At 33.8% G+C, this 57,671-nt stretch carries 55 protein-coding genes, 7 pseudogenes and 1 riboswitch (1 of these 63 running past the window's edge); of the genes and pseudogenes, 27 read left to right on the forward strand and 35 right to left on the reverse strand.

The annotated features are described in order from the left end of the window. Positions 1 to 320 precede the first annotated feature (320 nt). Positions 321 to 2,726, reverse strand: a complete 2,406-nt coding sequence (gene cas3 / locus ACH6CY_RS09830; protein WP_374067166.1) for a CRISPR-associated helicase Cas3' — start codon at positions 2,724 to 2,726, stop codon at positions 321 to 323. Positions 2,727 to 3,166: 440 nt separating this feature from the next. Here cas3 and ACH6CY_RS09835 point away from each other — a divergent pair, with 440 nt between their 5' ends. The 5 genes and pseudogenes from ACH6CY_RS09835 to ACH6CY_RS09855 all read left to right on the forward strand — a co-directional run. Beyond that, positions 3,167 to 3,973, forward strand: a complete 807-nt coding sequence (locus ACH6CY_RS09835; protein WP_374067167.1) for a TrmB family transcriptional regulator — start codon at positions 3,167 to 3,169, stop codon at positions 3,971 to 3,973. 94 nt (positions 3,974 to 4,067) lie between these two features. Further along, positions 4,068 to 4,784: an AzlC family ABC transporter permease gene (locus tag ACH6CY_RS09840; protein WP_374067168.1), complete on the forward strand. Its 717-nt coding sequence runs from the start codon at positions 4,068 to 4,070 to the stop codon at positions 4,782 to 4,784. Then, entirely contained in the window at positions 4,781 to 5,107 is a 327-nt protein-coding gene (locus ACH6CY_RS09845) for an AzlD domain-containing protein (RefSeq protein ID WP_374067169.1), read from the forward strand. Before ACH6CY_RS09840 ends, ACH6CY_RS09845 begins: the two co-directional genes overlap by 4 nt. A gap of 686 nt (positions 5,108 to 5,793) precedes the next feature. Then, positions 5,794 to 7,038 carry an IS256 family transposase gene (locus tag ACH6CY_RS09850; protein ID WP_374067217.1) on the forward strand — a complete coding sequence of 415 codons (1,245 nt, stop codon included), beginning with the start codon at positions 5,794 to 5,796 and terminating at the stop codon, positions 7,036 to 7,038. Between the two features lie 40 nt (positions 7,039 to 7,078). Next, positions 7,079 to 7,297, forward strand: a pseudogene (locus ACH6CY_RS09855) (IS3 family transposase); the annotation flags it as partial. Between the two features lie 114 nt (positions 7,298 to 7,411). On the opposite strand, the gene ACH6CY_RS09860 reads toward ACH6CY_RS09855, so the two are convergent. From ACH6CY_RS09860 to ACH6CY_RS09870, 3 genes are all read right to left on the reverse strand, one after another. Beyond that, complete coding sequence (locus tag ACH6CY_RS09860) at positions 7,412 to 7,759, reverse strand: DUF3139 domain-containing protein (RefSeq protein WP_374067170.1); 348 nt, start codon at positions 7,757 to 7,759, stop codon at positions 7,412 to 7,414. A gap of 60 nt (positions 7,760 to 7,819) precedes the next feature. Next, complete coding sequence (locus ACH6CY_RS09865; protein WP_374067171.1) at positions 7,820 to 8,557, reverse strand: hypothetical protein; 738 nt, start codon at positions 8,555 to 8,557, stop codon at positions 7,820 to 7,822. Between the two features lie 64 nt (positions 8,558 to 8,621). Continuing rightward, positions 8,622 to 8,939, reverse strand: coding sequence for a hypothetical protein (locus ACH6CY_RS09870; RefSeq protein ID WP_374067172.1), 318 nt, complete (start codon positions 8,937 to 8,939; stop codon positions 8,622 to 8,624). 189 nt (positions 8,940 to 9,128) lie between these two features. Here ACH6CY_RS09870 and ACH6CY_RS09875 point away from each other — a divergent pair. After that, positions 9,129 to 10,455, forward strand: a pseudogene (locus tag ACH6CY_RS09875) (IS4 family transposase). A 687-nt stretch (positions 10,456 to 11,142) separates the two neighbouring features. Here the strand turns inward: ACH6CY_RS09875 and ACH6CY_RS09880 are convergent. Next, positions 11,143 to 12,057: a helix-turn-helix transcriptional regulator gene (locus ACH6CY_RS09880; protein WP_374067173.1), complete on the reverse strand. Its 915-nt coding sequence runs from the start codon at positions 12,055 to 12,057 to the stop codon at positions 11,143 to 11,145. A gap of 311 nt (positions 12,058 to 12,368) precedes the next feature. On the opposite strand from ACH6CY_RS09880, the gene ACH6CY_RS09885 reads away from it, so the two are divergent. Further along, positions 12,369 to 12,587 carry a heavy-metal-associated domain-containing protein gene (locus tag ACH6CY_RS09885; protein ID WP_374067174.1) on the forward strand — a complete coding sequence of 73 codons (219 nt, stop codon included), beginning with the start codon at positions 12,369 to 12,371 and terminating at the stop codon, positions 12,585 to 12,587. Between the two features lie 85 nt (positions 12,588 to 12,672). After that, a complete protein-coding gene (locus ACH6CY_RS09890; RefSeq protein WP_374067175.1) occupies positions 12,673 to 14,553 on the forward strand; it encodes a heavy metal translocating P-type ATPase in 1,881 nt (626 codons plus the stop codon). Positions 14,554 to 14,625: 72 nt separating this feature from the next. Here ACH6CY_RS09890 and ACH6CY_RS09895 read toward each other — a convergent pair whose 3' ends face one another. Then, positions 14,626 to 15,000 carry an ArsR/SmtB family transcription factor gene (locus ACH6CY_RS09895; protein WP_374067218.1) on the reverse strand — a complete coding sequence of 125 codons (375 nt, stop codon included), beginning with the start codon at positions 14,998 to 15,000 and terminating at the stop codon, positions 14,626 to 14,628. A gap of 278 nt (positions 15,001 to 15,278) precedes the next feature. Here ACH6CY_RS09895 and ACH6CY_RS09900 point away from each other — a divergent pair, with 278 nt between their 5' ends. Both ACH6CY_RS09900 and ACH6CY_RS09905 read left to right on the forward strand, forming a co-directional pair. Continuing rightward, a complete protein-coding gene (locus ACH6CY_RS09900; RefSeq protein ID WP_374067176.1) occupies positions 15,279 to 15,515 on the forward strand; it encodes a MerR family DNA-binding transcriptional regulator in 237 nt (78 codons plus the stop codon). Between the two features lie 31 nt (positions 15,516 to 15,546). Continuing rightward, a complete protein-coding gene (locus ACH6CY_RS09905) occupies positions 15,547 to 16,203 on the forward strand; it encodes an ABC transporter permease (RefSeq protein WP_374067177.1) in 657 nt (218 codons plus the stop codon). Between the two features lie 393 nt (positions 16,204 to 16,596). On the opposite strand, the gene ACH6CY_RS09910 is transcribed toward ACH6CY_RS09905, so the two are convergent. The 4 genes from ACH6CY_RS09910 to ACH6CY_RS09925 all read right to left on the reverse strand — a co-directional run bounded on the left by ACH6CY_RS09910 (position 16,597) and on the right by ACH6CY_RS09925 (position 17,691). After that, positions 16,597 to 16,725 (reverse strand): hypothetical protein, encoded by a 129-nt coding sequence (locus ACH6CY_RS09910; protein WP_374067178.1) that lies wholly within the window; start codon positions 16,723 to 16,725, stop codon positions 16,597 to 16,599. Between the two features lie 10 nt (positions 16,726 to 16,735). Continuing rightward, complete coding sequence (locus tag ACH6CY_RS09915) at positions 16,736 to 16,930, reverse strand: lipase family protein (protein WP_374067179.1); 195 nt, start codon at positions 16,928 to 16,930, stop codon at positions 16,736 to 16,738. Between the two features lie 42 nt (positions 16,931 to 16,972). After that, on the reverse strand, positions 16,973 to 17,131 hold the full coding sequence (locus tag ACH6CY_RS09920; protein WP_374067180.1) for a hypothetical protein: 159 nt from the start codon (positions 17,129 to 17,131) through the stop codon (positions 16,973 to 16,975). Positions 17,132 to 17,208: 77 nt separating this feature from the next. Further along, the gene (locus ACH6CY_RS09925; protein WP_374067181.1) at positions 17,209 to 17,691 is read right to left on the reverse strand and encodes a DinB family protein; all 483 of its coding nucleotides are present in this window, start codon (positions 17,689 to 17,691) and stop codon (positions 17,209 to 17,211) included. A 434-nt stretch (positions 17,692 to 18,125) separates the two neighbouring features. Here ACH6CY_RS09925 and rplK point away from each other — a divergent pair, with 434 nt between their 5' ends. After that, positions 18,126 to 18,551, forward strand: coding sequence for a 50S ribosomal protein L11 (gene rplK, locus ACH6CY_RS09930; RefSeq protein WP_374067182.1), 426 nt, complete (start codon positions 18,126 to 18,128; stop codon positions 18,549 to 18,551). Further along, positions 18,538 to 18,984 (forward strand): MerR family transcriptional regulator, encoded by a 447-nt coding sequence (locus tag ACH6CY_RS09935; RefSeq protein ID WP_374067183.1) that lies wholly within the window; start codon positions 18,538 to 18,540, stop codon positions 18,982 to 18,984. The genes rplK and ACH6CY_RS09935 overlap by 14 nt, the downstream gene beginning before the upstream one ends. Positions 18,985 to 19,369: 385 nt before the next feature. On the opposite strand, the gene ACH6CY_RS09940 is transcribed toward ACH6CY_RS09935, so the two are convergent. Genes ACH6CY_RS09940 through ACH6CY_RS09950 form a run of 3 tightly spaced genes read right to left on the reverse strand, consistent with a single transcriptional unit; the run spans position 19,370 to position 22,224 of the window. Beyond that, positions 19,370 to 20,032 (reverse strand): ABC transporter ATP-binding protein, encoded by a 663-nt coding sequence (locus ACH6CY_RS09940; RefSeq protein WP_374067184.1) that lies wholly within the window; start codon positions 20,030 to 20,032, stop codon positions 19,370 to 19,372. Beyond that, positions 20,033 to 21,229 carry an ABC transporter permease gene (locus tag ACH6CY_RS09945; RefSeq protein WP_374067185.1) on the reverse strand — a complete coding sequence of 399 codons (1,197 nt, stop codon included), beginning with the start codon at positions 21,227 to 21,229 and terminating at the stop codon, positions 20,033 to 20,035. Positions 21,230 to 21,234: 5 nt separating this feature from the next. Further along, on the reverse strand, positions 21,235 to 22,224 hold the full coding sequence (locus ACH6CY_RS09950) for an FtsX-like permease family protein (RefSeq protein WP_374067186.1): 990 nt from the start codon (positions 22,222 to 22,224) through the stop codon (positions 21,235 to 21,237). A 668-nt stretch (positions 22,225 to 22,892) separates the two neighbouring features. Between ACH6CY_RS09950 and ACH6CY_RS09955 the strand changes: the two genes are divergently transcribed. From ACH6CY_RS09955 to ACH6CY_RS09975, 5 genes and pseudogenes are all read left to right on the forward strand, one after another. Continuing rightward, the gene (locus ACH6CY_RS09955; protein WP_374067187.1) at positions 22,893 to 23,210 is read left to right on the forward strand and encodes a Csa1 family protein; all 318 of its coding nucleotides are present in this window, start codon (positions 22,893 to 22,895) and stop codon (positions 23,208 to 23,210) included. Positions 23,211 to 23,334: 124 nt separating this feature from the next. Then, positions 23,335 to 23,664, forward strand: a pseudogene (locus ACH6CY_RS09960) (Csa1 family protein); the annotation flags it as partial. Further along, positions 23,651 to 23,995, forward strand: coding sequence for an IS3 family transposase (locus ACH6CY_RS09965; protein WP_374067188.1), 345 nt, complete (start codon positions 23,651 to 23,653; stop codon positions 23,993 to 23,995). The pseudogene ACH6CY_RS09960 and the gene ACH6CY_RS09965, both read left to right, overlap by 14 nt. A gap of 228 nt (positions 23,996 to 24,223) precedes the next feature. Then, a complete protein-coding gene (locus tag ACH6CY_RS09970; RefSeq protein WP_374067189.1) occupies positions 24,224 to 24,517 on the forward strand; it encodes a GyrI-like domain-containing protein in 294 nt (97 codons plus the stop codon). Beyond that, positions 24,517 to 24,681: a GyrI-like domain-containing protein gene (locus ACH6CY_RS09975; protein WP_374067219.1), complete on the forward strand. Its 165-nt coding sequence runs from the start codon at positions 24,517 to 24,519 to the stop codon at positions 24,679 to 24,681. The genes ACH6CY_RS09970 and ACH6CY_RS09975 overlap by 1 nt, the downstream gene beginning before the upstream one ends. 211 nt (positions 24,682 to 24,892) lie before the next feature. On the opposite strand, the gene ACH6CY_RS09980 is transcribed toward ACH6CY_RS09975, so the two are convergent. From ACH6CY_RS09980 to ACH6CY_RS09990, 3 genes are all read right to left on the reverse strand, one after another. After that, positions 24,893 to 25,090 (reverse strand): transposase, encoded by a 198-nt coding sequence (locus tag ACH6CY_RS09980; protein ID WP_374067190.1) that lies wholly within the window; start codon positions 25,088 to 25,090, stop codon positions 24,893 to 24,895. A 260-nt stretch (positions 25,091 to 25,350) separates the two neighbouring features. Then, positions 25,351 to 26,013 carry a hypothetical protein gene (locus ACH6CY_RS09985; RefSeq protein WP_374067191.1) on the reverse strand — a complete coding sequence of 221 codons (663 nt, stop codon included), beginning with the start codon at positions 26,011 to 26,013 and terminating at the stop codon, positions 25,351 to 25,353. Positions 26,014 to 26,061: 48 nt separating this feature from the next. Next, positions 26,062 to 26,757 (reverse strand): CPBP family intramembrane glutamic endopeptidase, encoded by a 696-nt coding sequence (locus ACH6CY_RS09990; RefSeq protein ID WP_374067192.1) that lies wholly within the window; start codon positions 26,755 to 26,757, stop codon positions 26,062 to 26,064. 86 nt (positions 26,758 to 26,843) lie between these two features. Here ACH6CY_RS09990 and ACH6CY_RS09995 point away from each other — a divergent pair. Continuing rightward, positions 26,844 to 27,544, forward strand: a pseudogene (locus tag ACH6CY_RS09995) (MerR family transcriptional regulator). A 35-nt stretch (positions 27,545 to 27,579) separates the two neighbouring features. Further along, positions 27,580 to 28,248 (forward strand): annotated as a pseudogene (locus ACH6CY_RS10000) (site-specific integrase); the annotation flags it as partial. A 70-nt stretch (positions 28,249 to 28,318) separates the two neighbouring features. Here the strand turns inward: ACH6CY_RS10000 and ACH6CY_RS10005 are convergent. Next, a pseudogene (locus ACH6CY_RS10005) lies at positions 28,319 to 28,684 on the reverse strand (GMP synthase (glutamine-hydrolyzing)); the annotation flags it as partial. Positions 28,685 to 28,698: 14 nt separating this feature from the next. Here ACH6CY_RS10005 and ACH6CY_RS10010 point away from each other — a divergent pair. Continuing rightward, entirely contained in the window at positions 28,699 to 28,950 is a 252-nt protein-coding gene (locus ACH6CY_RS10010) for an HAD family hydrolase (RefSeq protein WP_374067220.1), read from the forward strand. 232 nt (positions 28,951 to 29,182) lie between these two features. On the opposite strand, the gene ACH6CY_RS10015 is transcribed toward ACH6CY_RS10010, so the two are convergent. The 3 genes from ACH6CY_RS10015 to ACH6CY_RS10025 all read right to left on the reverse strand — a co-directional run bounded on the left by ACH6CY_RS10015 (position 29,183) and on the right by ACH6CY_RS10025 (position 34,020). Continuing rightward, complete coding sequence (locus tag ACH6CY_RS10015; RefSeq protein ID WP_374067193.1) at positions 29,183 to 29,761, reverse strand: TetR/AcrR family transcriptional regulator; 579 nt, start codon at positions 29,759 to 29,761, stop codon at positions 29,183 to 29,185. Between the two features lie 853 nt (positions 29,762 to 30,614). Further along, positions 30,615 to 32,135, reverse strand: coding sequence for a glutamine-hydrolyzing GMP synthase (guaA, locus tag ACH6CY_RS10020; RefSeq protein ID WP_374067221.1), 1,521 nt, complete (start codon positions 32,133 to 32,135; stop codon positions 30,615 to 30,617). A gap of 102 nt (positions 32,136 to 32,237) precedes the next feature. Beyond that, positions 32,238 to 32,339: riboswitch (purine riboswitch) on the reverse strand. 313 nt (positions 32,340 to 32,652) lie between these two features. Further along, on the reverse strand, positions 32,653 to 34,020 hold the full coding sequence (locus ACH6CY_RS10025; RefSeq protein ID WP_374067194.1) for a TrkH family potassium uptake protein: 1,368 nt from the start codon (positions 34,018 to 34,020) through the stop codon (positions 32,653 to 32,655). A 753-nt stretch (positions 34,021 to 34,773) separates the two neighbouring features. Here ACH6CY_RS10025 and ytvA point away from each other — a divergent pair. Then, positions 34,774 to 35,550, forward strand: a complete 777-nt coding sequence (gene ytvA, locus ACH6CY_RS10030; protein ID WP_374067195.1) for a YtvA family blue-light photoreceptor — start codon at positions 34,774 to 34,776, stop codon at positions 35,548 to 35,550. Positions 35,551 to 35,634: 84 nt separating this feature from the next. Here ytvA and ACH6CY_RS10035 read toward each other — a convergent pair whose 3' ends face one another. Both ACH6CY_RS10035 and gdhA read right to left on the reverse strand, forming a co-directional pair. After that, positions 35,635 to 36,318 (reverse strand): uracil-DNA glycosylase, encoded by a 684-nt coding sequence (locus ACH6CY_RS10035; protein WP_374067196.1) that lies wholly within the window; start codon positions 36,316 to 36,318, stop codon positions 35,635 to 35,637. 157 nt (positions 36,319 to 36,475) lie between these two features. Continuing rightward, complete coding sequence (gene gdhA / locus ACH6CY_RS10040) at positions 36,476 to 37,849, reverse strand: NADP-specific glutamate dehydrogenase (RefSeq protein WP_374067197.1); 1,374 nt, start codon at positions 37,847 to 37,849, stop codon at positions 36,476 to 36,478. A gap of 188 nt (positions 37,850 to 38,037) precedes the next feature. Here gdhA and gltC point away from each other — a divergent pair, with 188 nt between their 5' ends. After that, positions 38,038 to 38,931 (forward strand): glutamate biosynthesis transcriptional regulator GltC, encoded by an 894-nt coding sequence (gene gltC, locus ACH6CY_RS10045; RefSeq protein WP_374067198.1) that lies wholly within the window; start codon positions 38,038 to 38,040, stop codon positions 38,929 to 38,931. 62 nt (positions 38,932 to 38,993) lie between these two features. On the opposite strand, the gene ACH6CY_RS10050 is transcribed toward gltC, so the two are convergent. The 5 genes from ACH6CY_RS10050 to ACH6CY_RS10070 all read right to left on the reverse strand — a co-directional run bounded on the left by ACH6CY_RS10050 (position 38,994) and on the right by ACH6CY_RS10070 (position 45,828). Beyond that, on the reverse strand, positions 38,994 to 40,316 hold the full coding sequence (locus tag ACH6CY_RS10050) for an MATE family efflux transporter (RefSeq protein WP_374067199.1): 1,323 nt from the start codon (positions 40,314 to 40,316) through the stop codon (positions 38,994 to 38,996). A 483-nt stretch (positions 40,317 to 40,799) separates the two neighbouring features. Next, positions 40,800 to 41,660, reverse strand: coding sequence for an aldose epimerase family protein (locus ACH6CY_RS10055; RefSeq protein ID WP_374067200.1), 861 nt, complete (start codon positions 41,658 to 41,660; stop codon positions 40,800 to 40,802). A gap of 214 nt (positions 41,661 to 41,874) precedes the next feature. Further along, positions 41,875 to 43,806, reverse strand: a complete 1,932-nt coding sequence (locus ACH6CY_RS10060) for a fructose-1,6-bisphosphatase (protein ID WP_374067201.1) — start codon at positions 43,804 to 43,806, stop codon at positions 41,875 to 41,877. Between the two features lie 667 nt (positions 43,807 to 44,473). Beyond that, a complete protein-coding gene (locus tag ACH6CY_RS10065; RefSeq protein ID WP_374067202.1) occupies positions 44,474 to 45,232 on the reverse strand; it encodes a ThiF family adenylyltransferase in 759 nt (252 codons plus the stop codon). Continuing rightward, positions 45,229 to 45,828, reverse strand: coding sequence for an N-acyl amino acid synthase FeeM domain-containing protein (locus ACH6CY_RS10070; RefSeq protein WP_374067203.1), 600 nt, complete (start codon positions 45,826 to 45,828; stop codon positions 45,229 to 45,231). Before ACH6CY_RS10070 ends, ACH6CY_RS10065 begins: the two co-directional genes overlap by 4 nt. Positions 45,829 to 46,453: 625 nt before the next feature. Here ACH6CY_RS10070 and ACH6CY_RS10075 point away from each other — a divergent pair. After that, positions 46,454 to 47,224, forward strand: a complete 771-nt coding sequence (locus tag ACH6CY_RS10075; protein ID WP_374067204.1) for an HD-GYP domain-containing protein — start codon at positions 46,454 to 46,456, stop codon at positions 47,222 to 47,224. Between the two features lie 112 nt (positions 47,225 to 47,336). Here the strand turns inward: ACH6CY_RS10075 and ACH6CY_RS10080 are convergent, their stop codons facing one another. From ACH6CY_RS10080 to ACH6CY_RS10090, 3 genes are all read right to left on the reverse strand, one after another. Then, on the reverse strand, positions 47,337 to 47,855 hold the full coding sequence (locus tag ACH6CY_RS10080) for an RNA polymerase sigma factor (RefSeq protein ID WP_374067205.1): 519 nt from the start codon (positions 47,853 to 47,855) through the stop codon (positions 47,337 to 47,339). Between the two features lie 75 nt (positions 47,856 to 47,930). Then, a complete protein-coding gene (locus ACH6CY_RS10085) occupies positions 47,931 to 50,144 on the reverse strand; it encodes a HAMP domain-containing sensor histidine kinase (RefSeq protein ID WP_374067206.1) in 2,214 nt (737 codons plus the stop codon). After that, the gene (locus ACH6CY_RS10090; RefSeq protein WP_374067207.1) at positions 50,122 to 50,814 is read right to left on the reverse strand and encodes a response regulator transcription factor; all 693 of its coding nucleotides are present in this window, start codon (positions 50,812 to 50,814) and stop codon (positions 50,122 to 50,124) included. The genes ACH6CY_RS10085 and ACH6CY_RS10090 overlap by 23 nt, the downstream gene beginning before the upstream one ends. Positions 50,815 to 51,072: 258 nt before the next feature. Here ACH6CY_RS10090 and ACH6CY_RS10095 point away from each other — a divergent pair, with 258 nt between their 5' ends. The 3 genes from ACH6CY_RS10095 (at position 51,073) to ACH6CY_RS10105 (ending at position 52,178) form a co-directional block, all read left to right on the forward strand. Further along, positions 51,073 to 51,390: a hypothetical protein gene (locus ACH6CY_RS10095; RefSeq protein WP_374067208.1), complete on the forward strand. Its 318-nt coding sequence runs from the start codon at positions 51,073 to 51,075 to the stop codon at positions 51,388 to 51,390. Positions 51,391 to 51,732: 342 nt separating this feature from the next. After that, on the forward strand, positions 51,733 to 51,957 hold the full coding sequence (locus tag ACH6CY_RS10100; RefSeq protein ID WP_374067209.1) for a hypothetical protein: 225 nt from the start codon (positions 51,733 to 51,735) through the stop codon (positions 51,955 to 51,957). A gap of 35 nt (positions 51,958 to 51,992) precedes the next feature. After that, positions 51,993 to 52,178, forward strand: coding sequence for a hypothetical protein (locus tag ACH6CY_RS10105; protein ID WP_374067210.1), 186 nt, complete (start codon positions 51,993 to 51,995; stop codon positions 52,176 to 52,178). Between the two features lie 140 nt (positions 52,179 to 52,318). On the opposite strand, the gene ACH6CY_RS10110 is transcribed toward ACH6CY_RS10105, so the two are convergent. Genes ACH6CY_RS10110 through ACH6CY_RS10130 form a run of 5 tightly spaced genes read right to left on the reverse strand, consistent with a single transcriptional unit; the run spans position 52,319 to position 57,324 of the window. Continuing rightward, entirely contained in the window at positions 52,319 to 53,506 is a 1,188-nt protein-coding gene (locus ACH6CY_RS10110) for a MalY/PatB family protein (protein ID WP_374067211.1), read from the reverse strand. 27 nt (positions 53,507 to 53,533) lie between these two features. Then, the gene (locus ACH6CY_RS10115; protein WP_374067212.1) at positions 53,534 to 54,544 is read right to left on the reverse strand and encodes a PTS fructose transporter subunit IIC; all 1,011 of its coding nucleotides are present in this window, start codon (positions 54,542 to 54,544) and stop codon (positions 53,534 to 53,536) included. Between the two features lie 11 nt (positions 54,545 to 54,555). Beyond that, a complete protein-coding gene (locus ACH6CY_RS10120; RefSeq protein ID WP_374067213.1) occupies positions 54,556 to 54,867 on the reverse strand; it encodes a PTS fructose transporter subunit IIB in 312 nt (103 codons plus the stop codon). Positions 54,868 to 54,882: 15 nt separating this feature from the next. Continuing rightward, positions 54,883 to 55,338 (reverse strand): PTS sugar transporter subunit IIA, encoded by a 456-nt coding sequence (locus ACH6CY_RS10125; RefSeq protein WP_374067214.1) that lies wholly within the window; start codon positions 55,336 to 55,338, stop codon positions 54,883 to 54,885. An 18-nt stretch (positions 55,339 to 55,356) separates the two neighbouring features. Continuing rightward, on the reverse strand, positions 55,357 to 57,324 hold the full coding sequence (locus tag ACH6CY_RS10130; RefSeq protein WP_374067215.1) for a BglG family transcription antiterminator: 1,968 nt from the start codon (positions 57,322 to 57,324) through the stop codon (positions 55,357 to 55,359). A 157-nt stretch (positions 57,325 to 57,481) separates the two neighbouring features. Here ACH6CY_RS10130 and ACH6CY_RS10135 point away from each other — a divergent pair. Further along, positions 57,482 to 57,671: pseudogene (locus ACH6CY_RS10135) on the forward strand (IS66 family transposase) (its annotated part continues 152 nt past the right edge of the window); the annotation flags it as partial.

The following is a 57,671-nucleotide window of genomic DNA, read 5'->3' on the forward strand; positions in this document are numbered from 1 at the left end:
CTTTTTCAATGGAACAAGAAAATATTTGATTTTGATTTCAAACATGACTTAATTAGGAAGTATGAATAATTCAGGTTTTAATTTCCCATCATATACTAAAACATACTACATTTGATGTAGGTGATATGCTATGAAAGCAAAAGATAAAACTGGTGTACAGCCAAAAATTGATAGACTTAAAGAAATTAAAGAAATTCTTGAAATAATAAAACAAATTTGCAAATGAAAAATAATATGCTATGAACGAATCGCTTAAAAAGCGCGGATTGAAAAAATGAGAAGTGTGTATGGAGCCTATCTTGTTTCATAACAAATAGGCTTTATAAAATTAAATCACCCATTGCTCCTTCCCCCATCAAATCTAAACCATATTCATCGCTATACCAATTTTCTCTCAACTCATAAAAAGCCCCATCTAAATGCATAACAAGCGCATTCTCCCTTTTTAATTCAGCTAGCGCATTTGAGTAAACATTTACCGTGAATTGCTGTGCTTTTTTAAGTGCATTAGATAGCTCTTCAGATCTGTCATCACTATTTAAACTCACAATAATTTCTTTTCCTTCCCCATAAGGTACAAGAATGGATGTCGTTGCTTGATCAATTGCTTGAAAATGCTCTGCCGCAGTTTTGTAGCTACCAGTGAGGCACAACGGCAATGTTTCATTCATTTTTTTTCTATAATGTGCTACATACTCATTGTCTTTGCGTCCTCCCATTAGAAGCATTGTCATATCTTTATCCACTTTTGGAATATAGTAATTCAAATTACTGTCCATTTTTTGATAAAAATGATGAAAGTATTCTCGCATTCCAAATCCAGACAACAAATTGTTGTCATATATGTTGGGCTTTTTTTTATACATTGCTAATATGTTTTTTGTAATCTGCTTTCCTTCTTTAATTTCCTTTAATTTAGATAAACGCTCTTCTGCGTGATCAACCACATACACATCTCGTTGATCAACCTCACCATGTCGATTACACCTACCTGCAGCCTGAGCAATTGAATCTAAGCCAGCCATTGAACGTATCACACGCTTGAAGCTGACATCTACTCCAGCTTCGATTAATTGCGTTGTTACACAAACAAAAGATACATCATCCTTTAGTTTTCTTCTGATTTCAATTAACTGATCCTTTCGATGTGCGGCACACATTGAAGTGCTTAGATGATAAACCGGCACCCCTGCTTCTTTTAATTTCTTATATAAATCTTTTACAACTGTTTTTGTGTTTAAGATAACTAGTGTACTACCACAGTGACCTATGTCTGCTTTAATCCATGTAACTAATTGATCATTCGTATAGGATTGATTCGTTTCATCAATTATGTCAACACGTTTAAAAGACTCAGACACAGCTTGTAAATTATCAATTATTTCTCCATCACGATCCTTTAAAAGGCTGTGTTGTACGTTTTCTAGTGTAGGTTGTGTTGCAGTACATAATAAAATGCTACTAGACATATTATTCTTTAAAAAATTAAGTGCCTCGTTAAAAAGCGATATATATTTAATCGGAACCTTTTGCACTTCATCAAAAATAAGGGTAGCATGGCTCAAATTATGCAAACGACGTGTATTGCGATTTCCCTTTGCATAAAAGACATTTAAAAACTGCACCATTGTTGTAAAAATAATCGGACTATCCCAATTATCGCGGGCTAATTTTAATTTGTGTTTTTTTGCAAGTAAACCATCGTCCTGTTCGTCATCACTCTCTTCCTCGATAACATTGGAGTGATGCTCTAAAATGTGCTCGTCATCCTCTAATATATTGCGTATTTCTTCTGCATTTTGCTCAATAATTGTCGTAAAAGGAACAATATAAATAATCCGTTGTTTATTATATTTTTGAGCATGCTTAAGTGCATACCTTAAACTCGCGAGCGTTTTCCCGCCACCCGTCGGAATGGACAGTGTGAAAATACCAGATGGTTTGTCTGCAAACATCTCACATTGCACAGACATCTCTTGTCGTAATACATTAATTGGATGGTTAGCATTTGGATTCATTTTAAATTCATTTAGTTTATTAATTAACTTCTTATAATACATCGAGAATAAAGACTTAGGTTGAAAATGCTGATCGACCTTTTTATCTTCTTCAAATAATCTAGTATCCGTTCTATCAGCATCTACTAAACAACTAAATATGTACTTAGTTAGAAAAAAACTTTGCGTTTCGGTATAATCAGTGAATTCTTCTAATTCTGAGGTTGCTTTCTTCACATATGCTGCAAATGATGCTTTAGAAATCGTTTCATCAAAAAAACGTTCAACAGCTTTTGGAAATTCGGGTAATTCTTTGTGTTTTACTCTATTTAAATAACCGGATTGACTCTTAGGTGAGATATAATCATGTAGATTGCTGTGGTGAGAAATAATTGCATTTCCTACTATTTCTGTTAGGAGTAATTCTGGTTGACTATTCTTATTTTTATCATGAAACAAAGAAAATAACAATTTGCCGCCATAAGTAGCGTGGTCAACATCTCCACGTTTTTTCTTTGCGTCATCAGGAGTATAAACTGCTTCATAAATGTATTGTTGAAACTCATCACTATATTTCCCTAGATCATGGAGTAAACCCGCTAGACCAGCTACATGTTTTAATTGGAGCTTAGCCCCAAACGTTTCCGCCAAGTGTTTAACCCCAAGTAAATGGTCTTTTACAGGTTGAATTTTTTTATCTGCTTCTCTTATATGAGCAATATATACCATTTCACTCACTCCCAAACTAGAAAATCGTTAAAAAAACAGGTAATTTATACTCATATTGTATCTGATATGTTTATATTTGTAAATAAAATATAATATTTTGTCTAAATTGTGATGTTAGTATAATTTCATGGATACATCATAGCTAATTTTATACAATGACTTTTAAGAAGAGGTGTCCAATGAGTAAATCTAATAATGGTAATCAGTATAACTATGATTTTCATAAAATATTTGTCGGTCTTTATCATTTCGAAAGTTCTGTAAACGATTTAAACAACAAGTATGGCGTATCTAATGTGCATCTACGTCAATATTTTGGTCACAAAAAATTTAAATATTGATTTAAAATTTAAATCTAATTCCAGTAAAATCTAAGACTTGACAAAGCAATATATACCTTGTATTTTAGTAGTTATAAAATGAACTACTAAGGTGATTGTATGGAAAAAAAGTTAATTAATCAATTAGAAAAGCTAGGTTTTTCTACGTATGAATGTCGCACGTATATTGGATTATTAAAGCATTCTCCGATTACCGGTTACGAAGTAAGTAAACGAACTCGAGTTCCTAGATCAATGATTTATGAAGTGCTAGGAAAGCTTTTAGACAAAGGCGCTATTTACACTGTTCCAACGGATCCAGTAACATATTCTCCAGTTAATCCTGTTGAATTAATGGATCGCATGAAACGAGATTTTGACGCTTCTTTCAATTTTTTATCGAAAGAGCTAACTTCTATTGAGTCTGAACCAGAAGTGAACACCATTTGGAGAATCAAATCGAATGATTTTGTATTAGAAGAAATGACTAATCTTATACAACGAGCCCGTAAAGAAGTAATACTTTCATTATGGCATGAGCAAGCTAAAGTGCTCCAACCGATAATTGAGAAACAAGAAAAAGCTAATATCACATTCTTCTCTTTACTATTCGGTGCTGAACAGATGCAATTTGGTCATACATACCACCATAACTATATGAAACCAGAAGTTGTTAGTGATAGAATGGATGGCTATTTGACGATTGCTTCTCGTGATCATGAAGAAGTCATTATTGCAAACTTTTTAGATAATGGCTCTGCCTGGGCGGTAAAAACAGAAGATCCTGCCCTTGTCCTCGTCGCTGAAGAATATATAAGACATGATATTATGATTGTAGAAATCACAGAAAAATTTGGCGCAGAAAAGCTTGATCAGTTATGGCGTACACGCCCTGATCTAAAAAAAGTAGTAAGCGGAAAAAAATAGTTCTTCCTTGAATAACGATCCCTTTGTTAGGATCGTTCTCTTATGCTTATTTTATAGTAGTTAGTTAACAAATCACTAAAAGAGGTTGTTTATTATGGAATATACAAAAAAAGATAACAGTTTGATGATAAAACCATTTTGGCAAGGTGTAAAAGATTGTTTACCAACTGTTTTAGGTTATTTAGGGATCGGTTTAGCTGCTGGTGTCGTACAAACTTCAGCTGGAATGTCCCCTTTTGAAGTTCTACTTATCTCTATATTGCTTTATGCTGGGTCGGCTCAGTTTGTAGTGGCTGGAATGATTGTTGTTGGAGCACCAATAATTTCGATAGTTATAGCTATTTTTATCGTCAATTTACGTTATTTATTATTGAGTGCTTCATTAGCTCCACATTTTCAAGCTTTTTCTCTAAAACAAAATGCACTGAATGGGTTTTTATTGACGGATGAAACGTATGGAATTATTGCAAACCAAACATTAAAAAATACACCACTTCAATTTGAGTGGTTAATGGGATTAAATTTAACAGCATATGTGAATTGGATTGTGGCGAATGTAGCAGGAGCATACTTCAGTACTTGGCTGTCAAATCCTGAGAAATTCGGAATGGACTTTGCCTTAGCAGGAATGTTTATTGGTCTAATTGTCTTACAATTTCTTAGTCGGAAACGTTGGCGTATTGATTTAATCGTCTTTTCAACAACATTGGTCATGATGCTCATTTTAAGTCAATTTTTAACCGCTGGTGGTTTACATATTATTTTAGCTACCGTTGTAGCCGCAACTATTGGGATGGTGATGAAAAAATGACAATGGATCCAACTATATTAGCGATCATTATCTTTGGGACGATTGTAACCTTTTTACCTAGAAGTGCTCCGCTTATGATGTTAAGTCAAATGAAAATACCGAGTAAAGTTATTGAATGGCTTGAGCATATTCCTATTGCTGTAATGACAGCACTAGTTGTTCAAGAAGTTCTCATTCCTACTTATGAATTTACTTATATAATAGGAAATTTACGATTACTTGCTGCACTTCCAACACTTTTAGTTGCTTTATTTACTAGAAGTTTATTATTTACTGTTATTGTAGCAATGTTGAGCATGGCTATTTTACGGTTGCTTTTTTAAATAAAAAACTATCAACAGTAATGACCTGAAATAATTTTTGTTTAATCAGTCCTTGTCAGTACTCTCTTATAGAACTTTACACATGACGTATTTTAACGATTTTTTATATGATGTATTTCTCCGTTAACAAAAAGGGAAGGTAGATTTTAACGAAACAAATTAATTACAAAAGATAATTTCATTAAGCATTACATTAATGATTCAAACGATTCGCAAAAGGGACAATTTTTAATAATAAAAGCCGTATAATGTTAGCTGAGAAATGCAAATGCTTTTCCACATACAAAAAAACAAGATGGCTATTAGTAAATGATAGTCGTTTTTCAGAAAAAATATTTATTACTCGGGGAAATGGGTATTTAGTTGAGCTTATTTCCCCTTAAAAACCCATTGAAAGGGTAGAAAAAGCAATACTTTATATATGTAATAAGAGGATATTAAAGCTATGATTCATGCAATAGGAGGTAGATATCACCTATACAGACAGTTTCAGAGAACTATCCTTTTACTCAAATTATAGAAAATGATTGATAGCATGTTTTGACAGTAACCTAAGCAGACAAAATGTGAGGGGCAGCACCTACCATGGGAGTGTAAACTGAACTGTGTAAGTAGGGGAGCGTACGGCTCTTACTTCGCAGTTCAGTTTTTTTATTGTAGAATTAAAATATAACGATTGGGAGGTTATTCTATTAGTCAAGTCAAAGCGTGATCAAAAATCAGCTGCATTAGCGAGACAAGTTCTAGAAAACTACCAACCAGAGACCGTAGAAGACATGCAGGACGCACTTAAAGATATATTCGGCCCTATGTTTGAAGCCATGTTAAAAGGGGAAATGATTCATCACTTGGGCTATGAATCGAACAATAAAGGGGAAAAGAAAACAGAAAATAGACGTAATGGTTACGGCAAGAAAACCATCAAAACTAGCTCAGGTGCATTGGATATTGAGGTGCCAAGAGACCGTGATGCTTCTTTTAGCCCAGAGCTTATACCCAAACGTAAAACGGACGTTTCAGCGATCGAAAATAAAGTCATTTCTATGTATGCACGAGGCATGTCACAACGGGATATCTCTGCGACTATAGAAGATATCTATGGCTTTTCGGTGTCTCACGAGATGGTTTCCGATATTACAGATCATGTTCTTCCAGAATTGGAAGAATGGCAAACGAGACCGCTAAGTAACTGTTACGCCTTTGTATTTGTAGATTGCATGTATACAACGATTCGCAATGAATATGAAACAAGAAAATGTGCTGTTTACACTATTTTAGGATATACGATTGAAGGCCATAAGGAGATTCTTGGATTATGGCTGAATGAAACGGAAAGCAAACATAAATGGATGCAGATTTTTGATGAAATAAAGGCAAGAGGTGTTGAAGATATTTTCTTTATATCCATGGACGGTGTCAGTGGTTTAGAAGAAGGTGCACGTGCTATTTTCCCGGATATCATCGTCCAACGCTGTATCGTTCATTTGATACGTAATTCCATCAAATATGTGCCTATTAAAGATTATAAAGCATTTACCAAAGCTTTAAAGAAAGTCTATGGTGCACCGAGCCTCAAGGCTTGTTTTAGTGCTTTTGAATCCCTTAAACAACAATGGGTTGCTTATCCAGGAGCGATTGATGTTTGGATAAGACACTTCCAACACGTCGAACAACTTTATGATTATGGAAGTGCGATTCGTAAAGTAATGTACACAATGAACGCCGTAGAAAGTATTCATTCCAGTTTCAGAAAAGTAACCAAAAAAGGAGCATTCCCAAATGAGAACGCCCTATTAAAAGTATTATTTTTACGAATTAAAGAACTTGAGATCAAATGGAAAGGTGGCCACATCCAAAATTGGGCAATGGTTATGAACCAACTTCTTATCCATGATGATCTAAAAAATCGGGTATTAAAGTACCTTGCGTAAATTAGAACTTACACACTTTATTTGACAAACCCCTTTAAAAAGTAATAAGGGGAATCCTTATGACAATGCAGTTTCCGAAGCAACGTTTAAGATACTAAAAACCGAATTAATAAATGGGATGCATTTTAACACCCTTGAACAACTCAATCTTGAACTTTTCGATTACGTTCATTGGCACAACAATATACGAATTCATGGCACACTTGGCTATGTAAGTCCCGTTTCCTATCGAAACACAACCCTTAAAAATATTGTCTGATTTAGTGTTGACAATCCATTGGAAATGTGCAATTTTTTATTATTTATCTGGGTTTTGTCTCAGCCTCTTACATTATTATAATTCTAAGGCACTTAATAAATTACTACTTGTCACTTACGGTTTATATTTCACATTGTCATTATACGGTGGATCTAGTTCTAAAGAGTTTTCTTCATCTATAATACTCAAAAACATTTTATCAAATTGTATAGATTCATTTTTTCTATGAGTCCACAAATAGTAATGATAAATATACATATGTTGTGGATCATCATGAAATTTCACAATGAGTTGATAACCACCCATTTTATAATCTTTAAAGGCATTTAGACTTTCGATCTTATCTCTATTGGTATCTTGTTTTATCAAGTACTCATCAAATTTTTTAAATGCTAATTTTTTTTGTACAGGGTAATAAAAAATCAAAAAAAAGGATATCGAAAATATAAATAAAATTATCATAATCATTACCTTCTTAGGTTTCAATGTTTTCTCTGAAGTATTTTACTCTCTTCTATTCTTTTAATAGGTCTTTTTATGACTTAAATTGTGAATAGTTTTTGGTAAATGGTAAGGCATTCTATATCCTATCGTTGGTCCATTAGCCTCTTTAGTACTCGGACCATAATAATATCCTTGCCAAACTAATTTAGAACAATAAGTTACACTTGTACTAGCGAGATTACCGGTTATTTTATATTCAGCATTTGAATTAAGATAAGTGTTTTTCGTCCACTTTGCAGCAGCACTGGCCTTTGTTGCACTCTTATGTCTATATACCTTTGTCCATGATGATTTGGTTTTATTTGTATAGTTTTTATGCCAGTTTGATAGAGATATTTTAACAGGTTTTTTTCCTTTCCCGGCAATATGCAATATATAACTACTGCTGGTAGCAATTCCAGCATGGCCTGCAATCCCTGCTGATGACGTACCATTTGTAATAACAACGTCTCCTCTTTTCATAGTAAAGCTACTAAATGGTTCTACGGAGTCGGACGAATATACTTCTTCAAAATCAGAAGAATCTTCAAGGAGATTTTCTAATTCTTTAGATGCATTAACTAATTCTACCCACTCTTCATAAGTAACATCTTCTCCTAGGATACCTTCATCTTGATATCCTTTATACTCCTCAAATGATATATTTGTGTAAGATGAATCATTTTTATCATAAGCTTGAATCCCACTTTGGAACATGGTAAGCGACAATACTAGTGCAAGAGCTAACAAACTGATTACTTTAAATAAATGTTTCACACTAAATACCTCCTTTTTAATATTTGGAATTTTTATGCGATATCCCTTAATTCCATATAATAAATCAAATTCCAGATATTCCTGCAATTATTATAAAAGTTGTCCAAAGAAAGCCACCAATCAATATAATAGAAGTCATTATCCCAAACACTGACAAACCAGACCTTGATTCTCTGTTTACTCTTGTTTTTCTCTTAATTGCAAAGACTAAAAAAACGGTACCAATCAATCCAAGAAAGTAAGTAAAAATAACTCCAACCCAATACCAAGTAAAATCATTTCCCCAGTATGCCATACTTTGAAATGCACTACTCATTAAAAATACACCTATTGCACATAATAGTGATAAAAAAATTAAAAATTCTTTTTTTATGAAATTCATAGATAAGCTCCTTTTGGTTTTAACTCAACTTTCGCATTGATAAAATAATAGTTCATCCAGTATTCACCGATGCCGGTAACACCCGCGATATAGTACTTGAGATTAAGCCTAAACGTGAAAAGACACCCAAACTTTTGGTATAGTTGATTTAGCAGAATCACTACCAAAATAGAAGAGATGTCCCCTACTATGATAGCGAATAATGGCCAAAACAAGCAACTACCAAGTGAAATAAAATCAACATTTACGAAACGCAGGAATTACAAAGTCTTTTGGTTTTTCTTGTGCTTATCTTTTTCAGTTAATTTTCTGTTTGATATTTGAAAACAAAAACTGGTTTCGAACGCTTGAAAGCAAAAAGTTCTTGGACCTGCCGGCTAAGGATGCGGTTTATCGCTTTTTGAACCGCTCCATATTTAACTGGCGTCGTTTTTTGCTTTCCCTTGTTGCCCATACGATTGGGACGGTATCTAAACTTACACGCCATGACCGACCAAAAGTACTAATTTTAGATGATTCATCTTACGATCGAAATCGAAGTAAGCACGTCGAGATTTTGGCTAAATGCTTTGACCATACGTCCCAGAAAATGCATTTCTACAAAGGTTTCGTATATTGACATTGGGATGGTCTGATGGTGCTACCTTTTTGCCTGTTGACTTTTCATTATTGAGTTCAAAAAAGAGTCAGATTAACGGTATATCAAATGATGTTGATACCCGCAGTTCTGGTTACAAACGACGAAAAGAAGCATTACAAACAGCACCAGAGCAAATCCCTAACATGATTGAACGAGCATTGAAAGCTGGAATTGATGCCTCTTACGTGTAAATGGATTCATGGTTTACCGGGCAACAAGGAAATAACAGAACAAGGACTGGATGTTATCGGTATGGTTAAAAAGCTTAAGCAACGCTACATCGTAAATGGTGTACTTGTTTACCTTGATCAGTTATATCGTTTGTCTACACCAACCGATGGAAAAAAGGGTGTTTTACGTTCCATTCATACGACACAGGCAAATGGTGTACCTATTAAGGTCATTTTTGTTCGTAATCGCAATAAGAAAAGCGATTGGCTTGCGATTTTGAGTACAGATTGTACCCTGAGTGACCATGAGATTATTCGTATTTAAGGCATGCGTTAGGATATTGAAGTGTTTTTTAAAACTACCAAATCCCTATTGAAATTACAAAAAGAGTTTCAAGGTCGTTCATACGATTCTCTGATAAGCCATACAACCATTGTATTTACAAGATATATCGTACTTTCATGGCAAAATCGCTGTAGCATAGATGACAGAACCTTGGGTGGTATGTTTTATGAATTATGTGATGAAATAAATGAACTTGATTGGGCTGTAGCATTACAGCAATTAATCGAGCTGCTTGAAGATACTATAAAACACACAAATAAAAGAATTCAAAAGTTAATCAAAAGTCAACTACTACAATGGATTGCGGGACTGCCTAACTATATCAAGGTATACCTGCCTGTTTCAGGGCGCGAAAGTTGAGTTAGTAAGCATACAATAAATAATCCATCCATAATTTTTTTGCTTATTTTTTCATGTTAATATGCCACCTCCTCTGTTTTCTATCACTATCAAGTAGGTCAATTAGACTTTGCTGTATACTTAATAGCTATTTTTTTAATAACCTTAACACCTAATTTACATTTAATTGCTATTATTCTATCTCAAAGCGGATTACGTGTAAAGTTTTACCAAGGTTAAATTTTGAAAAAATTAAACCTTCTGATAGCTCCTTTAAAAGTAAAAGATATACCAAACAGAAATACTTTTTTGCTAGCTATGAAAAATCCATTTAGGGGCAAATGCTAATGTCTTTCATTGTGTTGGTATTATTAGTTTATGAGTCACCAGTAACTAATATGCACAAGTAGATTCTTTGTTGTCTATTTTACGATCACAAAAGAGCTGTAGCACAAGTACTACAGCTTCTATTGATTCTATCAAACGGTCTCGTAAGCGCCTAAAAGAGCTAATTATATTAAGACCTTGACAGTTTAATAGCTTGTGTTCTCCGTTACAAATGACAGTTGATATGCATTGATTAATTGATAACCATAACTTTTTTATTTCAAGTATTTACACGGATTGCAACGATTACCTAAATACAAGCAAGCTAATGCCTATAAAATTCTTGCATAAATCTTTACCTTCAAAAAATTTATGGTTTTATTATATATCATGTTTGTTGCGGTATTCATGTGGACTAATTTGATACAACTCTTTAAAGGCTGCTCCGAATTTACTCTGACTTTTATATCCTACTGCCAAACCAATATCTCCAATACTTTTTTGCGTTTGAAGTAACATCAAAGCTGCTTTTTTGATACGATATTCTTTCATATACGCCCCGATCGAAACACCGTAGACACCTTTGAACGTAGTCTTTAATGCGGTAGTGCTAATACAATATTGCTTTGCTAGTTCACCAATCGTAAATCGGTGGTCAATTTGTTCTGTCATCATCTTTTTAATTTGTTTGATAATGTCAACTTCTTGACGGACGTAAAGTTTATTCTGCTGCTCTTTAGCTGTGTCAAAATAATAAAGGTAAATTAAAATTTCCAAAACTTTCAGTCGGTAATACGTACCCCTTGCCTCTAAAGGGATCGAATACATACTACTAAAGATATGGTGAATGCCCTCTTTTACCTGTATAAAAAAACATTCATCATCTAAAAAAAAGCGATTAGCAAGCTCTTGTACATCGATTGGGATATCCGGAATATACTTTCCTAATTGACTTGTTAAATTATCCAAGTCAATTATAATATTTATACCTTTGTAGTACTCTAATGGAAATTCAATATAATTACTACGGTTGCTCATAGTATTCATAAACAAATCACCTTCTTCTATATATTGCAGGCATCCATCCTTCATTTTACATCCAGCTCGTCCTTCGTCACAATGATTCAATTCCAAAATATTTAAGTTTGGATAAATCGGTGGTATGTAGTGACTTGCTTGAAAGTTAAAAACGATCACCTCAACACCAGGAAGTACAGAGTAGACAGCTGCAGTTCCTTGGCCCTTGTCTTGGTTCAGCCGATAAACAACATGATGATAGTTTTGCACTAACTTCATGTCTCTATTAATATGTGAAAAAAAAGAATCTTTCATATGATTCATCCCTTCCCTTGGAACTAATTTTAGCGCTTAAAGATAAGATAAATACATAGACTACTAGCAACAATCAGGTACCTCAATGTTCCTTGTCTATATTCATAATACTTATTCCAATCAGCCAAAAATTTAATCCAATTGGTCTCACCTTCTAGATTATGTTGAAAATGAAAGATAAAATCAGTATACTTATATTCAAATACAATCAAACGATCATTTGATTGTTTGATAATTTGATTGTATAAAAAATAATTGAAAGGAGCAATTGTTTTATGAAAAAAACTTATAAACTTCTAGATATAGACTGCGGCAGTTGCGCAGCGAAAATTGAAGATCGTATTCGCAAACTAGATGATGTGATTGATGTGAAGGTTAATTTTATGGGGCAACGAATGATTCTTGAAGCTCCAGATGACAAATTCGATGGCGTTTTTAAACAAGCCAAGAAGGTTATAAAAAAAATTGATTCGGATGTGTCAATAGCCGATTAAGTGAATGGACACATGTTTATTTACATCTATTTGGTTCATAACGAATAAATAAAGAACCGTATTCAAATAGGAGGCGGATACGAACATGTCAAAGAAAGAAAAAAAACGTTTGCTGCGTATCCTTATTGCATCCGTTGGTTTCATAACAGCACTGTTTTTAAAGTTAGATGGCATTGCTGCATTCCTAATGTATCTTATCCCGTATCTCATCGTTGGAGGAGACATTCTCTGGAAAGCAGCAAGGAATATTGCTCGAGGACAGGTTTTCGACGAGAACTTTCTAATGTCAGTAGCAACGATTGGCGCCTTCTTTCTTGGTGAATATTCGGAAGGTATTGCTGTTATGCTATTTTTTCAAGTTGGAGAACTGTTTCAATCCTATGCCGTTTCAAAATCTCGCAGGTCAATATCTGAGTTGATGGATATTCGCCCCGACTATGCCAATGTAATAAGAAATGGCGAGTTGATACAGGTTGATCCAGAAGATGTACAGATTAATGAGACTATTGTGGTGAAGCCTGGAGAGCGAATCCCTCTTGATGGAGTTGTAACAGACGGTTTCTCTGCAATAGACACCTCCGCTCTAACAGGAGAATCTGTGCCACGGGAAGTACAGACAGGAGAAGATGTGATTAGCGGTTGTATCAACCAAACCGGTAAGTTAACCATTCAAGTAAGTAAAGCATACGGTCAGTCTACCGTAGTAAAAATATTGGAATTAGTTGAAAATGCTTCTGATAAAAAAAGTAAAAGTGAAAATTTCATTACCAAATTTGCTCGTTATTATACCCCGTTCATTGTTTTAGCGGCGGTTATTCTGGCTATCATTCCACCACTTGTCACAGGGCAACCTTTTCCTATGTGGATTGAAAGAGCCCTAATCTTTCTTGTCATTTCTTGCCCCTGTGCTTTGGTTATTTCGGTACCACTTAGCTTTTTTGGTGGAATTGGCGGGGCTTCCAAATCTGGCGTTTTAGTGAAAGGAAGTAACTACCTTGAAGCTTTGGCCTACACAGAGATAGTCGTGTTTGATAAAACTGGCACATTAACAAAAGGTAGCTTCGTTGTTAGTGATATTTACTCCGATAAAATGACCGATCAGGAATTGTTAGAATTAGCAGCTTATGCAGAAGATTATTCCAATCATCCTATAGCACAGAGTATCAAGAAGGCATTTGGAAGAACAATTGATTCCTCTCGTATTAAAGATATCGAAGAAATTGCTGGTCATGGTGTAAAGTCTGTCATTGATGGAAATATCGTATTAGCAGGTAACGCCAAACTTATGCAACGTGAACGCATACCCTACAATAGTAAGAAACTTGTCGGGACTGTTGTTCATCTAGCCGTAAATGATGCGTATATGGGATACCTCCTTGTTGAGGACGAAATGAAGCAAGATGCTCGACACGCTGTTACAGCTTTGAAATCAGCAGGAATCAAGCAGACAGTCATGCTTACTGGTGATACTGATGAGGTGGGCAAAAAAGTTGCTACTACGCTTAGACTAGATAAAGCATTTACGGAGCTATTGCCTGCAGATAAGGTTGAGCACGTGGAAGAGCTAATGAAGCAAAAAAATGCAAAAGGAAAGCTTGCCTTTGTTGGTGATGGCATCAATGATGCTCCGGTTCTTGCACGTGCAGATATTGGAATTGCTATGGGCGGATTAGGTTCAGATGCAGCGATTGAAGCTGCAGATGTCGTAATTATGACCGATGAGCCATCCAAAATTGCCACAGTAATGAAAATAAGCAAAAAGACACTCCGCATCGCTAAACAAAACATTGTTTTTGCTTTAGGTGTCAAAGGAATTGTACTGATTTTAGGAACATTGGGAATGACAACGATGTGGGGAGCGGTGTTCGCTGATGTCGGCGTATCTATTATAGCAATTCTCAACGCGATAAGAGCGCTCAACGTTAAAGCATTTAACATGCCGGTACCAATTTTTCAAAACAAGTGACCTGAAATTTTGAAGCATCGATAGAATCAATCATATAATGAGGGGGAAACTCTATGAGTACTCCCTCCCCCTCTATAGTCCTTTCAACGGGCAACTCATTTTAAAAAAATCATCTACCATTTGATGCACTAAGCGAGCTTTTTCACTATCAGCAAGTGAGTAGTAAACTTCTTTTCCAGCACGCCTACTTTTAATTAATTCATGTAACTTTAACGTTTTCAAGTGATGAGAAACAGATGCAGGACTCATACCAAGAGCAGCTGAAATATTATGTCCACACTCTTCGCAGTGACAGAGCAACCAAAAGATTCGAAGACGCGAACCATCACATAGCTGTTGGAAAACAGCAGCCCCTTCTAAAAAAGATGAGGTATCAGGCATTCGTTTTAAAACATAGTTTAAATTTTGATCATGATCGTGAAGCATTTTATTATTTTTTATTGTCATCACCTCTTTGATAAAACATTCATTTGATTAAAAAATCATTCTCCTAAAGTCTATGCATTGCCCATATTCTTGTCAAGCGTATGCTTTTAGACATGTAAACCTGTTGATTTAAGTATCTTCTTCTTAAATTTAGCTCTATGTTGAATGAACTTAATCTATACTTCTACATCATCTGCATGCCGCTTTCCTTTTACATGTTTTAACTGGCATTACCCCTCCACTAGTACACCATATTTTGAATTATTAGTATAATCTTATCGAGAGTAGAAGATATATTGATGAATACATATCAAACAATTGAAGTAGCAAGAATTATCGGGATTGACCCTAATACGGTGAGATTGTATGAACAGGTCAAACTGATACCAGTAGCAGAACGTCAAGCAAATGGATATCGCATTTTTACAGATTTTCATATCGAACAGTTTCGCTTAGCTCGTGCAGCTTTAAAGGTGGATATTTTGCAAAACGGGCTTAAAAAAAAAGCTAAAAACATTATTAAAGCACTCACTTAGAGGAATGGATATGTTTATTTTTGCTCTATGTATGTCTGTCATTATTATCATTCTATTAGGTATCATCTATGACAACAAACCTGCCTTCGATGGAGCAGCATACACATTTTCACAACAATCTTTCGGCGCAGTATCCACAATCGCTATTAGTGCTGGTGGTTTGATGAGGTTACCCCTAGTTATATTTGATTACAGAAACAGAAAAATTCTAAAAAAACTGCAAGTAACACCTGTCAGACCAATAATGATTTTGATGGTAGAGGTAACAATCTATTCTATTTATTCACTGGTATCATTGGTACTTATTTGTCTTGTGGCTTTTTTGTTTTTTAATTTTCAAATGGCGGGATCTTTCATAATTTTTTTCTTATCGTTTATATTCGTTATGCTGTCAATATTCAGCATTGGCATGATGGCTGGAGGGATAGCACCAAACATAAAAATCGCAAGTATTATTGCTAGCATTTTATATTTCCCAATGTTGATTTTTTCTGGAGCGACACTTCCTTATGAGATCATGCCTACAGCATTACAAAAGTTTGCTGATATTCTTCCGCTAACACAAGGAATAAAATTGCTTAAAGGAGCAACTTTAGGATTACCGCTTGATAATATATTTTCGCCTATTATTTTGATGGTTGCCGCTATTGTGGTATGCACAGTACTATCTTTAAAACTGTTTAAGTAGGAATAATAGATTGAATCATGTTTGTTACACAGTCTTAAATATTATTGATCCGCTATACTTTGGAGCAAATACAATATGATACTTAAGTGTCATGTTGTATTTGTTAAATTATACTTCTCCTTCGAGGGACACGCCTACTTATTTGGTGAGATGTTGTGGTCGGGAACCAACATTATCTTACCAAAGAAGGAGGCTTTTTTGATCCCACACTAAAAGCTTTTCAAAACCCCTGGCATAGACAGGGGTTTTGAAAAACCTATAATAAAAAAACAGCCAGCAGTTTAAAGTCTAGCTGTTTCTTTCACTTGGATGATATAAATGACTTCTTCTATTCACTTCAATTTTAATTTAAGAAAATATCTTTCATTAGACTAATTTTAAAAAAATAACGAATTACAATCCTTTAATATCATCAACAAGTTCAGGTAATCCATGACTAAAATGATGTTCATCTCCATCGAGTGTTCGAGTGATTGCCTGTGGAAGTTTTTCTTTATAGTATCCAATGTGTGTAGATGACACCGCCTCATCATTACGGGTGTGATATTTTAGGAAGTTTTGAATTAAAATTTTCTAATAAGGTATATTCCTCACCCTGCCAGTCATCATCCTTTCCCCAATATGGTGCTGCAATCAAAAATAATCTGGCAATGAATTGGTTGAAAGCTTGCTCAGAAAGATATTTCAATAGCACTGAACCTCCCAAAGAATGACCGATGATAATCACTTCACCTGTTGTTTTAGCTAATTGTTTTTCAATTTGAAATTTTCAAGGCTTGTACTCAGGATTGTCTAGGACAGGCATTTTAGTATTTAATAAGTTGTATTCATCACCAAGCCTTTCTTGTAAGTATGCTATCAAACCGCTACTTCCTTGCTGAGAACCCTGAGTCCCTACACTATGAATGAATAATACTTGTTTCTTCATTTTAATGACCCTCCCTTCTTCTGCTAAAGTAAAAAAATAGCCATTTTATCTTATATACATTTTTTAACTGTGAATGGCTAAATAGAATATTGAACACCATTTGACGGAATGAAATCTTTGAAAAATTCACGAGTACTTACTTTAAAGTTCATCTTTAGCTTTTTATTTTTAAATGCAAATACGTTTGCTGCGAGTTCTTCTAATCTTCCAGAAAAGGTCTCTCTTACTCGTCCCTTTTGTTCTAATAGTAAATCACGTATTTCATTTAAAGTAAGGGGCATGGTAGACCAATCTTTTGGACTTGTCCCTCGTTTAAAAGCTTCTTGTATTTTTGCAGGGATTTTTCCTGGTTGATTCATTCCAAAGTAATACATTATTCCCTCCTCTGTAACAGGGATATGTCCTAAATTACAGCGAAAGGAATTACTATATCCTTTATGAATAACATCAGCTTTTTCTTCCGAGGAGACAAAACCAAGTAGTTCGATAGATGATCCCCTATAAAAATCATATTGTTCAAAAATTCCTTCTTCGTGATTATATCTAAGATTATCATACATAGTTGCTAAGTAATTTTTCTCAATTGCTCAATTTATCCTTCCTCGACTGATAAAGAACTCGCTTATTGTGTCATAAGCAATAAATAATCAAACCACTCTAATGTCTTTCATAGGAAAAAAATTGCTTGGCTAACTTAGCCTGCTTTAACCGCTCGGGTGATTACTATTTCTCATATGATCCTCATCGATAAACATCAGTACTATTCCGGCATATATTCTTACTAACATAACGATAAATTTAGCACGAATGAACGAGCGATTCGGCATTTGCATTTTTTTTGCTCACCGTTAATGCAAATAAACAAAAGAATAGATCTGTTTATTAATCGAAATTAATATCCATCTTTTTTTAAATAAACACTTGACCCTCACGTTTCGTTAGGCATTATACTCACTTTTGAAGAAGAAAATCGAAAATAGAAGGGTGAACGAATATGGAAAAGATAATCAAAAGAAAATTGAAGCTAGAGATAGAGGCTGGTAAAGCAAACCCTGCAAAAGTAGGTAAGAATTTAGCTCCTACAGGAATCAACCTCCTACAATTTTGTAACCAGTACAACGAAATAACAAAGGAACAATCTGGAAAAATCATCCCTGCAGAAATAACAGTATATGAAGATCGGACATTTGACGTAAAACTGAAAACTCCACCCGCGTCATTTTTACTAAAGCAATATGCAGGTATAAAAAAAGGAGCTGTCAAGCCCGGAAATGAAATCGCGGGAACCATTACTCAAGAAAAGCTTAGGAAAATTGCTGAAATTAAACTTCCCGACCTAAATACAAATAATGTAGAAAGTGCGATGAAAGTGATTGCAGGTACAGCAAAAAACATGGGAATTCAAATTGAAAAGGACTAGAAAGAGTAAGGGGAATAGCCAGTTTAAAATCAGTCAGGTTGTTGACTTAACAGGAGTGCCAATCAGATTACTCCGAGAGTATGACAAAAGGGAACTTCTAGAACCTGAAAGAGATAGTCAAACAAATCGCCGTATTTATAGTGATCAGGATCTTATCTATCTCCTTATCATTACCATCTTTAAGAATCTTGGATTTACCTTTCGTGAAACACGACACATACTAAATGAACCATCATTCTGTCTAGAAACATCAGTAAAAAAACAGATTAAAGTAATCGATGAAAAAATTAATAATTTGCTCGAAGTCTCTGTAATATTAAATCGCATTTTATCTTCTGTTCAAAATGACAAACAAGTAGTTCTTTCCGATATTAAAAGCGTGTTTGTAAAGATCCATGAGGACACCTCAACCTTTTACAAATTCTATACGTAAAAACTTTTTCTGCTGATTATAACATTACGTTATGGTTTATATAGAGTAAAAAACTGAACCCCTTATAAACAAAGGGGTTTTCAGTAAATACCAAAAATACAAAAACATTACATTTGATATAAAGTGTGCCACAGATTTTAATAGGTCACAATGCTCGATTGAGAAATCATCCCGACTTTTTATATTAATTTAATAGCGAAATATATCATTTTAATTTAGTCTAGTTTCATTATTTCATCCAATGATATACCATATAAATAGTATATTAACCCTCAACTTAAAGCCCTGTTGTTTCAAAAACCCCTCACCATACTGCTTTAAAATAAAGTTCATGAAAGATTAAAAACAGATTTTTTTCTTATCATTTATAAGCTTTGCATAAACTTCAATATATTTTTCCGTCTACTATATTTACTATTCCCTCACATTGTTTCGCGACTTTGTCGTCATGTGTTACGATTAAAACAGTTTTATGCTGTTCTTTATGTATTCTTTTGAAAATAGATAATACTTGCTCACCCATTTCTTGATCTAACGCACCGGTCGGCTCATCTGCTAAAATAATATCCGGATCATTAATTAATGCGCGGGCAATTGCTACACGTTGCCTTTGTCCACCCGATAAATTATATGCATATTCAGACGCTTTTTCCTTTATACCAAGCGTATCAAGCAAGGTGAATATTCTTTCTTTTTTATTGATTTTGTTTTTACTATAACGAATTGGTATTTCAACATTTTTCATAACTGTATATTCTTCAATAAGTGCAAAGTCTTGTACGACAAAACCAAAATGCTGATTTCGTATAGCAGCTAATTTCCCTTGACTTAAAGATTGTATTTCTCGATCATTTAACTTATATGTTCCTGCGGTTGGCACATCTAGACAGCCTATTATATTGAGTAGCGTAGATTTCCCCGAACCTGATGGTCCCATAATTGCCAACATGCTCTCTGCCTCTATTTTTAAATTAATGTTTTGCAGAGCTTTCACTTCATTCGGTTTAGATTTGTTATATACCTTTGAAATACCATTCAGCTCAAACATTTATTCTTTGCTCCTTAATATATCGCTTATTTGAAGTTTAAAAAGTGTAATAAAGCTAGGAAGACATGTTCCTAGGCAAAGTAATAAAATTAATCCTGAAACACCTAATACAATAAAAGTTTGATTCGATATTATTAGAGAAATAATAAAGGAAAGGAACCAAACAATAAATATTTGTAAAAAAATCCTTAATGCAATATGTTTCTTGGTCGCCCCACAAAAAATATGAATACTAAATTCTCTAAGATTCTTTCTAATAAATTCAAAAGTATTAATAATTACTAGAGATGAAGCAAAAATAATAACTAATATTGATATAAATAAAAACACACCAACATCTTCTTGTGTGGAATTTTCCATATAACCAGAAACGCCTTCCACACTATTAAAATTATAAATATATGTTTTTGAATTTCCAACAATATCTCTCAATTCTTTTATATCGTTTCTATCCTTAAATATGATCGTTGAATTTTCAAGATAAGTTTCATAAGAATAATTTCCATCCGTAAGTAAATTGTCAAATGTCGTAACATCAATCGGAGTTAATATAACGTCATTTAATCCGACAACACCTTCGCCAGATGATATATCCACAAAAGTTTGCCCATCTTGTAAAAAACCAACGACTTTATATTTTTGATTACCACCATCAGTAAATTCATCATGAATAGCCATATACTTTTCATATGAAGAACCAAGCACAACTGGTATACTTTTATTGCTTACATACTCCCAACTCGCATCAAAAAATTCTCCTTTTGATAAAGAAAGATCAAATACATTTATAAAACCGGATGAAATAGATAGTGTTTTATAAGCCCAAATTTTGCTAGAACCTTGCTCCATCTCTACAGAAAGTGAATTTTTAGGCATATCTTTTATTTCTATATAATCTTCAATAGTTGCAAAGCTTATATACTCATCGTTTTTATTCATATAAGCATATAAATCTTTCATTATATTTTCTTCATATTCTCCACCTGCAAAATCTTCTTTCTCTGCCATTGATATATAAAAAGCATTGGATATATCAAACGCATTGGATATATGATCATGAGCATCCTGATTTTTATGTATTAAGGCAAAACATTCTGTAATTAATAGTATGATGAGCATAATTTGAATAAAAAATGAAATGAAATAAAGTTTTTTTCTCCAAATATCTTCCAAAGCAAATTTAAGTTGAATCAGCATTTTTACTACCTCATAATTTTAATTAATTGTTTCTTTTGGTTAATAAATAACATAGGAAGCGTGTATAGTATATCCATCATAAAGAATAGCACGACACCTACCACGATCGATTCCCAACGAAATACCGTATCGTAAGGTAATAAGTGGAAAATATTAGTAACTAAAAAGATAATTAAACTTGCAAGTATGATGCCTATAAATCGAACGCTTAACATATTGAAGTAAATCATTAGTAACAAACGGGTTTCACCTGCTCCTGATAATCTTCTAACAAACATTTCTCTTTTATACTTTTCTACCCATGAAAGTATAATAGTAAAACCAGAGACAAATAGAAGCGTACTAGAACCAAGGAATATAAGCAACGCAAAGCTTTGATTAAATAAATCAGTTATCCATGCTTTTTCCACTTCTTCATAATCAAAATCAGACTCCATATTTATTTTTTGTATCGCAGTTAATAAATCTTGTATGAGGAGTTCACTTTTTTCTCCAGCGTCTATATAGTATTCCCCGCTCATCGGTTCTTTTGGATTGGCTTGTAGTGATGGAATAATACTTGCTATTACATTAGTAAAACTATTGAGATAACCGACTACTTCATATTCCATTTGATCAAAATAAAAATATTTTTTACCATTTTCAGCGATTTGATCATCTTTATTCCAAACATTAATTTTAGCAGCGTTTTTACCTACATTGTAAATAGATGAATCTTCATTTGAGTAGCTCAAGCGACTAACAGATGCTGGTATGTTCTTATAAAATGTAAAAGGATCAGCTTGCTTATTTAACCATGATAATAAATCTTCGTTTGTAAAATATGCTTCCGTATCATTTTGATTCATATAAATTCGATACGTGTGTTTATTAATAGTATTTGTCATTTTTTCCTCTAAAGATAAAATCATAGAAATACCACCAGCAATAACACTAAATACAATTAACGTAAAAAAAAGAGGTAACCATGATTTTTTAATTAAATTTGCTATCATATTTACCTCCTTCACTTTTTCATTCATGAAATATTCTATTTTTATGTGAACTAAAAAGACTTTTGGACAGCACTTTATGTGTTTTCAAAAACGACAAACTAAAATACTAGACTAATATCTCCAACTATAAGAAGTATTAGCTTTTTGAAATGGATTGTTGTATTTTGATATTTTTTTCGTTCATACTAACACGCCTATATTACAATATTTTTCCACATTGTGTGTTATTTGTCAAGGAAAAATAAGGTGATAACGGTTCTAAATCAATTTTAAAAAATAGTTATCGAAGGCTACAGAATAATATTCCAATCAATACGTTCGAGGCATACAATATTTATTATCCTTAGCTTTTGATAGAGTGATTATTTTAGGTGACTTTTCGCTATTTAGTATGGTAGCAGAAGGGGGTTTAGAATGTTTCACGCGAACTCGTAGTCACAATAGCGCTCCCCCCCTTTCATATTGGCTTCGTGGCTCGTCCATTATGCACACCATCTCTCCCTGTCAAACAAACTACTATTCTTTTTTTGACTATACTATGAATTTAAATAGCGAGGAGCCTTTTTTAGATTTTATGAATTTATTGGAAGGTTTAAATACCTATTGATAAACTATTAATAATTAACGAACAACTTAATTGCTATGTTTATTAGGAGGAAGTCACTAAAATGATGAAGAAAATAGGTTTAATTATAGGAATAATATTATTTATAAGTAGTTTAACAGGCTGTAATACAAAAAATAAAGCAGAGATCGAACAAAGTTTTGATAAAGTATTAGCGATGTACCCAACTAAAAATCTAGAAGACTTCTATGATATGGAAGGTTACCGAGACAGTGAATTTGATAAAAATGACAAAGGGGTTTGGGTATTACATTCAAGTATGTCGATGAGCGAATCAGAAGATAGTGGACTAGTTACAGAAGGTATGATTGTAAGAATAAATCAAAATACAAAAAAACAAATGGGAAATATTACACTATGACAACATGGAATAACTTGAGTAAGCCTGTTGAAGAAGAAGAATATCCTGTAGTATACACCAAGGAGGGCTTTCAACTTGAGGAAAGTATTTCGGATAACAATAACGTAGCAGAAAAAATAAAAAATTCCAGTTTTTTGTTCAATATGCTAATTTTAAAAAATTTAATACTTATAAGAATATAAAAAAAATGTATAATCCTGAAGTCCCTATATATGAGTTGGGATATGAACTAACTAATGAAGATAAAAACGTTCAAGCTTTAAGGGAAAAATATGATATTCCTACAGATAAAGCACCGACATTATTGTTAAAAGGACGAGGTGATTTAGCTGGAAACTCCGTTGGCTATAAGAATATAGAGATTCGTTTTTCAAAGAATCCACCTGTAGTATTTGTTGATTCAATTGATTTCCAACCAGTATCAGGGGAAGATTTAATTAATGAGTGTTTATGAGGTTAAGGATAAAGGAATTCAGTCAAATACAGAAGAAACTAGTGCTGTTTCAGCAATTTCCTATGAAGTAGAGAATGCACTAGTAAATAATGTTCCAATTAAAGAAAGGAACTCTGTCAAAAGTGCACCATATGATAATGCGGTAATAGAAGCGACATTTAAAACAATCAAGGCTAAATTCGTTCATCATACGAGTTTTGATAGTCTAGATGAACTCACTTTTCAGTTCGACAATTATGTGAATTGGTTCAATAACATTAGAATTCACGAAACATTGGGTTATTTAAGCCCACTTGAATATGAAGAAACAGCCTTTAAGAATGTTGTCTGAATAAGTGTTGACTTTCCAGTACCGTTTTTTCGTGGAAATAACTCGACTTCTTATGTTTCACAAAAAAATCGTGAATCAAGCGGTAGTGAGGTAGTGGTTAGCAAAGTATAGTATTACTTTTCATGCTCACTTTTTTTAAAAATATTAATGAATTCCATTTTAAAGCATGTTATCGTAATTTATGAGGAACTACTGGCCAGTCTTCCAATATATATTTAGGAGGAAATAATGAACTATAAAATTGAAATTTTAAATAAAAACAAAATAGTTTATATGAGAAACATTGGTGCATATGGCAATCCTAAAAACTTTGATATGATGAAGGATTTTAAAATTTGGATTGCAAAAAACAATTTAACAAAAACTTTATTAAAAAATGGGATTTTCGGTATTGCTCAAGATAATCCACAAATAATACCACCTGAGAAATGTAGATATGATCTGGTTTTAGCTACAGATAAGGATTTTTCAAAAGATAACAAGGTTAAGTCTGGATATTTTAAGGGGGAAAGTATGCAGTAATCACAGTCAGGCATACTACAGAAGCAGTTCAACAGTTTTGGAACAAATTGACTGAATATATAAGAGAAAATGATTTGACCCTCCGTGAAGAACCGGTAATAGAGCGATATAAAGAAGAGGTAGGTGAAGACAAAGCCTGTGAGTTTTTAATTCCTATTAAATAAATACTATAATAATTTTTAAACGGCCACCTGCTAAAGCAGGTGGATTTTTACATAAATGTCTGCGACTAGGCTAAAGTCCTAATTAAAGAACTTAAGCTGAAGTATATTCAAAATATAGACTAAACTCATTCATCAATTATGAATAGTTCATCTTTTCCTTCATTGAATTGATTCACAATATATTTTCTTATTATTTCTTCCGTCACTGTCCCTAGTGTTGCAAAAATATCCTCTTACACATAAATATTGACCAATACCTTTTCTCTAGCTCTGAGAATTCATCTTGTAATAATCTCGATGATCTACTTTTTAGATATTGCAAAAGTTTACTTGGTGGGCATGATATCAATAAATGAATGTAATACTTTCCTACGCTACCTTGCAGAATGGTCATTTGTATATGCTTCATCCTTCAAATCTGCGTAAGAATCATTCTTGTGTTGGCATTTATAAGATTATCCTTAGAATATTATAAATATGTTGTAGCAATGTAAAGTTAGAAAAAGAAAAGTTCTAATCTTTCCTTCTATTTTAGTTAGCGATCATGGTTGGTAGTATAGTGACCAAACATATAATGATGAGGTGTTACTTATAGAACTGTTCTGTGTATTGAACAGCCCTATATTTTAAGTATGAAAACTTTTTTAATATGAATAGACAAACCTTTGATTAGTAAATATGCAGTTTATCAATCAAGTTTATAATTTCTTCATCATTTCCTGGATCAATGGATTTTTGTTCAATATCTTCAATAATTGTTTTGTAAACATCCTCACCGGCAGGGTTTTCACCGTCCCAACGCTGAGGGATTCTGTTATATAAGTTAATAGTTCCGTCTCCATTACCACTATAAGTTATAGACCCTTCTACTAAACGAGAACCTGTTAGCCTAATAACATTTTCTGGATAATTGATACTTGTTTCATCGTCAGGGTTCAACGGCTTGCCAACTGAAATGTGTTCAACATTCAATTCATCAATATCTTGAGTCTTCCCAAGTTGTAGCCAAACACGTGCATATTCGATTTTCTCAGAAGAGTATGAAGACAGCGTAATATTTTCTGTGGTTTTAGTTTCGTTGTTTGATCTTGCACTTTCTGTTCCTTCATCAGTACTACCATTCTTGTTTTCGGATACAGGCTCTTCGACAGAATTGTCATTTGAATCTTCTTCTTTTGGTTCTGACTCATTATTATTCATTTCTTTCTGATCTTCTGCTTCTTCCACATCTGCAGGTTCTGTTTCTTTTGTTTCATTAGCACACCCAGCTAACATTGAAATAAGTGCTACCATAGCAAAATTTAAAAAGATAAATTTTACAAATCCTTTCATGATATAGTACTCCCTTTCCTTTAATTATAAATACTTGATTATATTCTATCATGCCAAAGTAGCCAACAAAACCATTATTCCGTTAGTTCCCCCATGAATAATTATGGAAGGTAAAATCGAATTAGTTCTTTCATAGGCTAAAGCAAAAATAATACCGCTAAAAAAATTTACTGGCATGACACTGTATGCAGGAATATGAATGACAGTGAAGATAAGTGAGCTAAGTAGAATAGCTCTAGTAAATCCTAAACGTGTACGTAACCAGCGATATAGAAAACCACGATAAAAAATCTCTTCGTATATTGGGGAGATAATTGCCGCAGAGACAAAGCTAATAAAAACAGTGAAGAAAGTTATGTTTTGCTGCATGGCTTCTGTTTTACTATTTTCTAATGAATTTTCAATAAAACTAGTAAGTACGGAGATTATTACAACACCAATCATCACAATAATCGAAAATAATATGATGATTTTCCAATTATTTTCAGAAAATCTTTTTAAGCCTACTTCGGCCAAGGAAAGCTTTTTTGGTCGTAATGCAATAAAATAAACACCTAGAATTAGAATTATCGCTATCGTTAATCCCATTAATGTACCAGCATATAGTTCGTCATCAAACCAATTAGAATAAATCGTCTGCACAACAAATTTAACACAACCAATGACAATAACAAATTCAAGTAATATTAACCAAATAAATTCTTCCCAACTCCAACAATCTTTTTTCTTCCAAATCATTTTCATTCATTTTCCCTCTTTCTATTATGATATATTTCAACTATAATTGGTTACGTTACGTAACCCGCAAGTTTTTGCAAGGCGGGAATGAAATGAAACGATGGACTACTGGAGAGGTATCTAAACAGCGATGTATATCCATTCGCACGCTTCGCTATTATGATCAAATTAACCTTCTCACTCCCAGTTTTAAAGACATGAATGGAAAGCGATTGTATTCAGAAAATGATCTGTTTAGGTTAGAGAAAATTATCATTTTAAAATCTCTTTCGCTTCCACTAGAGAATATTCGTGAGATATTATATCAATTATCTTATAAACAAATCCTAGTTTCGCACTATAATTACCTGCAAGAACAACTCTCAGAACTTAATACAAGTATTTCCAACACTACCTCATTAATTAATATGTTGGATATGTAAGAATCTTTATCTTGGGAACGAGTTTCCACACTTGTGCGAAATTCACAACATAGCTCTAAAAAGTGGATGGACTATTTTCAAGATGATGAAAAGGTGTTCTTAGAAAATGCAGTGCCAAATCTTGGTGACAGTGACGAGACAACTCAGCAATATATTTCCTTACTGCGACGAATAGAGTGGTGTATCAAACATAATATAAAGCCTGAATCAGAAGAAGGTATGCAAATTGTTTCCGAGGAGATACAAAGTTACTAGATGAGCTCTGGGAAGTTAGAAAACTATCTGCTGAGCAAACAGGACTATATCCAATTTCAAAAGATGTACTAGAGTTTGTGGAAAGGTGTATTTTTTTGTTTCTATTAAAGGCTTGATAGATCAAGGGGCACCACCACATTTAGTATAGATCCAAAAATTTAAAAAAGTAATCTCTTTCATTTATAAAGAGCATTACTACCAACATTTCCTTTTTGTTTCTTTATGGTTTTTGTTTATGACAGGAATGCGAATTAGTGAAGCTACCGCCATTCAATGGGGGCATGTTGATTTTGATTCGGGAATACTTAGCATCAACAAAAATCTTTATTATAAGAACCAAAGTAATTATAGATTTGTTGAACCGAAAACAAAAGCGCGTGTTCGACACATTGTACTTGATGAATGTACATTAAATATTTTATCAGAATGGAAAAATATGCAACAAGATCTTATCAAAACAGATTTTGTGATGAGTTATAACGGTATTCCTACCCAGAAACATCCGCTAGCATATGCTATTGAACGTTATGCTAAGCTGGCTGGCATTCACCGAATCAGAATTCATGGATTGCGTCACTCTCATGCTTCGTTACTTATTAGTATGGGGGAAAACCCGCTCATCATTAAATATCGTCTAGGGCATGAAGATATCGAAACAACTTTAGGAACATATGAACACCTCTACCCAAATAGCAACTTTGAAGTAGCTAACAAACTAAATGGAATCATAACATTCAAACAAGCTGAACAAAACTATGATTCCTCACCGAAAAATCAATTCATTGTTGACTATTTAAGAAAACAAAGTCAAAAAGTGTAATGAAAGTGCAATGGAAAATGAAAAAGAGCCAAAAACCCTTGATACACAAAGGTTTCTAGCTCTCCTACAACTACTCCCACTCAATTGTAGCAGGCGGCTTGCTCATTACATCATACACTATACGGTTAACATGATCTACCTCATTAACAATACGTGTGGAGATTTTTTCTAATACGTCCCACGGAATTCTTGCCCAATCGGATGTCATTCCATCGATAGATGTTACTGCACGAATACCGATAGTGTGATCATACGTTCTTGCATCTCCCATGACACCAAAACTTTTAATATCTGGTAATACAGCGAAATACTTCCAGATATCACGATCTAATCCAGCTAATTTGATTTCTTCGCGTAAAATTGCATCGGATTCACGCACAATTTCAACTTTCTCAGGAGTAACTTCTCCTAAGACACGAATACCTAAACCTGGACCTCATAAATAAATTCATTGCCGATGATATTGAAAAACACAAACCTGATCCAGCTCCACTTTTAGAATGCTTAAAAAGATTAGATATAGATGCTAGTGAGGCAATTTATATTGGCGATTCTTTATCAGATTATCAAGCAGCGAAACATGTACAAATGGATTTTGGATATGCAAAATGGGGCAGTGTTTCAGGTGAAGGTATCGTAGAGCCGGATTATGTTTTTGAAGAGCCGAAAGATTTGTTGGAATTGCTACAAGACACTGAATGAAGTATAATAGAATAATTTTTTCAGACGCATCACTAAAAGCAACAATTATTTAAGCTTTTTATTACGTATCAGTAAAGGGAGGACTTTCATTTGGGTCTTCCCTTTTCTTATTGCTTTTTCTCACAACAACTTTAGGTAACAAAAGAGAGCGTGTATTTTTTTGCTTCTCTTCAAAAAGAGGACAACACCAATTGATCAGCAAATATATCAAGTGGTGTTGTTTTATTCTTTATTACTTTTGTTTAGAGGATAATCCATGGAAAACCAGCTGTAAAAGTTGTTCAATTTCTTCATTGTAATTTATATCATTTTTTGTGTGGATATCCTCATTTATTTCACGAAAGAATAATTTAAAGTACTTCTTTAAAATTTGTTCCGAATAATGAGAGGAAATATATCCATCTCTTTTTCCTTCTTTTATTAAATTGAGATAAAAAGATTCAAGTTTCTCTTCTAAATTAGGGAGAAAATAATGAACTGATTCCGGATTCTGTTGGCTCAGGTTTGTCAATACTTTAATGTTTCTTATTTCATGATTCATTAGGTCTTTAATCTTTTCATTAAAAGAAGCTTTTGAATTTAATACCTCTTCGTATTCTCTTAGTTTTGAATCTATCCAATTGTCAAACGTTAATTGATACAGTTCTTCCTTGGTGCCAAAATAATTGTAAATTGTAGCAGGAGAAACACGAGCTTTACGAGCAATTTCATCTACTCTCACTTTGTCAAATCCATGCTTCATAACTAATTCAAATGAAGCTGAAAATATCTGTTTTATTTTCTTTTCTTTTCTTCTTTCAAATCCATCCATACTACTTTCACCTCATCGTAATTATAAGTGAAGTTTTGTAGTTTTTCAATATTAAACTACATTTATTATTGAAATTTATATTTTAAAGTTGTATAGTTAAAATATAAAATAACTACAAAATTGGAGATGATAAAAATGTACATTAAGATTCCAAATATTTTTCATGAAGTTTTTGGTGAGAGACAAAATCTGGTCCAGCTAATAAGTGTTTTACTTTTTGGAATTATACCTACTACATTGTTATTTATATATTACCCCAGCATTTATTCCGAAAATCCACTATGGAGGAATATACTAGCATTTCTGTTGATATTTGATATTTTCGCAGGGTGTATAGCTAATTTCACTAATTCTACAAGTGAATATTACGCAAACAATAAGAAGAGACAAATTATCTTCATACTTATTCACTTTCATTTAATACTTGTTGGCATTTTACTAGGTGTCTCCATTTGGAGTGTTATTCTCGTTTGGCTTTACACCATTATATGTGCTTTTATCATCTTTTCACTAAGGAAGGCCGATCAAATTTTTGTAGCAGGATTGTTGTTGTGCATCGGAATAGCTGGTATTCCTATACTTGGAATGGAGAGTTTTATGACGATTGTTAGCATGCTTTTTATGATTAAAGTGTTATATAGTTTTAGTGTTAATCATTATCAAAATTAAAATTTAGGTGTTGAACTTGAGAAAAAAGCATTAATTCAGAGGTTAGATGAGGCTATAATATTTTTAAACAACCATAGAAAACCAATTTGTCAGTACGACTTTTTGAAGTATATCCTAACTGTGCCACAGAAAGTATAAAAGCCCTAAAACCAAGTATTACCAAGGTTTGTAGGGCTCTTTGTTATTACTCCCACTCAATTGTAGCAGGCGGCTTGCTCGTCACATCATACACTATACGGTTTACATGATCGACTTCGTTTACAATACGTGTGGAGATTTTTTCTAATACATCCCACGGAATTCTTGCCCAATCGGATGTCATTCCATCGATAGATGTTACTGCACGAATACCGATTGTGTGATCATACGTTCTTGCATCTCCCATGACACCAACACTTCTGATATCAGGTAATACAGTGAAATACTGCCAGATATCACGATCTAATCCAGCTAATTTGATTTCTTCGCGTAAAATTGCATCGGATTCACGCACAATTTCAACTTTCTCAGGAGTAACTTCTCCTAAGACACGAATACCTAAACCTGGACCTGGGAATGGTTGTCTCCAAACAATTGCTTCTGGTAAACCTAATTCCAATCCAAGCGCACGTACTTCATCTTTAAATAATGTATTTAATGGCTCTAGCAATTCAAACTGCATGTCCTCTGGCAAGCCACCAACATTATGGTGTGACTTGATTGTTTCAGCTGTTTCGGTTCCACTTTCGACAATATCCGTATAAAGTGTACCTTGTGCTAGAAAGTCCATGTCTTTTAATTTTTCCGCTTCATCATCAAACACATAAATAAATTCATTTCCGATGATTTTACGTTTTTGTTCTGGATCTGTTACACCCTTTAATTTATTTAAGAAACGATCTTGTGCATCGACTTTAATGATATTCATATGGAAACCATCACGGAAAGTTTCCATGACCATCTCGCCTTCATTTTTTCTAAGCAAACCATGGTCAACGAAAATACATGTTAATTGGTCACCAATCGCTTTATGAATAAGTGCCGCAACGACAGATGAATCTACGCCACCACTTAACGCACATAATACTTTACGATCGCCAACTTTCTCTTGGATTTTCTCTATTTCTTGTTCAACAAAGTTTGCCATTGACCAATCGCCTTGACACCCACACACCCCAAAGACAAATTGTTTTAACAAGTCATTGCCATAGACCGTATTACGAACCTCTGGATGGAATTGCACACCATACAATTGCTTCTCTTCATTACTCATTCCTGCAACTGGAGTAGACGAGCTTGTTGCTTCTACAACAAAATCTGCCGGGGCTTCTATGATTTTATCACCGTGACTCATCCAAACAGTTTGTGTATTTGGTGTTCCGGTAAAAAGTCTTGCTTTATCTGTAACATGAATATCCGCTTTTCCATATTCACGCTCATTTGCTCGTTCCACTTTTCCACCAAAATGATGGGTCATTAATTGCATGCCGTAACAAATGCCCAAAACAGGAATACCTAAATCAAATATCCCTTCATCACAACGGAAACTGTCTTCTCCATATACACTGTGAGGACCACCAGATAGGATAATTCCCTTTGGATTCATTGCTTTAATCTCTTCTACTGTTAAGCGGTGTGAGTGAAGTTCACTATAGACACCGAATTCCCTTATTCTTCTTGTAATCAATTGATTATATTGACTACCAAAATCTAATACAAGAATCATTTCATTTTTTACTTGCAAAACCAGTCAGCTCCTTCATCTAGAATTACATTCCTTTAGTATAACGAAAAAATCCATCTCCTTCATAACAGAAGACAGATTTAAACGAAGTAAATCTGCCTCCATAGTCGAGAAATTCATGGTATCTCGTTAGAAACTCTCGAACCTTATTATCGAGATTATATCGAGGTGGTTTATTATATTTATCCCACATTATTTAGTAGCCATACGTCATACTTACCTTATATAAGCCTACTAATAAAGGAATTAATTTAATTAACAATCCATATGAAATAAAAAATATACACAATCGTAATTATACTTTACTTATTCTATCAACACCACCTGTAACGGTCAAGAAAATATCTATATTAACACACCCCTACTTCTAAACTTTCTTTATATATCTCGCTCATAACTAGAAACCACCTACGTTTTCACACCCAATATCCAAAAAAACCTATAGACAAAACGCTATTTTTCATGCGCTCTATCTATAGGTACCTTTTTTCAAGCTTGATTAGCCAATAATAATTTTTTCTGTTGGATAGCGGTATACATCTTTTTTCTCTTTTCCTCTTATAATAAATAGGAAAGAAAAGATACCGATACGCCCAACGAACATTAAAAACATAATAATTAGTTTGCCCGCTACACTTAAGTCAGCAGTAATCCCAAGGGACAAACCAGTTGTTCCAAATGCGGAAGTAACCTCAAACAAAAGGGCAAGTGGTGAAAAGTCTTCTGTAACAGTTAACAATATAGTTGACGTAATACAAAGCATGGCGGCAGTCGTAATAACAATAAAAGATCGTAGCACATCTTCTTGTGAAAGTTGTCGACCAAAAACCTTAATGCTTGTGTTACCTTTCGCATAATTAATAATAGCTAATAACATAATTGCAAATGTAGTCGTTCGTATTCCACCACCAACACTACTAGGCGAAGCCCCAATAAACATTAGACCACTCATTAACAATAACGTTGGAGCAGAAAAATCATTCATATCCATCGTTGCAAGCCCACCATTACGTGTGGTGATCGATTGGAATAAACTATAAAAAACTGTTTCATGCCACGTTTTATCCGCAAAGAAAAGATTTCGTTCAAATAAAAAAATAAAAACAGCACCGATTACAATTAAAGAAAAGAAAGTGATGGTTGTTAATTTAGTAAATAACGAAAATGCATGTTTTTCATGTATCCCATGATGTTTTCCCCTTAAAAGCTCTTGCACTTCAATCAATACTGGAAAACCAATGGCACCTAAAACAAGCAACACCATATTGATAAACTGCACAAAATAATCATTAGCAAACGGAATTAAAGAATTTCCAGTAATATCAAAACCTGCATTTGTAGTGGCACTAACAGCAGCAAAAAAACCTTGCTCTAATGCGACCTGCCAACTGTCATAATAACCAAGAAAGTATGTTGATAAAATAATTGTTCCAAAAAGTTCAATAAACAAAACAATTTGTAAAATTTTCAGCATTAATCTTACTAACCCTGAAAGCGTCATTCTATTTTGATCAATTCGAATGAGTTGCCTTCCACGCAATCCAATTTTCTTGCCAAATAAGATGTAAAGGAATGTTCCAAGCGTCATGATCCCAATTCCACCAAATTGCAAGATAAATGCTAACGCAATGTGCCCTCCCGTGTTAAAGGTCTCGGCAGTAGAAACAACAGTTAGCCCTGTCACACTAATTGCACTAATCGCAGTAAACACTGTGTCAATAAAAGAAAGTGAAGCACCTTCCGCTTTAAAGAAAGGCATACTTAAAATAAGCGTTGAAACTGCCACAGCCGTTACGTAAAATAAAACAATCATTTGTACAGTAGAAATCTGTTTTGACAGTTTAAACTGTTTAGAGAATAATCGCATACAAAAAGCTCCTTAAGCCAGTAATAACAAAACTATTAGTAAGTGTACCATAATAATATAACCTTAGAAGTGTTTTTTCAAAAAAGCTTGCTATCTATTTTTAAAAAGCACTTTAAACCTTTATACGGTTAAAAGTGAAAAATTGTTTCTAATTTATTTAGATGAATAGTTATCTTAACTGTTTTCAGTCAACGAAATTTAATCAAGATAGGCTTTCATAATCCAAATATGTTTGTAGTTACGCCAATAAAAAAATCCGCAATTGGCTCATCTCTAAATTATTCAGCCAGTGCTACAATTTCTTTGAATTAAGAAACATTACGTGTAAAAGTTTGCTTAAGCTGATAAATCATCTCTTGTACAAAATCTTCTTCCATTTCCTTTTTTATCAGCTTATCTCCTATTGTAAGGATACGTTCTACTAATTCGTCTATCTATTTTCTCTCTTCTATATCCCACTTTTCAAACTTTTCATGTAAGACAATACTAATGATAATCACACCATGTAGTATATAATGCATTCCTATTTACAAGTTACATATGTCATTCAGCTACTAAGCTTTTATTCGATTTTTAATTAGAAGATACCGACTAACACCCCTCAAAGATATAGTAAAAATCACATAGATAGCAAACACATGATTGATTTTATAACTTGAAAATGAGATAATTCGCCTAGAAAATGTTGGTGCATTGTTTTTGTTTATTTTTATAAATGATATTAGACATGCAAGATATGTTGGAGGGTACGAAATGAATAACATAGATAAGAAACACGATTTATTCAAGCAAGCATTGGACCATACTAAAGTAGGATTAATTATTACTGATCCCTCATTAGACGATCATCCAATTATATTTGTTAATCAAGGCTTTATTAACATGACAGGTTACTATCCACAAGAGATTATCGGAAAAAATTGCAGGTTTTTACAAGGTGAAGAAACCGACCAAGTAACGGTTGATCGTATTCGACATGCTATAAAGAAAGAAGTATCTATTACTGTTCAACTATATAACTATAAAAAAGATGGTACTGGATATTGGAATGAACTTACGATTGACCCAATGTGGGTGGAGGAAGAACAGAAGCTTTACTTTGTGGGTGTCCAAAAGGATGTAACAACAGAAAAAGAAAATGAACGGCTATTAGCAGCAGCATTAGCAGAGATGGATCAATTATCAACCCCTATTGTTCCTATCGCTGAGTCAATAGCTGTATTACCTTTAATCGGACATATCCACCATACACGAATGGAAAAGCTAACTGCTGCTATATCTAACTATTTAAGCACCTCAAAGGACGAATATCTCATTTTGGACTTATCAGGACTATATGAAGTAGATACATATGTTGCTGCTTCCATATTAAAATTGTATGACTTAACTGATTTGATTGGCACTCAGCTTATTCTAACAGGAATACGACCTGAACTAGCACTTAAAACAGCGGAAATTGGGGAAAAGCTAAAAATAATGAGAACATACATGACAGTCAAAGACGCCATGAACGCTTTACATGCAAAATAAACTAACTTGAGCGATGGATACCGTACGTATCGATCGCTCTTTTTGCACACAAACACCTTCTTAATAAGAAGCAATACTACATATTTACGATATACTCGCTATTTCCCAATCGACTGCTTCTTTGCCTGCTTGTTTTAATAATGCATTTGTTTTTGAAAAAGGCTTACTACCAAAGAAACCTCTGTATGCTGACAAAGGGCTTGGATGAGTCGATTGAACAATAAAATGTTTTGATGTATCAATTAGCTTTATCTTTTTTTGCGCTGCCGCTCCCCATAAGATATATACAACAGGGGTTTCTTTTTTATTTAATACTTCAATCACTCGATTTGTAAATTGTTCCCACCCAATCCCTTGATGTGAATGAGCCTCTCCTGCTCGAACAGTTAATACATTATTCAACAGAAGCACACCTTGATTTGCCCATTTTATTAGATTGCCATGGTTAGGAATCGTACAACCTAAATCTTCGTGTAATTCTTTATAAATATTACGCAATGAGGGTGGGATTGTTACTTCTGGCTTTACAGAAAAGCTTAATCCATGCGCTTGATTTACCCCATGATATGGATCTTGACCTAGAATAACTACTTTCACATCTGCAAAACTAGTGTAATGTAATGCATTAAAAATATCGTGCATCTCTGGATAAACGGTTTGTATTTGATATTCTTTTTTTAAAAACTCTCTTAATCTTATATAATATTCTTTTTCAAACTCATCTGCCAGCATCAAGGACCAATCATTACTTAAAATTTGCTTTTTCATATATCAACCAACCTTGTTATAGTATTGTTATTCCATCTCTTGATAGATTATCATGAAAAACACTTGCTGCCCAAGTGAAAAAATGATTTATTTACAATAAAAAACATTAGGCACTTTGTTTAAAAGAAGCCTAATGTTCTTGTGGAAAAATATATTTTTAGATAACCCCTTGAGCGACCATTGCTTCCGCTACTTTTGTAAATCCTGCGATGTTAGCCCCAACAACTAAATTTCCTGGTGCACCGTATTCCTCTGATGCTTGAATACTTGCTTGATAAATATTTTTCATTATATCTTGTAATTTTCCATCTACCTCTTCAACTGTCCAAGATAGTCTTTGACTGTTTTGTGCCATTTCTAGCGCCGAAACAGCTACACCACCAGCATTAGCTGCTTTAGCGGGAGCAAATAACACATTATTTGCTAAAAATGCATTCACAGCATCATACGTTGATGGCATATTTGCACCTTCTCCGACTGCTTTTACACCATTCGCAATTAATGTATCTGCTGCTGCTTTGTCCAACTCATTTTGTGTTGCACATGGTAAGGCAATATCACATGGAACTGACCAAATCTTCGAACAATCATCCACAAAAGTAGCATCTGGATGAACATCTACATATTCGTAAATCCGCTTACTTTCTACCTCTTTTAATTGTTTCACTGTGTCTAATTGAATACCGTTCGGATCATGAATATATCCGCTTGAATCACTACATGCTACCACTTTCGCCCCAAGTTCCATTGCCTTTTCCATTGCATAAATAGACACGTTTCCTGAACCTGAAACAACAACCGTACTTCCATTAAAACTGAAACCTTGATCTTTTAACATTTCATCAACAAAATATACTGTTCCATACCCCGTTGCTTCTTTACGTCCAAGACTACCGCCATAACCAACTGCTTTACCTGTCAACACGCCAGCTTCATAAGCACCACGTAGCTTCTTGTATTGACCAAACAGATAACCAATTTCTCTTGCCCCAACACCAATATCACCAGCAGGTACGTCTGTATCTTGCCCAATATAACGACTTAATTCCGTCATGAAGCTTTGACAAAAACGCATAATTTCTAAATCAGATTTACCTTTTGGATCAAAATCTGCTCCACCTTTTCCTGCTCCAATCGGTTGACCAGTTAATGAATTTTTAAACATTTGTTCAAAGCCTAAAAACTTAATAATACTTGCATTAACTGATGGATGGAATCTCAAACCACCTTTATAAGGACCAATCGCACTATTAAATTGCACACGAAATCCTCGGTTAACTTGAACATCTCCATGATCGTCTACCCAAGGTACTCTAAATGTAAGTAATCTTTCCGGCTCAACCAATCGATCTAAAATTGCCGCTTTCATATACTCTGGCTTTTTGGCAATTACCGGAACTAATGAATCTAATACTTCTTTTACTGCTTGGTGAAATTCTTCTTCACCTGGGTTTTTTTCTACAACTTTGTTAAATAATTGTTCCACATGATCTTTTGCAACTTGTGTTTGTTGCTTATCCACTTGTGTCATCCGAACCTCTCCCAACTATATTTTTATTGCTCATGTTATATTATTTGATCTATATTTCTATTTTACATTTTTTTTGCTAATAGCTACAATATAAATAATAGATTATATTAATGCTTTTAACGCATAATAAAGTCAAATAAAGTTTTTTAAAATAATATAACTGTCACAAGAATGATTGGAATGATTTGATGGAAACGCGACAAATAGAATATTTTTTAGAAGTAGCAAAGAGAGAACATATGACCCAAGCTGCCATTCATTTGCATGTTGCTCAATCATCTGTCAGCAGACAAATTGTTAATTTAGAAAATGAACTAGGTGTCGATTTGTTCATTCGTAAAGGCAGAAGAGTAAGGCTAACTCCTATCGGTAAAATTTTTTTTGAGCGAATGAATCATATCGTTCATTTAATGGATGAAGCAAAGCGTGAGGTGAATGAACATCTAAATCCGGAGAAAGGTACGGTTCGAATAGGTTATCCTACTAGTATGGCCGCCTATACATTGCCTTCTAATATTTATTCCTTTCGAAAAAAATATCCAAAAGCTAAATTTCATATGACCAACGAACTTTATGACGATTTAATCGAAGGGGTTATTCAAGGAGATTTTAATTTAGCGATGATCGCACCAATGCCTGAGAAAAAACTTGAAAGTAAAGTAGCTGGTACGACTTTATTTTCAGAGAACATTGTAGCCTTATTACCAATTAGTCACCCCTTAGCAAAAAAAGATACTCTAAAATTAGTAGCACTAAAAGAAGAACCGTTTCTAGTTCTACCTGAAGGTTTAGTTTTTCGTGACCAGGTGATTCAAGCTTGTAATCATGTTGGATTTTCTCCAAATATCGCCTTTGAAGGAAAAGATATTGATGCGTTGAAGGGACTCGTCTCAGCTGGTTTAGGAATTGCTTTAATGCCTGAGATGACATTGGTTGATAATACACCACAATCTACCGTTGTAATACCTATTGAAGATTCATCTTTAACAAGAACAGTTGGCGTCATTTATCCAACTGAAAGAGACCTACTACCTACTGAATCATTATTTTATCAATTCTTAATCGATACGTATGCAAAATAAGTCACTTATAATCATAAGGAAGGATTTATTATCCAGACAAACCCTTCCTTCATAACTTGTCCCTATTTTCGTTGATACATTAAAATGCTAATTAATACAACAAATTCAGAGGCTGGTATCGCAAGCCAAATACCATTTGTACCAATCATCGGTGGTAAAACAACCAAAAAGATAAGCATAATTAAGATTTCACGAGAAGCAGTTATCCATGTTGCCATGCGAACATTACCAACAGATTGATAATATGTCATCATCACAAAATTAATCCCTGTGAACAGATAAGCGATGAAAAACAGCTTTATACCTTGTACCGCAAGTACAGTAACCTCATTTGGGAATTGACCGAATATGGAAACAATTTGCCCTGCAAATAACTGTCCAATGATAAAAAAAGTAAAGCCAGCCAAAATGGCAATAAACATCGATTTTCGCAGCGTATCTCGCTTTCTATCCTCTTTATTCGCTCCATGATAATAGCTAATAAGGGGTTGTATGGCAGAACCCATCCCTAAAAACATCATCAGCATCACACTATGTGTATAGTTAAGAATAGAAAAAGCCGCCACACCACTTGTCCCAGCAACTCGTTCAAAAGCAATATTATGAGAAATGGTAAAGACAGAAATCCCTATTTCAGACAGAAAACTCGGGAAACCAATAATAATCACTCCCCAGAGTAGCTTCTTATTAAAATGAAATCGAACAAGCTTTAAATTACTTTTATTCTTAAAAAAGTGTGTAGACAAAATTAAAATTGCCACAAAGGCAGAAATAATCGTCGCAGAAGCAGCACCCATCACACCAAAATTAAGTATATATAGAAACACATAATTCATTACAATGTTAAGTACAGCGCCGACAATAAGTGAAGCCATCGCTAAATTAGGCGCACCATCATTACGTACAAATACACTAAACGTATTCTCGATAGTAAAAACAAAGCCAAATAACAAGATAACAAATAGGTAATCAGAAACATAAGGAAACGTATCTTGGTTTGCTCCTAACATATACGCTAACGTATCACGAAAGCTAAAAGCAATTAAACCAATGATTAGTGTAATTGAAAAAATAGCAAGTATAGCATGTGTAAAGATAACACGAGCTTCCTCTGGCTTTTTCGACCCCATTGCCATAGAATACTTTGTTGCGGCACCAATTCCTATCCAAAGGGATATCGCTAAAAATAAAGTATATACCGGTGCAGATATACCGACCCCTGCAAGAGCATTCGCCCCTAAACGGTTCCCTACAAGAATGCCATCAGCAACAAAATTAAATGCCATTAAAAGCATACCAATCATTGACGGTAGCAAGTAACGTATTAAAATACGCCCTATTGGTTGTGTATCTAATTGATGTAATGTAAATTCTCTTGAGCTCATACTTTATTTCCCCTTATTAATTCAGCTTCCATTACTAGTCCGGAAACAAACCTAGTTTCGTACTTTTCTCTATTTAAACGTAAGCCAAACTTTTCATATAAATGCATTGCTTTTTCGTTTTCTGGATACACACTTAAGTATATAGTTGCCCTCTATTTACAAAGGTAAAAAGCGTGTTGCGTATCCTTTTTCATCTATCTTAAAACGATTAAGCTAAACTTATTTATTTTCTTTATCAATCGATTAAAATCCATGCAAGATTCAGCCATTCATTTATCACCCTTCTAAATCAGGAAATGACAAAACAACATTAATTTTAATAGTTTTTACATTATACTACTCCCGTTTTAGGTTTTCAAAGAAGACACATTTGTAAAGAAGTTTAGTACATCTTTCTAAAACATCTTCAACTTTATTTCAATTAACTAATTTCTCTTCATATTTTTTCCCTATTGGTTTTATTGATAGGAAACTAAAATATTACTAACTAACTTTGAACGAAACAAAAGTGTCTAGACGACTGTTTGCATCCACGCAAACCAAACCTTTCTTCTCATTTAATGCATTAGGTAGGGCCATCCATGGTTCCATACATACATAATTTTCTCCCTTTTCTGTCCAAAAGACGGTGTATTTAAATTCCGATCCATATGCCATCATCACTAGTTGTTCTTTTACCTGAATAGAAACAGTACCAGCTTGTTTATTTGTAAAGATCACAGACGGTTCTAGATCTTGCTTTTTGATAGATCCACTAAATTCGTTTTCTTGATTATCTTTCAAATCCAAGTAAGTAGGCGCCTTTGTATTTATCGTTATCCATTCATTTTCTGTTTGGAAATATGGATGAAAACCTGGATAGATTGGCATTGGTTCGTTTGTGTTGTTTTGATAAGATTGTGTAATTGTTAACCCATCATTCGCTATGTTATATGTAAATAGTAATTTAAAATCAAATGGATATAATTGTAGCATTTCTTCTGTACTCTCTAAACTCAAAGTGATTGATCCAACTTCCTCCTCTAAGTTAGTAGATACGACGTTCCAAGAATGGTCACGGGCAAAACCATGCAATGGCATCTGATATTGTCTCTCGTTCCAAGTGTATGCATTGTCGTTAAGTTTACCAGATGACGGAAACAAGACCGGAATTCCTCCTCGAATAGGTTTTTTCTCATCAAATAATGTTTCCTTATTCAAGTAAAGTAATTCTTCTCCATTCACACCTAATTCAGTCACCATTCCGCCTTGGGTTAAACAAATGGTTAACCAGCAAGCCACTCTTTCATTTTTCAATCTAACAAATCTATTATTTTTCTCTGTGTATTGCTCCAATTTAAACATAAAGTAACTCCTTCATTTCAAAACTGTATCTATCACACTTGACGCTTCACAATAATTATTCTTCCTTTTCATGATTCAACAACATCGTTAGCATATCCAATTGTTTCTTGATTCGTTCACTTATGTATCACACAAACAAAAGAGAGCGACGAAGTGAAATGTTAATTTTCAGGTAGCGCCACTCTCTTTTCTCACTATTTGCACACTTGAATTCTCATTTTACAAATCTATCCTCTAACAACATCGTTAGCAGTGATACTTGTTGTAATAATTCCTCTCCCACGTTTGTTTCTAATACTTTTTTTCGTTCCAATTCCTTATCTACTAGTCGCTTAACATATAAAACATCTGTTCCATCACGAAGTACTTCTTCTTTTGAATTAAAATGTTCATGTGCGACAAGCTGCATCCCATATGAGTTAAATAATAATGTGTAACCAGCAATACCTGTCGTCGATTGATAAGCCTTTGAAAAACCACCATCAATAACAAGCATCTTGCCATTTGCCTTAATTGGATTCTCTCCTTCAATTTCTTTAACAGGAGTATGCCCATTGATAATATGGCCTGTATCCGGATCAAGATCAAATTCTGTTAAAATACTACGACAGATTTCTTCGTTTTCACGTAAATAGTAATAAGGGTTTTTCCTCTCTTTATGCGTTTTCTTATCTTTTATAAAATACCGTTCAAAAGTCGTCATTTCTCTTTTACCAAAAAGAGAAGAGTATTCCCCAGTCCATAAATACCAAACCATGTCTGTCGCAAGATCATCTGTCATCTCAGGTTGTGAAAAGGATTGACGTAAATAAGATTCAAAAATATTGAGTAAATCACGACCACCATACGGTTTGTTTTCAACAACCATTTTTTCCATATTTCCTTCTGGATCTAGAGGAATACAACCATGAATTAATAAATTCCCATTGTATTGAAGATAAAGACTGCCTTTTTCCATAAGAAAATTCATATGTCTTGCTAACTTCTCAGAATGTTGGACAGAAATTAACAGGCGGTCGATTACTTCCACTTCTTCTGGAAGCAATTGTTCTGGTTGTTCTGGATTAACAGTAGCAAAGCATGTATTTTCTAAAGGATATGTTACCCCATGTATCGTTACTTCATTCTTTTCATAGTCAACTTTTTCAAGTAACAGTCGTTCAGCCATATTAAAATGTGGTCTTCTTTTAATAATTGGCATTTCAAGCTTAAACTGAATCATTGCAATCGCTTGATGAATTTTTGTAATTTGCAATTGTTCTGACTCAGAAACCTCATCACCAGCTTGTACCTTGGGACGAAAAGCTGGGTTATCTGCATAATATTTTTCAGCAAGGTTTAGCAGTGGACGAAGATTGATCCCATATGCATCTTCAATAATCTCTAAATTATCATACCTTGCACAAATTCGAATAATATTGGCAAGACAAACCTTCGAACCGGAAAAAGCTCCCAACCAAAGTACATCATGATTTCCCCATTGAATATCTACAGAATGATAATTAATTAATGTATCCATAATTTTATCAGGTTGAGGGCCACGATCATAAATATCCCCCACGACATGAAGGTGATCAACGACCAATCGTTGAACAGAATAAGCAAGGCCTATAATCAGCTTGTCTGCTTGATTTAAATCAATAATCTGTTTGAAAATCTGATGATAATATTGTTTCTTATTTGTAGAATCATCTGTTTTATAAAGTAACTCTTCCGTAATATAAACAAATTGTTTCGGCAACGCTTTGCGCAGTTTTGAACGGGTATACTTAGAAGAAGCAAAAGAAATTAGTTTGATTAATCGCTCAATGATTTCTTTATACCAATTGTGAAGCGTTTGTTCATTATCAAATCTATTCTTGATTAAGTGTAGCTTCTCTTCTGGATAATATACTAACGTTGCAAATTCACTAATTTCTTCTTCCGTTAATTGATTTGTGAACAGTTCATTTAACTTTTCTTTTACCCTCCCTGAACCATTCCTCAACACATGTTGAAAGGCTTGATATTCCCCGTGCAAATCACTAACAAAATGCTCTGTCCCTTTTGGCAAATTAAGAATGGCTTCAAGATTAATAATCTCAGTAACTATTTTTTCTTCACTATTAAATTGTTCATGCAACAAGTCTAGTAATTTTTTGTTCAAGAATGATGCAATCCTTTCCATAAAAATATGTATGAGAACAAATTAGAAAATAATTAAAGTAAAACCACCCGACCACACGGATGGTTTATTTTGAAATCGCTCACATATTAATGAATCATGCAAACAAAATACGTTTGCTTCCCTTCTTGTTATATGAGAGAACATTGCCAACTGATTATCATAATAACTGACAATACTACGTTTAAATTGGTACACCTTGCCAACTAAAAATCATCACTTTTGTAGTTCATTTTTTTCATGACTAAATCGGTAACGGATAAACCAATAACGACAATAATACCGAACTTGAAACTATCCATTATGTTACTTAGGTCAGGTAACAACATACTAGTTATCAAAGTAAGTATTAGATAAATCACAGTAAATATAAGTAATCTTAAAAATATTTTTTTCAAGACCATCCACCTCCTTGTCTAATTGAAAGAAAACGACTCCATTAATCCTTACACCATTACAAGAATTGAACAATCCTACAAAAAACTTGTACATTTACATAGATACGGATCAATTTTGTATGCACCTTTTATTTCTAAAGTCTATTAATCTATTACAATTATATTTATTATTCAATCATTAAACAACATTTTCAAAAAAGAAACTGACATCTCCTTATCTTTACTATGTTGACTAACAAAAATAAGCTTATTTATTCAAATTGTAACTGAAAACGTTTTGGAACAATAGGTGGATTTTTTCGATTTAACAAATGCAGCACAAGTTGTGAAACAAGAGCACCTGGCCCTAATGCCTGACCTACACTAATTGTTGGTATCGTTTTATCTTGAAGCCATTCCGTTATTTTTTCCTCTGTAGCATAGCTAGGAAGATTTTTACTATAACCAGTTGGCGGAAATATTTGGCCTCGCAAGTCAGCGATTGATGCTTCTGTTGAAATCCCAACATATTCTTCGAGCTTCATTCCGGATGGCGAAAAAGTTAAAACAGATGTACCAAATCCCAAAGCTACTGCAGTCGTCACATATACGTTTTTCTTTCGAGCAGCTCGTTGGAGAATAACAGATTCAGGAAATGCAAAATAGTCGATTGCATCTATTACATAATCTGCATCCTGTACAAAAGCATCTACATTTGCTTCATTGATCCCTTCTGAGTAACATTGAACTTCTAATTCAGGATTGATAGAAAGTAAATGTTTTTTTAATGCTGCTACTTTTCTCTGACCAATGGTTTCATGTGTTGCTGCACATTGTCTATTTATATTTGAAACATCAAACACGTCAGGATCTGCCAAATATAATGTACCAACACCCATTCGAGTAAGTAATTCAGCTGAAAAGCCACCAATGCAGCCACACCCTGCAATAGCAATTGTTGTACTATGAAGCTTTTCAACTTCTTGTTCTGTCATAATTCCTATGTTTCTAATGAATTGCTCCTTAATCATTTCACTACCTCCATCTCATCCTCTTCATGTACTACTAAATAGTCATGTAATTCACGACGTTTTTCTTTTAATATAGCTAGGCATTCTGATAAATTTAACAAACACGGAATGGTTTTTGATCCTAAATAAACATTAGGTTCTCCAATAATTTTAAAAGGAAATTTAAACATACGATGCATATAATTATATACTCTTTCGTCAATACAGCATACCCAATACGTAATGTCTTTATTTAATGAGTACTTTAATACTGTTTTTATTAAACCTAATCCAACATCATGTTTTGGCATCTTTGTAAATGCACTAATCTCAGCATATTTATGATCATCCATGTGAGATAGCTTTAATAACTCATCTTCAAAGAGATCGAAATGTTTTATCGTCGGAAGATCATTGACGTTTAAAAATATAAGCCTAGTAACACCTACAATTTCTTTCGAATCCATCGTTTGCGCTACAAAATAAGTCGAGCACCCTTCATAAGGATCTTTTTGATTTCTTTCAAAAAAGCCTACCTCCTTATAACGTTGGTGGTGCAATGCAATTGCCTCTTGACGAAGCACTCCTTCCACAGTTCCAAAATAGTAATCTCTCATTGACTCACGCTCCTTATTAACTGTGTAACATTCTTTTCATTTCTATCTATTGATCAAGGGTGATAAAAGGATCGCAAGCATTAGTTACAACAATTTATAAAACTCTAGTTATATCGACATAAAAATGATAAACTCTCAATGAGCTTAATTGTTTCTCAATACAATAATATAGGATGATAGCAACATGATTAAATTCACACAAGAAAAGGAACAGTTACTAAAGACAGCTTTTCAAGAACATACTCAAAGATTAAATCATCAAATTTTCCAAATTATTTTCATCTACATTATGCTTAGCATTATTTGGAATGTTTTATTTAAATGGTTTAACCTTCCATTCTCTAGAGCAAACCTTAGTATATTACTGCTTTGTATCTCAATATGGCTAATACTATTTATGCTCTTTCGATTCATGACTTTTTCTCCACGCATCATGAAACATATCATTTTATTGTTCGTGGTGTTTGTAATCATTTGTTTATACTTTGGCTCTGGCTATACAGAATCTTGGAGTTATTTTCTCCTTATCCCAATCATTAATAGTTTATATAGCAAGCGTTGCCTTTCTATCATCTACTCTATATTGGGAATGTTTTGTTTAGCTCTAGTTAGTATCTATTTTCCAATGCATTCATTTTACATAGATTTTATTGACGTTTCAAACCGTATTTTATTATACATCATCGTATCGACATTTAGTTATTTATTATTAACGAAGCTATACACACTTCACAATAAACAAGCTCATACTATTATTCATTCCATGGAACTTACTATTGAACAAGTTGTTCAAAGCTTTATTGTGGCTGTTGAAGCAAAAGATCAATACACATTCGGTCATAGTGAAAGGGTTAGTCAATATGCCGTTGCATTAGCTAAACAACTACCTGAATTTCAAGAAGAACATAAATTGAAATATATACGTTTAAGTGGACTTATTCATGATATAGGAAAAATTAACATCCCTGAGCAGATTTTAACAAAACCTACGAAGTTAACAGAGAAAGAATATCAAATTATTAAAAGTCATCCGACCTTTGGGGCACAAATGGTTGAAAAAGTAGAAGGATTAGAAGAAATGAAAAGTAGTGTCTTATATCATCATGAAAGATGGGACGGAAAAGGGTACCCAACAGGAGCAGAAGGAAAAGAGATCCCAATTGTCGCTCGAATACTAGCCGTTGCCGATGCTTTTGATGCAATGACATCAACAAGAGCATACCGAGATGAGCTTCCTATTGAAGAAGCTTTTCAAAGATTAGAAGGCGGGATAGGAACACAGTTTGATCCTAATCTTGCTCAGGCAATTGAGCATGCTAAACCAGCATTTAAAGAAATATATTATGATTCCCATGACCCATTAAATGAATTTGAGGAGTTAACAAATTTATTATAATTTACGATTTAAACGATAGACTAGGTTGACATTCTTCTTCCGATTAGTCACCATGGTACATATGCAAAAGAGGCTAACTATATAAGTCAATAGTCAGCCTCTTTTTATTCATCTAACTACTCAATCGATCTGATAGTTTTACCTTTAATTTTTTTCGTGCTCGATGAATTCTATTTTTCACCGTGCTCGTATTAATATCAAGTACAGTTGCAATTTCTTTTTCCTTTAATCCTTTGTCGACTTTTAGTGTCATCACGTGCTGATAATCGGGTTTAAGTGTTTCAAGCGCTTGCTTTATATCTTTTCGCAACAATTGAAAAACCACTTCTTCTTCTACATTTTGCTGCACCTCATCTGCGATAAAATCTAGTATTTCTTGCTCTGTGACGATCCCATTTTTATTTCGTTCTTTACGAATAAAATCAATTGCAGTACGTGTAGTAATTACTGACAACCAAGCACCGAGCTTGTCTGCTTCATTGAGTTGTTCTAGATTGTTCCATGCTTTGATGAAAACCTCTTGAACTACATCTTCAGCTAAATAATAATCTTTCGTTATCGCATAGGCGATGTGCTTTAACCTTATAAAATGACTGTGATATACTGCATTAAAATCTATTATCAGATTCATAACCATCCTACTTTCCTTACCATGCTAGTTAACTGATCATTAAGTACTTTGTTATCATACTCTTTCAATTAGAAACTATGCTTGTTCCAGAGCGATCGATACCTTAAATAAATCACCGTCCGTATCAATATCAAAACGACCATCATGAAGATCAATAATAGATTTTGCAATGGCAAGCCCTAAACCAGAACCTTCCGTATGTCTGGAGGTGTCCGCTCGTTTAAATCTTTCAAACAGTTCTTCTCCGCTATCATTAAGCTCGAATTTTGATATATTTTTGAATGTAATCACTGCATTCCCATCAACCGTTGATGCAACAATATATACACGGGTGTTATCCATTGCATATTTAAGAATATTGCCAATTAAATTTTCAAATACACGCCACATTTTTTGACCATCTACATAGGCATAAATCGGTTTCTCCACATTTGTTATTCTAAACTGCAAACTAGATGCATCAATCATCTCGTTGTATTCACCTAAAGCCTGCTGTAGTAACTGAACAAGATCGACCTTTTCTTTTGTGATTTCCAAATTCCCACTTGCCATTTTTGAAACCTCAAATAGATCGTCAATTAACAGCTTTAACCGCTTCGATTTACGGTCAATTACTTCTACATAAGTGCGCTGTTCCTCTTTTGAAACTTCCTCTGACTTCAACAATTCGGTATAAGTAATAATGGAAGTGAGTGGCGTCCGTAAATCATGACTAACATTGGTAATCAATTCGGTTTTTAAGCGCTCACTTTTTGCCTGTTCATTTTGTGATGTCTTAACGCCATGCTTCAAAACATTGATATTGTTTGCAAGCTGCGCCAATGCTGAATTACCTTTCACTTCCAGATCGCTACCTAACTTACCAGAAGCAATTTCATCTGTTTTTTGTACAATTCTATTAAAGTATCCGACTTTTCTAATTAAATAAAGCAAAACCGGTAGGCCAATAACAAAAAGAAAAATGACATACGCAACTAACAATTCTATACCCATGAAAGCAAAGACAAAAATGGCGCCTGGACCAGAACCAAATACGACAGCTAAAAGTAAAAAGAACTGTGTACCTGTTTTTGAATGAAGAAACACATCTTTTAAGCTACGAAAAATTTTTCGAACATAAGCATTTTCCCATTCCGCTTGAACATACGCCACATGCTTCATGTCCTCTAACAAATACTTAAACTGAATAATTGTTAACAGTAAAAGAAATGATGAAATAAGTAGCCATGTTACTACGTTGATTGCATATGCCGTAGCATAATCAAAAATATAAAGGATTTGCTGATTCATTTTATGCATCGAAGAATAACTAAATAATATTGATAGAATAAACAACCCTATTCGAAGATCAAGTGGTACCTTTCTGTAATATGGTTTCCATTTATCGAGTTCAATGGATAAACGCTTTGATTTTTTAAGATAAATCGTACAAAAAACGAGAGAAGTTAACGCTACAAATACATAGATCCAAAACAATAATTGTTTTTGTTCATAATTGTCATAGGCAAATTTAATTGGACTAGATGCTGCTAACTTTGGGAAAACCCCTATTTTCCCTTGAAAGTTATGATTGGTCGGTTCATCAATCATAGACGCAATTTCTTCAAATAGATAATGAGAATTCGGATAGTAATCTGCTTGAATGTTATAGTCGGTTACATATAAAAGATCCTTTCCCTCAAAAGGAGAAACTTCTGATTCATTCGATGTTACTTCTACATTTGTTTTTACTTCTCCCGTCTCTTTATTCTTTAAATAATAGACAAAGGAGTCCGTATAAGCTTCATAATCTGAACGATAGCTAGCAATTTCTTGGTAATAGTCTTCTAATTGTTGTTCTTTTTCTTTCTTTATTTTCTTTTTTACATGCTCATCGTCTTTAAAATTAGTTACAATATCGTCAATTAATGCATCTCTTTCTGCCCTAAATGCATCAGCAGCTTCTTGATTATCCGCATCTAGTGCGCCTTGAATGCTACTCTCATATTGGTCTTTAATATTTTCAACTTGATCGGTTAACGCACCATATCGGGTTCGATGTTCTTCTATTTCTTCTTGAGTTATGCTTATCGATTTTTTTGCTTCTGCTAAAGAAATATTGTTTAATTCAAATACATTTAGATAGCCTGCAAATTCAGCTAGCTCTCCTTGAAATTGCGATGTTTGAAAATAATCTTTGTATAAATATTTGCCACCATTGTTTACTAGTGATAAAACCCCAGTAATACCTAGCGTTAATAAGATTGTCCAGACGAAGATAGTTAGCTTACTTTTCCATTTTGTATCCAATTCCCCACACCACCTTTAAATATCTAGGATTTTTAGCGTCTATTTCAATTTTTTCACGGATTTTTCTTATATGTACAGCAACCGTGTTCTCAGCGTTGTAGCCAGGTTCATTCCAAACCCTTTCATATATTTCATCGATAGAAAATACACGACCAGCATGTGTCATGAGTAACTCGACTATTTTATATTCTATCGGTGTAAGCTTGACGACTTCTTCGTGAATCGTCACTTGCTTCGCATCTTGATCAATAACTAACCCTTTCAAATCAATCACTTTTTTTCCACCATTAAACGTACCGAAAGTGACATATCTTCTTAATTGTGATTTCACACGCGCAACAAGCTCCATTGGATTAAATGGCTTCGTTATGTAATCATCCGCTCCGACCTGAAGCCCTAATATCTTATCTGTATCCTCACTTTTGGCACTTAACATAATAATAGGGATGTTTTTCTTTTCTCTAATTTTATAAGTTGCAGCGATTCCATCTAACCTTGGCATCATCACATCTAAGAGAATTAAATGAATTTCATTTTCGTGAATGATCTCTAACGCCTCAATCCCATCCTTCGCTTTTAATACTGCCACGCCCTCATTCTTCAAATATATTTCAATGGCATCACGAATCTCCTTTTCATCATCAACAACTAATACATTATATTTTTGCAACATTTACCCTTCTTTCTCCCTGCCATTATTTCATTAACACTATCTTACAAAGAAAATCTTAATATTTCATTATGATAAATCTTAAGATTTTCTTAAGATTTAATAGAAAAGACATGTTCCCCTTGTGCAGGTTTGAATGATTAACTTCTTATTTTATTTTACACCAGTTAACAAATTCATCTTTGCGAAACTTTCTCTAATTAGAAAACGTATACATATTATAGTATGAGGATTAAATACAACAAGGAGTGAGACGGAGTGATCTATTTAACCGTTGGGTTGTTAGCGTTCTCTATTACGAGTTTTATTGTTCAAATAAAAAAGCAACCTAAAGAAATACAGTTCGATTTAATGATTTATTTTGAAGACAAAGAAAATTGTCCAGACATTACAAAAAACAATAAGTTAATGGCAGCAGGTGATTGGAGAAAACAAGGCCCAGTAAGTTTTCGAGGTTGGAGTCGTCTAAACAAAAAAGACATATCTACATTAATTGCAAAGGAACTGCAATTAGAGACGAATCAATTTAAAGTAATTAGTATAGCGGAGAATTTCTTTGGATCCTCTCTACTATAGAAGTTGATTCTAAAAAATGACGTTTATTATGATTAGTACCATTATTATGATAACAACTAATAATAATGGATAATTGATGGTGTACATGTCTCAAAAATCAAGTGATGATCGCGCACTACAGCATGTTTCTATTATGAATTCATTCTAGCATAGCTAATTCAATTAAAAGAGAAACAAGATATATGGATAGATAAAAAAATAAAAAGCATGCAAAAAATTATCTATTAATACCTTTATTTAATCTTAGAATTTCACCAATTAACGCCACAATATATTTTTAATAAGATGCTAGTTTTATACACGGAATTAATTTTTGTAATAACAACATAGTATTAATTAGAGATGAAAGACGGGGTGATTATTATAAAAGAAAAAATAATCAACATTCTAAAAGAGATATTGTGGTTGGATACTAAAAATTTTAACAACCTTACATTATCTAATCTGGAACAAAAAATGAAAGTAGAGCGCTTTGTTGAAGAATTTATGAACGATTTCATGGATATATTGGAGCAAAAGTTTATTGAATTTGATGAAGTTTTTTTCGAAAATGGCTTTACAATCTAAATTTTGAATGTCCTGACGAATTTCAAGATGAATATTTGGCGAATGAAAATTATGCTAAATATCACTATTGGATAGAAGAAGAAGTGGCTAAATTAGAAAAAGAAACAAAAATTTCATGGGAAGAACAATCAGAAGCTCTTAAAGAATGCAACATCGAGGGAAGAAAAGTTCAATTATTTATTAGACATCACTTATCCATGTTTGTATTAGAAATGATATAATCCAATCATTTACTTCTGTCCAAATACATTCACTAGAGGACGTGTGTCTTTTTTATATGAAATTAACTTTATTAGCATAAAAAGAATCCGACTTACCTAGTCGAATTCTTTTCTATATTAGTTTATTTGATTACACCTATTTACTGCTTTTCCTCTATACACCTAACAGCCTTTTTTATTCCTTCCAGACCCTTTAGCACCTTTTTTTCAGAACAGCCTACATTCATCCTTATAAAGCATCCTTTTTTTTCTCTATAAACCTCACCAGACATTATCCCTACTCCTCCCTTATTAATAAGGGCAGCTTGCAGTTCTGCATTGGTGACGTTTAAATTAGAGCAATCAATCCACGCTAGATAAGTAGACTCTGGAATAGTAAATTTAATAGCTGGTAACTCACTGTCGATAAAACTCTTTACAAGTTTCATGTTTTTATGAATGTAGGAGCGTAATGCATCTACCCATGTGTCCCCACTATTATAGCCGACCATTACGGCTAACATTCCAAATATTGCTGCGCTTGAAACACCATCACGATTTTTCATTATCGTATTAAACTTTTCCTTAACTATCGGATTTGGAATCAATGCATAAGATCCACCCAAGCTCGGTGTATTAAATGTTTTACTTGCAGACGAACAAATGAATATATGATCCAAATTGGTAGCAACATTAATAATTGGGTTATACGGTGTTCTTAGTGTCATATCCATATGAATATCATCTGATATAATTTTAACTTCATATTGCTCACACAGTTTTACCACTTCTGCTAATTCACTTTCTCTCCAAACCCTTCCTGTAGGATTGTGCGGGTTACACAAGAGTAGAACTTTTGCTTTCGAGTGTGACAGTTTATTCTTTAAATCGAGCAAGTCCAATTCATATTCTCCATCAATATATAGAAGCGGATTTTCCATTACGCTCCTATTAGCGTAAGGTATTTGCTTAAAAAATGCATCGTATCCAGGTGTCTGGACAACGATATAATCATCTTCTTCTGTTAATATTTCTATTAACTTTGATATCGTATAAATAACGCTCGGACTATAAACGATCCATTCATTTTTTATATGTGTATTAAATCGCTTCTTATACCATTTTGAGATAGCTGATTTAAAATCCTCATGATTCCATCGGGTATAACCAAAAACACCATGTTTTGTGTGCGCTTGAATGGCATGCAATATTTCTTGGGGACTTTGAAAATCCATATCAGAAATGGAAAAAGGAATGACATCCATCGTTCCAAATCGATCCGATATAAAATCCCACTGTGTACAATACGTACCGATTCGGTTAATTTCTTGATCAAAGTTATAAACCATCTTAGAACATCTCACTTTTACATGTATTTATTCAAAAGATAATGCTACATCATCACTTTCAGATACATCGCTTTCTTTTCTTAAAACACCTACACATACAGCGATGAGAACAACAGCAATAACCAGGCCAAGTAGAAGCATTAAAGGTTGTTGGACAAAAGGTAGTCCCCAAATTCCTATTGATGCCGGAATCGGCGAAGCTGCACCTAAAACTAATGCAATACCTCCACCTATACCTGAAAAAATGGTAATTACGGGAATAACCTTCATTGGAGTTGCTACCGCAAATGGTATTGCTCCCTCAGTAATCCCTAACGAGCCCATAATGGTTGCAGGTATTGAGTTTGCTTTTTCAGACTTTGAGAATTTTTTAGGGAAAATTAATGTTGATAATGATAAGCCTAACGGAGCAGCCATGATACCAATCCAACAAGCTGCCATTGGTGCGTAAACTCCTTCTGCAAGAGTAGCATAGCTAAATGCCAGTGCAATCTTATTAACTGGTCCCCCCATATCAAAAGCCATCATAGCTGCTATAATGAACCCTAGGAACAGCAAGTTATTCCCTTCCATCCCTTTTAACCAATTTTCTAAACCAGTCATAGCAGGCGCTAATGGAATGGAGATAATATGCATAAATAGCGCTGAAGCACCGATACCTAATAAGGGAATGACCATTACAGGTTTAATAACAGCAATCATTGGATGTAGCGGAATCTTTTTTAATTGATTGGTAATCCAACCAGCGAAGAAACCAACTAAAATCCCTCCGATATAACCAGTTCCTAATTCACTTGCAAAAACACCACTCGCCAATCCGACCGCTATGCCAGGTCGATCAGCCATTGAATAAGCAATAAAACCTGAAATCATTGGAACCATTAATCCAAGTGTCCATACACCGTAATTGACCAACTCTGCTCCGAATGTACTCTCTTCACCAATGATGACACCTAATGAAAGTAAAATCCCCCCAGCTACAACAATAGGTATCATATAGGAAACACCTGTCATTAAGTGCTTTTTTAAGTCATTCATTTTATTCACCTCTAGTTTTTGTATTTATTAACTGCATCTTCAATTACTTTAGCCGCATTCTTAACAGCAGCAGCAACAGAAGTTTCGTGTACCTTCATACCATCAAAGCGATTTGATTTATCAATTTTAGTATCAATAGCTAAAATAACGATATCTGCTACTTCCAAGTCTTTCTCTTTAATTTCATTCTCGATGCCCATTGATCCTTGTGTTTCTACTTTAATTTTATAACCCGCTTTTTTCGCTGCTTTCTCTAACCCTTTTTTAGCCATATACGTGTGTGCAACCCCCGCAGGGCATGCCGTTACTGCTACAATTTTCATTCGATCATCTCCATCTTAAAAAATTTTAGATACAACTTGATATATCTCGTCTTTTGTACAAGCTGATAACAAAGCTTCTTTAAAATCATCTTCCATCAACTGTTCTGATAAAGTTGCGAGGAGCTTTAAGTGAAGTTTGCCTTCATTTTGTGTTGGTACTGCCATCGCAATCACCAATTGAACGGGCTGGTCATCCATTGCATCCCAGTCAATTGGATTGCTTAATTTTATAATGCATATAGTCGGTTCATTTACCTCATCTAACTTTGCATGAGGTATTGCGATTCCGTCACCAAAGCCAGTAGTGAATTCTTTTTCTCGTTCCATCAATCCCCGAAAATAGCTTTGCTGATCCTGCACTCTACCTGCTTCATATGCTATCCTAGCTATTTCACCCAAGGCTTTTGCTTTCGTTTCTGCTTGCACGTCAAATTCAATGAGTTCTTTATTAATTAGATCTGTAGCATTCATTAGATGTATTCTCCTACTCTACAGAGACTCTATCTTTTGAATAAAGCCTTCGTAATCTTCTTTTTTTATTAATTCCAAAATATTTTCACTGGAATGAATAATATCGTAAAGCGCAGTAAATATTTCCTGAAATTTCGACCGCCATTTTTCTTCTAAAACAATAATAAAAATTAATGCAACTTCTTCACTGTCAGACCAGGAGACCTCACTTTCCAATATAGATGTACAAATACACGATTGATCGTTGTTAAGCTCAACCGGATGTGGAATTGCCACAAAGTTACCAATAGCTGTGGGAGCAATTTGCTCTCGCGACATAATTGATTGCTTCGTTTCATCCGAAATAAACCCTTTACTGATCATTTGATCTGTAAGTACGTTCAATGCCTCTAGTTTTGTTTTAAATTTTGCTTTTGGGAAAAATAACTCTTTTTTCATAAACTGAGTGAAAACATTAATTCCTCCATTTGGCTTATCCAAAAACTGTTTTACATCAATGACATCATTATCATCTAAAATTGTTGGTACTAATAAGAATGGAATGTCGATATCTCGTTCAATTGGTACCGTGGTCAAAATGATATCTGGTTTCTGCTCCAGCAATTCTTCCAGTTGATGTAATGCATAGGCACCCATCATATAATAATTATCATTTAATAGATTTGAAACTTTAGCTAATAATAACTCGGAGGTTGCCATTCCGGATGCACATACTAATGCTATTTTCTTTTTGTTACTAGGATGATAGGTTTTTCTTTCAATGGCGACACCAAAATGAAGGGCTAAAAAACCAATTTCGCTTTCATTCACGCGATATCCTGTCTCTTTCATAATAGCTTTAGCAGAAATAACCCCAGCTTCAAAAGCTAACGGATATTTAATTTTTATCTTGTCAAGCAATGGATTCCTGAAATTCATATTGAATGATAACCTAGTCATTAACTGTTTTAAATGTAATCCTAAGCTGTAGATCAATTCCTCATCATTTGTAATATCAATTCCAGCCATCCAGGAGTCAACCTCATTAATAATCGCATTAGAAAGCTGATATACTCTTTCACCTAAAAGATCAGACAAATTCTCACTAGATTTCAACTCTTTATGCAATACTCTGTTTCCTACCAGATGCATAGTTAAATAGGCTACTTCATCTTCGGAAAGTGATAATCCAAACCTCATATTCATTGCATTAATTATTTTTCTTGATATCTTGTATTCGCTTTCATTTGTTAGCTCAGATAAGCCTTCTGTATTGACATCTATAGATTTTCCCGATTTATAACGACTGATTAAAATGGCAGTATGAACCGCAATTTTTTTCAAGGCATCATCGGACACTTCCATTTCGGGATCACTCAGATGTTGAAGAAGAATCTCAGTAATGTGATCCAAATCATTTTTTGTTACCAAATAATTATTACTATTGATCAAATCTAGTATGATGTCATCTTCAAGCTGTGTACGATAGATTAAATAGTCAGAAATACAAAAACGCTTATTTACCTCATGACCGGCAGCATGTATGCCTGAATTGGTTTTTACAATTCTAATATTATATTTGTTCAAAACAGCTTTTACATATTGAATGTCCTTCTTTATCGTCGTTTCACTGACATATAATTCATCCATTAATGTTAAAATTTTAATATCCTTTTTTGAATATAATAGTCTTTTGACAATATATCTTGTTCGATCTTCGGGGGTAACAGGATTCAAATCAGTTAAAGCATCTAGCTTGTCTATCTGTTCGCTTAACCTGTTGAAGTCTTTATTAGAGTGATACATTAAACGATAGCCACTACCTTTTTTTGAACTAATCTTCACGTTATAATTCACAAAAGCATCATTTAATGTTTTAATATCTCCTCGAATTGTTCGTGATGTCACCTCCAAGCTTTTGGCTAATTCTTCACTAGTAACATAACTCTCTGCTTCTGAAAGCAGTTTCAAAATTTCTCTCATTCGATTGTTCATATATGAAAGCAATGAATTTCCCCCTCGATTTAATTATAATTTGACGATTACTTTATAGACAGACAGCTTTTTTCCTTTACATAAAGGAAATGATATAACGGTTTTTCTTTAACTTATCACACATAAAAAAAGAAGCACTTAAAGGCAAGTGCTTACTTTTATAACTGTAAGCGTCAAATATTGCAAGTTACTATGGTCTAAACTGGAAGCCTTTCTTTTGGATGGGCGATTAGAGTTGAATAATAATCGTGTGGAAAGAGCAATTAAACCCTTTGTTTTAGGAAGAAAAAATCGGCTATTTAGCAACACAGCTAAGGATGCAAAAAGTAGTGCTCTTATTTATAGTGTCGTTGAAACAT

It is taken from the genome of Paraliobacillus sp. JSM ZJ581, assembly GCF_044383835.1.
Taxonomy (GTDB): Bacteria; Bacillota; Bacilli; order Bacillales; family Amphibacillaceae; genus Paraliobacillus.

What these genes read in the sequence shown, in the direction of transcription:
- cas3 (WP_374067166.1), bottom strand. Translation starts at nt 2,726, where the DNA reads ATGGTATATATTGCTCATATAAGAGAAGCAGATAAAAAAATTCAACCT.
- ACH6CY_RS09835 (WP_374067167.1), top strand. Translation starts at nt 3,167, where the DNA reads ATGGAAAAAAAGTTAATTAATCAATTAGAAAAGCTAGGTTTTTCTACG.
- ACH6CY_RS09840 (WP_374067168.1), top strand. Translation starts at nt 4,068, where the DNA reads ATGGAATATACAAAAAAAGATAACAGTTTGATGATAAAACCATTTTGG.
- ACH6CY_RS09845 (WP_374067169.1), top strand. Translation starts at nt 4,781, where the DNA reads ATGACAATGGATCCAACTATATTAGCGATCATTATCTTTGGGACGATT.
- ACH6CY_RS09860 (WP_374067170.1), bottom strand. Translation starts at nt 7,759, where the DNA reads ATGATAATTTTATTTATATTTTCGATATCCTTTTTTTTGATTTTTTAT.
- ACH6CY_RS09870 (WP_374067172.1), bottom strand. Translation starts at nt 8,939, where the DNA reads ATGAATTTCATAAAAAAAGAATTTTTAATTTTTTTATCACTATTATGT.
- ACH6CY_RS09880 (WP_374067173.1), bottom strand. Translation starts at nt 12,057, where the DNA reads ATGAAGTTAGTGCAAAACTATCATCATGTTGTTTATCGGCTGAACCAA.
- ACH6CY_RS09885 (WP_374067174.1), top strand. Translation starts at nt 12,369, where the DNA reads ATGAAAAAAACTTATAAACTTCTAGATATAGACTGCGGCAGTTGCGCA.
- ACH6CY_RS09890 (WP_374067175.1), top strand. Translation starts at nt 12,673, where the DNA reads ATGTCAAAGAAAGAAAAAAAACGTTTGCTGCGTATCCTTATTGCATCC.
- ACH6CY_RS09895 (WP_374067218.1), bottom strand. Translation starts at nt 15,000, where the DNA reads ATGACAATAAAAAATAATAAAATGCTTCACGATCATGATCAAAATTTA.
- ACH6CY_RS09900 (WP_374067176.1), top strand. Translation starts at nt 15,279, where the DNA reads ATGAATACATATCAAACAATTGAAGTAGCAAGAATTATCGGGATTGAC.
- ACH6CY_RS09905 (WP_374067177.1), top strand. Translation starts at nt 15,547, where the DNA reads ATGTCTGTCATTATTATCATTCTATTAGGTATCATCTATGACAACAAA.
- ACH6CY_RS09920 (WP_374067180.1), bottom strand. Translation starts at nt 17,131, where the DNA reads ATGAAGAAACAAGTATTATTCATTCATAGTGTAGGGACTCAGGGTTCT.
- ACH6CY_RS09925 (WP_374067181.1), bottom strand. Translation starts at nt 17,691, where the DNA reads ATGTATGATAATCTTAGATATAATCACGAAGAAGGAATTTTTGAACAA.
- rplK (WP_374067182.1), top strand. Translation starts at nt 18,126, where the DNA reads ATGGAAAAGATAATCAAAAGAAAATTGAAGCTAGAGATAGAGGCTGGT.
- ACH6CY_RS09940 (WP_374067184.1), bottom strand. Translation starts at nt 20,032, where the DNA reads ATGTTTGAGCTGAATGGTATTTCAAAGGTATATAACAAATCTAAACCG.
- ACH6CY_RS09945 (WP_374067185.1), bottom strand. Translation starts at nt 21,229, where the DNA reads ATGCTGATTCAACTTAAATTTGCTTTGGAAGATATTTGGAGAAAAAAA.
- ACH6CY_RS09950 (WP_374067186.1), bottom strand. Translation starts at nt 22,224, where the DNA reads ATGATAGCAAATTTAATTAAAAAATCATGGTTACCTCTTTTTTTTACG.
- ACH6CY_RS09955 (WP_374067187.1), top strand. Translation starts at nt 22,893, where the DNA reads ATGATGAAGAAAATAGGTTTAATTATAGGAATAATATTATTTATAAGT.
- ACH6CY_RS09965 (WP_374067188.1), top strand. Translation starts at nt 23,651, where the DNA reads ATGAGTGTTTATGAGGTTAAGGATAAAGGAATTCAGTCAAATACAGAA.
- ACH6CY_RS09970 (WP_374067189.1), top strand. Translation starts at nt 24,224, where the DNA reads ATGAACTATAAAATTGAAATTTTAAATAAAAACAAAATAGTTTATATG.
- ACH6CY_RS09980 (WP_374067190.1), bottom strand. Translation starts at nt 25,090, where the DNA reads ATGAAGCATATACAAATGACCATTCTGCAAGGTAGCGTAGGAAAGTAT.
- ACH6CY_RS09985 (WP_374067191.1), bottom strand. Translation starts at nt 26,013, where the DNA reads ATGAAAGGATTTGTAAAATTTATCTTTTTAAATTTTGCTATGGTAGCA.
- ACH6CY_RS09990 (WP_374067192.1), bottom strand. Translation starts at nt 26,757, where the DNA reads ATGAAAATGATTTGGAAGAAAAAAGATTGTTGGAGTTGGGAAGAATTT.
- ACH6CY_RS10015 (WP_374067193.1), bottom strand. Translation starts at nt 29,761, where the DNA reads ATGGATGGATTTGAAAGAAGAAAAGAAAAGAAAATAAAACAGATATTT.
- guaA (WP_374067221.1), bottom strand. Translation starts at nt 32,135, where the DNA reads ATGATTCTTGTATTAGATTTTGGTAGTCAATATAATCAATTGATTACA.
- ACH6CY_RS10025 (WP_374067194.1), bottom strand. Translation starts at nt 34,020, where the DNA reads ATGCGATTATTCTCTAAACAGTTTAAACTGTCAAAACAGATTTCTACT.
- ytvA (WP_374067195.1), top strand. Translation starts at nt 34,774, where the DNA reads ATGAATAACATAGATAAGAAACACGATTTATTCAAGCAAGCATTGGAC.
- ACH6CY_RS10035 (WP_374067196.1), bottom strand. Translation starts at nt 36,318, where the DNA reads ATGAAAAAGCAAATTTTAAGTAATGATTGGTCCTTGATGCTGGCAGAT.
- gdhA (WP_374067197.1), bottom strand. Translation starts at nt 37,849, where the DNA reads ATGACACAAGTGGATAAGCAACAAACACAAGTTGCAAAAGATCATGTG.
- gltC (WP_374067198.1), top strand. Translation starts at nt 38,038, where the DNA reads ATGGAAACGCGACAAATAGAATATTTTTTAGAAGTAGCAAAGAGAGAA.
- ACH6CY_RS10050 (WP_374067199.1), bottom strand. Translation starts at nt 40,316, where the DNA reads ATGAGCTCAAGAGAATTTACATTACATCAATTAGATACACAACCAATA.
- ACH6CY_RS10055 (WP_374067200.1), bottom strand. Translation starts at nt 41,660, where the DNA reads ATGTTTAAATTGGAGCAATACACAGAGAAAAATAATAGATTTGTTAGA.
- ACH6CY_RS10065 (WP_374067202.1), bottom strand. Translation starts at nt 45,232, where the DNA reads ATGATTAAGGAGCAATTCATTAGAAACATAGGAATTATGACAGAACAA.
- ACH6CY_RS10070 (WP_374067203.1), bottom strand. Translation starts at nt 45,828, where the DNA reads ATGAGAGATTACTATTTTGGAACTGTGGAAGGAGTGCTTCGTCAAGAG.
- ACH6CY_RS10075 (WP_374067204.1), top strand. Translation starts at nt 46,454, where the DNA reads ATGCATTCATTTTACATAGATTTTATTGACGTTTCAAACCGTATTTTA.
- ACH6CY_RS10080 (WP_374067205.1), bottom strand. Translation starts at nt 47,855, where the DNA reads ATGAATCTGATAATAGATTTTAATGCAGTATATCACAGTCATTTTATA.
- ACH6CY_RS10100 (WP_374067209.1), top strand. Translation starts at nt 51,733, where the DNA reads ATGAAAGACGGGGTGATTATTATAAAAGAAAAAATAATCAACATTCTA.
- ACH6CY_RS10110 (WP_374067211.1), bottom strand. Translation starts at nt 53,506, where the DNA reads ATGGTTTATAACTTTGATCAAGAAATTAACCGAATCGGTACGTATTGT.
- ACH6CY_RS10115 (WP_374067212.1), bottom strand. Translation starts at nt 54,544, where the DNA reads ATGAATGACTTAAAAAAGCACTTAATGACAGGTGTTTCCTATATGATA.
- ACH6CY_RS10120 (WP_374067213.1), bottom strand. Translation starts at nt 54,867, where the DNA reads ATGAAAATTGTAGCAGTAACGGCATGCCCTGCGGGGGTTGCACACACG.
- ACH6CY_RS10125 (WP_374067214.1), bottom strand. Translation starts at nt 55,338, where the DNA reads ATGAATGCTACAGATCTAATTAATAAAGAACTCATTGAATTTGACGTG.